This window comes from Ruegeria sp. PrR005 (genome assembly GCF_010500245.1).
In the GTDB taxonomy this organism is placed as follows: Bacteria; Pseudomonadota; Alphaproteobacteria; order Rhodobacterales; family Rhodobacteraceae; genus Ruegeria_B; species Ruegeria_B marisflavi.
This window is the reverse complement of record NZ_JAAGOX010000055.1, coordinates 166839-223119: the sequence shown is the minus strand read 5'-3', so window position 1 is coordinate 223119 and position 56281 is coordinate 166839. Positions and strand designations below refer to the sequence as shown.

Annotated in this window: 56 protein-coding genes and 1 pseudogene (1 of these 57 running past the window's edge); 39 read left to right on the top strand and 18 right to left on the bottom strand. The window is 62.1% G+C overall.

Annotation, left to right across the window (positions count from 1 at the left end):
* From G0P99_RS22395 to G0P99_RS22375, 5 genes are all read left to right on the top strand, one after another.
* Positions 1-94: the final stretch of a sodium:alanine symporter family protein gene (locus G0P99_RS22395; protein ID WP_164132705.1), read on the top strand. 1451 nt of this gene lie to the left of the window's left edge; only the last 94 of its 1545 coding nucleotides appear in the window; its start codon lies off the left edge, out of view; its stop codon occupies positions 92-94.
* Between the two features lie 255 nt (positions 95-349).
* Entirely contained in the window at positions 350-1135 is a 786-nt protein-coding gene (locus G0P99_RS22390; protein WP_164132704.1) for an MBL fold metallo-hydrolase, read from the top strand.
* 185 nt (positions 1136-1320) lie between these two features.
* The gene (locus tag G0P99_RS22385; RefSeq protein WP_164132703.1) at positions 1321-2145 is read left to right on the top strand and encodes a sulfite exporter TauE/SafE family protein; all 825 of its coding nucleotides are present in this window, start codon (positions 1321-1323) and stop codon (positions 2143-2145) included.
* The gene (locus G0P99_RS22380) at positions 2139-2924 is read left to right on the top strand and encodes a hypothetical protein (RefSeq protein WP_164132702.1); all 786 of its coding nucleotides are present in this window, start codon (positions 2139-2141) and stop codon (positions 2922-2924) included. Before G0P99_RS22385 ends, G0P99_RS22380 begins: the two co-directional genes overlap by 7 nt.
* Before the next feature lie 147 nt (positions 2925-3071).
* Positions 3072-4466 (top strand): calcium-binding protein, encoded by a 1395-nt coding sequence (locus G0P99_RS22375; RefSeq protein ID WP_164132701.1) that lies wholly within the window; start codon positions 3072-3074, stop codon positions 4464-4466.
* Positions 4467-4537: 71 nt separating this feature from the next.
* Here the strand turns inward: G0P99_RS22375 and G0P99_RS22370 are convergent, their stop codons facing one another.
* From G0P99_RS22370 to ccmI, 3 genes are read right to left on the bottom strand one after another with little or no spacing between them, the layout of a single operon-like run.
* On the bottom strand, positions 4538-4771 hold the full coding sequence (locus G0P99_RS22370) for a DUF1289 domain-containing protein (protein WP_164132700.1): 234 nt from the start codon (positions 4769-4771) through the stop codon (positions 4538-4540).
* 12 nt (positions 4772-4783) lie between these two features.
* The gene (gene ruvX, locus G0P99_RS22365; protein ID WP_164132699.1) at positions 4784-5248 is read right to left on the bottom strand and encodes a Holliday junction resolvase RuvX; all 465 of its coding nucleotides are present in this window, start codon (positions 5246-5248) and stop codon (positions 4784-4786) included.
* On the bottom strand, positions 5245-6468 hold the full coding sequence (ccmI, locus tag G0P99_RS22360) for a c-type cytochrome biogenesis protein CcmI (protein ID WP_164132698.1): 1224 nt from the start codon (positions 6466-6468) through the stop codon (positions 5245-5247). Before ccmI ends, ruvX begins: the two co-directional genes overlap by 4 nt.
* A 177-nt stretch (positions 6469-6645) precedes the next feature.
* Here ccmI and G0P99_RS22355 point away from each other — a divergent pair, with 177 nt between their 5' ends.
* The 9 genes from G0P99_RS22355 (at position 6646) to G0P99_RS22315 (ending at position 14422) form a co-directional block, all read left to right on the top strand.
* Entirely contained in the window at positions 6646-7890 is a 1245-nt protein-coding gene (locus G0P99_RS22355) for a sarcosine oxidase subunit beta family protein (protein WP_164132697.1), read from the top strand.
* A gap of 64 nt (positions 7891-7954) precedes the next feature.
* A complete protein-coding gene (locus G0P99_RS22350) occupies positions 7955-8287 on the top strand; it encodes a hypothetical protein (RefSeq protein WP_164132500.1) in 333 nt (110 codons plus the stop codon).
* Positions 8288-8559: 272 nt separating this feature from the next.
* A complete protein-coding gene (locus G0P99_RS22345; protein ID WP_164132696.1) occupies positions 8560-8889 on the top strand; it encodes a sarcosine oxidase subunit delta in 330 nt (109 codons plus the stop codon).
* A gap of 45 nt (positions 8890-8934) precedes the next feature.
* The gene (locus G0P99_RS22340) at positions 8935-11967 is read left to right on the top strand and encodes a sarcosine oxidase subunit alpha family protein (protein ID WP_164132695.1); all 3033 of its coding nucleotides are present in this window, start codon (positions 8935-8937) and stop codon (positions 11965-11967) included.
* Positions 11960-12526 (top strand): sarcosine oxidase subunit gamma, encoded by a 567-nt coding sequence (locus G0P99_RS22335; RefSeq protein ID WP_164132694.1) that lies wholly within the window; start codon positions 11960-11962, stop codon positions 12524-12526. The genes G0P99_RS22340 and G0P99_RS22335 overlap by 8 nt, the downstream gene beginning before the upstream one ends.
* A 63-nt stretch (positions 12527-12589) precedes the next feature.
* Positions 12590-13066, top strand: coding sequence for a hypothetical protein (locus G0P99_RS22330; protein ID WP_164132693.1), 477 nt, complete (start codon positions 12590-12592; stop codon positions 13064-13066).
* Positions 13067-13121: 55 nt separating this feature from the next.
* On the top strand, positions 13122-13532 hold the full coding sequence (locus G0P99_RS22325; protein ID WP_164132692.1) for a hypothetical protein: 411 nt from the start codon (positions 13122-13124) through the stop codon (positions 13530-13532).
* Between the two features lie 24 nt (positions 13533-13556).
* Positions 13557-13991 (top strand): hypothetical protein, encoded by a 435-nt coding sequence (locus tag G0P99_RS22320; protein ID WP_164132691.1) that lies wholly within the window; start codon positions 13557-13559, stop codon positions 13989-13991.
* An 8-nt stretch (positions 13992-13999) separates the two neighbouring features.
* Positions 14000-14422 (top strand): hypothetical protein, encoded by a 423-nt coding sequence (locus tag G0P99_RS22315; protein ID WP_164132690.1) that lies wholly within the window; start codon positions 14000-14002, stop codon positions 14420-14422.
* 9 nt (positions 14423-14431) lie between these two features.
* On the opposite strand, the gene G0P99_RS22310 is transcribed toward G0P99_RS22315, so the two are convergent.
* Positions 14432-15184: an FkbM family methyltransferase gene (locus G0P99_RS22310; RefSeq protein ID WP_164132689.1), complete on the bottom strand. Its 753-nt coding sequence runs from the start codon at positions 15182-15184 to the stop codon at positions 14432-14434.
* 102 nt (positions 15185-15286) lie between these two features.
* On the opposite strand from G0P99_RS22310, the gene G0P99_RS22305 reads away from it, so the two are divergent.
* The 3 genes from G0P99_RS22305 to rarD all read left to right on the top strand — a co-directional run bounded on the left by G0P99_RS22305 (position 15287) and on the right by rarD (position 17831).
* On the top strand, positions 15287-15886 hold the full coding sequence (locus G0P99_RS22305) for a superoxide dismutase (RefSeq protein WP_164132688.1): 600 nt from the start codon (positions 15287-15289) through the stop codon (positions 15884-15886).
* 181 nt (positions 15887-16067) lie between these two features.
* A complete protein-coding gene (locus tag G0P99_RS22300) occupies positions 16068-16838 on the top strand; it encodes an enoyl-CoA hydratase-related protein (RefSeq protein WP_164132687.1) in 771 nt (256 codons plus the stop codon).
* A 72-nt stretch (positions 16839-16910) separates the two neighbouring features.
* Complete coding sequence (gene rarD, locus G0P99_RS22295; RefSeq protein WP_164132686.1) at positions 16911-17831, top strand: EamA family transporter RarD; 921 nt, start codon at positions 16911-16913, stop codon at positions 17829-17831.
* Here the strand turns inward: rarD and G0P99_RS22290 are convergent.
* Positions 17768-18319: a TIGR00730 family Rossman fold protein gene (locus G0P99_RS22290; protein ID WP_164132685.1), complete on the bottom strand. Its 552-nt coding sequence runs from the start codon at positions 18317-18319 to the stop codon at positions 17768-17770. The genes rarD and G0P99_RS22290 overlap by 64 nt on opposite strands.
* Before the next feature lie 136 nt (positions 18320-18455).
* Here G0P99_RS22290 and G0P99_RS22285 point away from each other — a divergent pair, with 136 nt between their 5' ends.
* The 3 genes from G0P99_RS22285 (at position 18456) to G0P99_RS22275 (ending at position 23997) form a co-directional block, all read left to right on the top strand.
* Positions 18456-20231, top strand: coding sequence for a LysM peptidoglycan-binding domain-containing protein (locus G0P99_RS22285; protein ID WP_239059910.1), 1776 nt, complete (start codon positions 18456-18458; stop codon positions 20229-20231).
* 59 nt (positions 20232-20290) lie between these two features.
* Complete coding sequence (locus G0P99_RS22280) at positions 20291-22117, top strand: ABC transporter ATP-binding protein/permease (RefSeq protein WP_164132684.1); 1827 nt, start codon at positions 20291-20293, stop codon at positions 22115-22117.
* A 326-nt stretch (positions 22118-22443) separates the two neighbouring features.
* Positions 22444-23997: a phospholipase D family protein gene (locus tag G0P99_RS22275; protein ID WP_164132683.1), complete on the top strand. Its 1554-nt coding sequence runs from the start codon at positions 22444-22446 to the stop codon at positions 23995-23997.
* 40 nt (positions 23998-24037) lie between these two features.
* Here G0P99_RS22275 and G0P99_RS22270 read toward each other — a convergent pair whose 3' ends face one another.
* The gene (locus tag G0P99_RS22270; protein WP_164132682.1) at positions 24038-27856 is read right to left on the bottom strand and encodes an efflux RND transporter permease subunit; all 3819 of its coding nucleotides are present in this window, start codon (positions 27854-27856) and stop codon (positions 24038-24040) included.
* Entirely contained in the window at positions 27853-29094 is a 1242-nt protein-coding gene (locus G0P99_RS22265; protein WP_164132681.1) for an efflux RND transporter periplasmic adaptor subunit, read from the bottom strand. The genes G0P99_RS22270 and G0P99_RS22265 overlap by 4 nt, the downstream gene beginning before the upstream one ends.
* A gap of 248 nt (positions 29095-29342) precedes the next feature.
* On the opposite strand from G0P99_RS22265, the gene G0P99_RS22260 reads away from it, so the two are divergent.
* The 6 genes and pseudogenes from G0P99_RS22260 (at position 29343) to G0P99_RS24865 (ending at position 34693) form a co-directional block, all read left to right on the top strand.
* A complete protein-coding gene (locus G0P99_RS22260; RefSeq protein WP_164132680.1) occupies positions 29343-30008 on the top strand; it encodes a hypothetical protein in 666 nt (221 codons plus the stop codon).
* A gap of 62 nt (positions 30009-30070) precedes the next feature.
* Positions 30071-31387, top strand: coding sequence for a PQQ-like beta-propeller repeat protein (locus G0P99_RS22255; RefSeq protein WP_239059909.1), 1317 nt, complete (start codon positions 30071-30073; stop codon positions 31385-31387).
* A 49-nt stretch (positions 31388-31436) separates the two neighbouring features.
* Complete coding sequence (der, locus tag G0P99_RS22250) at positions 31437-32912, top strand: ribosome biogenesis GTPase Der (protein WP_164132679.1); 1476 nt, start codon at positions 31437-31439, stop codon at positions 32910-32912.
* 168 nt (positions 32913-33080) lie between these two features.
* The gene (locus tag G0P99_RS22245; RefSeq protein WP_164132678.1) at positions 33081-34067 is read left to right on the top strand and encodes a fatty acid desaturase; all 987 of its coding nucleotides are present in this window, start codon (positions 33081-33083) and stop codon (positions 34065-34067) included.
* An 83-nt stretch (positions 34068-34150) separates the two neighbouring features.
* Positions 34151-34306, top strand: a pseudogene (locus G0P99_RS25125) (helix-hairpin-helix domain-containing protein); the annotation flags it as partial.
* 132 nt (positions 34307-34438) lie between these two features.
* On the top strand, positions 34439-34693 hold the full coding sequence (locus G0P99_RS24865) for a hypothetical protein (protein WP_239059908.1): 255 nt from the start codon (positions 34439-34441) through the stop codon (positions 34691-34693).
* Positions 34694-34727: 34 nt separating this feature from the next.
* Here G0P99_RS24865 and serS read toward each other — a convergent pair whose 3' ends face one another.
* The 3 genes from serS to G0P99_RS22225 form a co-directional block, all read right to left on the bottom strand.
* Positions 34728-36020 carry a serine--tRNA ligase gene (serS, locus tag G0P99_RS22235; RefSeq protein WP_164132676.1) on the bottom strand — a complete coding sequence of 431 codons (1293 nt, stop codon included), beginning with the start codon at positions 36018-36020 and terminating at the stop codon, positions 34728-34730.
* A 128-nt stretch (positions 36021-36148) separates the two neighbouring features.
* On the bottom strand, positions 36149-36565 hold the full coding sequence (locus G0P99_RS22230; RefSeq protein WP_164132675.1) for an SET domain-containing protein: 417 nt from the start codon (positions 36563-36565) through the stop codon (positions 36149-36151).
* A gap of 162 nt (positions 36566-36727) precedes the next feature.
* Complete coding sequence (locus G0P99_RS22225) at positions 36728-38362, bottom strand: mechanosensitive ion channel family protein (protein WP_164132674.1); 1635 nt, start codon at positions 38360-38362, stop codon at positions 36728-36730.
* A 177-nt stretch (positions 38363-38539) separates the two neighbouring features.
* Here G0P99_RS22225 and yajC point away from each other — a divergent pair, with 177 nt between their 5' ends.
* From yajC to G0P99_RS22175, 10 genes are all read left to right on the top strand, one after another.
* Entirely contained in the window at positions 38540-38824 is a 285-nt protein-coding gene (gene yajC, locus G0P99_RS22220) for a preprotein translocase subunit YajC (protein ID WP_164132673.1), read from the top strand.
* A gap of 33 nt (positions 38825-38857) precedes the next feature.
* Positions 38858-40519: a protein translocase subunit SecD gene (secD, locus tag G0P99_RS22215; protein WP_164132672.1), complete on the top strand. Its 1662-nt coding sequence runs from the start codon at positions 38858-38860 to the stop codon at positions 40517-40519.
* 1 nt (position 40520) lies between these two features.
* On the top strand, positions 40521-41489 hold the full coding sequence (gene secF, locus G0P99_RS22210; RefSeq protein WP_164132671.1) for a protein translocase subunit SecF: 969 nt from the start codon (positions 40521-40523) through the stop codon (positions 41487-41489).
* A gap of 68 nt (positions 41490-41557) precedes the next feature.
* A complete protein-coding gene (locus G0P99_RS22205; RefSeq protein ID WP_164132670.1) occupies positions 41558-42313 on the top strand; it encodes a TSUP family transporter in 756 nt (251 codons plus the stop codon).
* 1 nt (position 42314) lies between these two features.
* Positions 42315-42668, top strand: a complete 354-nt coding sequence (locus tag G0P99_RS22200) for an Mth938-like domain-containing protein (protein WP_164132669.1) — start codon at positions 42315-42317, stop codon at positions 42666-42668.
* A 142-nt stretch (positions 42669-42810) separates the two neighbouring features.
* Positions 42811-43425 carry a heme ABC exporter ATP-binding protein CcmA gene (gene ccmA, locus G0P99_RS22195; protein ID WP_164132668.1) on the top strand — a complete coding sequence of 205 codons (615 nt, stop codon included), beginning with the start codon at positions 42811-42813 and terminating at the stop codon, positions 43423-43425.
* Complete coding sequence (gene ccmB / locus G0P99_RS22190) at positions 43422-44078, top strand: heme exporter protein CcmB (protein ID WP_164132667.1); 657 nt, start codon at positions 43422-43424, stop codon at positions 44076-44078. The genes ccmA and ccmB overlap by 4 nt, the downstream gene beginning before the upstream one ends.
* Positions 44079-44123: 45 nt before the next feature.
* A complete protein-coding gene (locus G0P99_RS22185) occupies positions 44124-44897 on the top strand; it encodes a heme ABC transporter permease (RefSeq protein WP_164132666.1) in 774 nt (257 codons plus the stop codon).
* Entirely contained in the window at positions 44894-45052 is a 159-nt protein-coding gene (ccmD, locus tag G0P99_RS22180) for a heme exporter protein CcmD (protein WP_203583213.1), read from the top strand. The genes G0P99_RS22185 and ccmD overlap by 4 nt, the downstream gene beginning before the upstream one ends.
* A complete protein-coding gene (locus tag G0P99_RS22175) occupies positions 45045-45581 on the top strand; it encodes a DsbE family thiol:disulfide interchange protein (RefSeq protein WP_164132665.1) in 537 nt (178 codons plus the stop codon). The genes ccmD and G0P99_RS22175 overlap by 8 nt, the downstream gene beginning before the upstream one ends.
* Before the next feature lie 6 nt (positions 45582-45587).
* On the opposite strand, the gene G0P99_RS22170 is transcribed toward G0P99_RS22175, so the two are convergent.
* Both G0P99_RS22170 and acnA read right to left on the bottom strand, forming a co-directional pair.
* Positions 45588-45872 (bottom strand): antibiotic biosynthesis monooxygenase family protein, encoded by a 285-nt coding sequence (locus G0P99_RS22170; protein WP_164132664.1) that lies wholly within the window; start codon positions 45870-45872, stop codon positions 45588-45590.
* A gap of 182 nt (positions 45873-46054) precedes the next feature.
* Positions 46055-48745 carry an aconitate hydratase AcnA gene (gene acnA, locus G0P99_RS22165; protein ID WP_164132663.1) on the bottom strand — a complete coding sequence of 897 codons (2691 nt, stop codon included), beginning with the start codon at positions 48743-48745 and terminating at the stop codon, positions 46055-46057.
* 252 nt (positions 48746-48997) lie between these two features.
* On the opposite strand from acnA, the gene G0P99_RS22160 reads away from it, so the two are divergent.
* Positions 48998-49705, top strand: a complete 708-nt coding sequence (locus G0P99_RS22160; protein WP_164132662.1) for a thioredoxin family protein — start codon at positions 48998-49000, stop codon at positions 49703-49705.
* Here the strand turns inward: G0P99_RS22160 and G0P99_RS22155 are convergent, their stop codons facing one another.
* From G0P99_RS22155 to purB, 6 genes are all read right to left on the bottom strand, one after another.
* Positions 49706-50632, bottom strand: coding sequence for a lysophospholipid acyltransferase family protein (locus tag G0P99_RS22155; RefSeq protein ID WP_164132661.1), 927 nt, complete (start codon positions 50630-50632; stop codon positions 49706-49708). It lies immediately after the preceding gene.
* 9 nt (positions 50633-50641) lie between these two features.
* Positions 50642-51496: a DMT family transporter gene (locus G0P99_RS22150; RefSeq protein WP_164132660.1), complete on the bottom strand. Its 855-nt coding sequence runs from the start codon at positions 51494-51496 to the stop codon at positions 50642-50644.
* Between the two features lie 96 nt (positions 51497-51592).
* On the bottom strand, positions 51593-52678 hold the full coding sequence (locus tag G0P99_RS22145; protein WP_164132721.1) for a flagellar motor switch protein FliG: 1086 nt from the start codon (positions 52676-52678) through the stop codon (positions 51593-51595).
* A 115-nt stretch (positions 52679-52793) separates the two neighbouring features.
* Positions 52794-53348, bottom strand: a complete 555-nt coding sequence (locus tag G0P99_RS22140; RefSeq protein ID WP_164132659.1) for a tetratricopeptide repeat protein — start codon at positions 53346-53348, stop codon at positions 52794-52796.
* A gap of 93 nt (positions 53349-53441) precedes the next feature.
* Positions 53442-53606: an adenylosuccinate lyase gene (locus tag G0P99_RS22135; protein WP_164132658.1), complete on the bottom strand. Its 165-nt coding sequence runs from the start codon at positions 53604-53606 to the stop codon at positions 53442-53444.
* 114 nt (positions 53607-53720) lie between these two features.
* Positions 53721-55025 (bottom strand): adenylosuccinate lyase, encoded by a 1305-nt coding sequence (gene purB, locus G0P99_RS22130; RefSeq protein ID WP_164132657.1) that lies wholly within the window; start codon positions 55023-55025, stop codon positions 53721-53723.
* A gap of 141 nt (positions 55026-55166) precedes the next feature.
* Between purB and G0P99_RS22125 the strand changes: the two genes are divergently transcribed.
* On the top strand, positions 55167-55589 hold the full coding sequence (locus G0P99_RS22125) for a DUF6314 family protein (protein ID WP_164132656.1): 423 nt from the start codon (positions 55167-55169) through the stop codon (positions 55587-55589).
* A 76-nt stretch (positions 55590-55665) separates the two neighbouring features.
* On the top strand, positions 55666-56253 hold the full coding sequence (locus G0P99_RS22120; protein ID WP_164132655.1) for a biotin transporter BioY: 588 nt from the start codon (positions 55666-55668) through the stop codon (positions 56251-56253).
* Positions 56254-56281: the final 28 nt, after the last annotated feature.

Sequence of the window (56281 nt, the reverse complement as noted above, 5' to 3'; positions counted from 1 at the left end):
CATCGCACTCTATCTGCTGATGCCGATCGTCAAGCGCGAGCTCGACTCCTACCTGTCGCGGCTCAAGTCGGGCGAGATCAAGAAGTTCGGCTAATTGGCTGAGGCTTCGATGGAAAGGGCGGGGAAGACCCCGCCCTTTTTTTGTTGGAGGTCAGGCGTGTGACCTGAACGCGTCTGTTGCCGGGAGCCGTTTTTCTGACGTACAGGCGATGTGGTTGCAAGGCTATTGTCGGATCGCTCTGCTCAAAAAGTCTGCTTTGCGGACTTTGCAGCCGTTCGAGTATCTTCGTTTTCGAGCAACTTTCGGCTATGATGCTCGCCAATTCTCGAATTTCGCACGGTGAGCCACATGAAAATCCGGCTGCTGAACGAGAACCTTGTATCCGACCTTTGCTGGCTGGCGGAATATGGATTCTCGGCTTGGATCGAATACGGTGATACTAAAATCCTCTTTGATACGGGCTGGTCCGATGTATGGCGTCGAAACGCCGAGACCGCAGATATTGATCTGGACAAGGTGGACGTAATAGCTCTATCCCATTTCCACAGCGACCATTCTCGTGGCTTGCTGTTCCACTCCTTCACAAAGAAGAAAAAGCTTGTCCTGCACCCGCGTGTCATGACTGCACTCCTCGATCCATTCATCGAGCCGGTTGATCGCCATCTCCCTCACAAATACGCAGAGATTGAACAGAAGATCCGCGCTGATTTCCAAGTTGTTGAAGCACAAGAGCCGTTGGAATTTGTACCTGGAGCTTTCTTCCTTGGCAAAATTCCCAGGGTCACATCGTTTGAGCGCGGTTATTACTACGAAGACCCGATGGACGACGATACTGCTTTGGCCTTTCGGACTGAAAGCGGCGCGGTAGTTGTCACAGGATGTTCACACAGTGGTATCTGCAACATTTGTACCTGTGCCAAGGAAGTCACCGGGCAGGACTTGCACGCTGTCATCGGTGGATTTCATCTGGTCAATCCAGAAAAGCCAGCCGTGAAAGAAACAATTGACTGGTTCAAAACAGAGAAAATCCCACATCTTCTTCCGGTTCACTGCGTCTCGTTCGACATTCAAGCCCGCCTTCAAACTGAATTTGGCTACGAACGTCCCGGTGCCGGATCATTGATCGAATTCTAGCGAGTGATCTGGCAACTCTGGGCTCGAAGTTGCCATTCTTGCTTTTGCTGCGCACCCGCAGCTGACGGATGACGTGAAGGTCAAACCCATGTGACCCTAGACAAGCGGAATTGTCCCACAAGATCGCTTTCCCTTGCCACGCAAGCGTTGTACCCCTGTCGGAACCAAGGAGCGGAGACCGACCCATGCCCGACATGATGCTGCTGTTGCAGATGCTGGCCCTGCTGATCGTCATCGGTGCCCTTGCCGGGGTGCTGGCGGGGTTGCTGGGTGTGGGGGGTGGTATTGTGCTGGTCCCGGCCTTTTTCTATGCGTTCCAGACGCTTGGCTATGGCGGGCCGCAGTTGATGCAGATGTGTCTGGCCACGTCGCTCGCGACCATCATCGTGACCTCTCTGCGCTCGGTCCTGAGCCATAACAAGAAGGGCGCGGTGGATTGGGATATCCTGCGTGGCTGGGGGCCGGGGATCGCGGTGGGTGCGGTTCTGGGGGTGATGGTCGCCGCCTCGCTGCGCTCGGTCGCGTTGCAGGCGCTGTTTGGCATGCTGGGCATCGTGATCGGCGCCTATCTGGGGCTGGGCCGCGCCCATTGGCGGCTGGGAGAGGCGATGCCGGGCGGTCCGCGCCGGTTGGTCCTGTCACCGATGGTGGGCTTCCTGTCGGTGCTGATGGGCATCGGCGGTGGCAGCTTTGGCGTGCCGCTGATGAGCCTTTACAACACGCCCATTCACCGCGCTGTTGCCACCGCCGCAGGCTTTGGCGTGATCATCGCGGTGCCCTCGGTGCTGGGCTTCCTGCTCTTGCAGATCGACCCGGCGCAGCGGCCGCCGCTGACGGTGGGGGCGGTCAACCTGGTGGCCTTTGGCGTGGTCATCTGCATGACCCTGATCACCACGCCCTGGGGGGTGAAACTGGCCCATGCGATGGACCCCAAGCCGCTGAAACGCATCTTTGCCGTGTTCCTGACGCTGGTGGCGCTCAACATGCTGCGCAAGGCGCTTGGGTGGTAGAGGATTTCCTGCGCCGGGGCTGGCTGCGGTTTCCGTTCGACCGGATACTGGCCCGATGGTGCGCCCATGCGCTGCCCGCCGCGCGGCGGGCGGTCACGGATCCGGCCCACACCCAGTGGCTCGATTGCGAGGGGACGTGGTTCATCGGGGTCGATGCGCTGGACAATGACGAGACGGGCCGGGTGGGGGACGGTCCGGAACTGGCCGGGCAGGCGGTCGAGTTCATCACCCGTCACCTGGGCATGCTGCCCTTGCATCGGGGGCAGGTGTCGGTGACCTATCCCGGTTATCCGCGTCCGCGCCGGGGCGAGGGCGCGGCGGCCTTTCGCTATCGCCGTGATCGGGGGGCGGCGCATGTGGATGGGCTGAAGCCCGCAGGTCCCGACCGTCGCCGCCATGTGGACGAACCGCATGGCTGGATCCTCGGCCTGCCGCTGACCGAGGCGCCGCCCGAGGCCGCGCCGCTGATCCTTTGGGAGGGCAGCCATCATATCCTGGGACCCGCCCTGGCCCGCGCGATGGTGGGGCATCCACCAGAGGACTGGCACCGGGTCGATGTGACCGATACCTATCAGGCGGCGCGGCGTGAAGTGTTCGAAACCTGTCCCACGGTCCGGCTGCATGCCCGCCCGGGCGAGGCCTATCTCTTGCACCGACATTGCCTGCATGGGGTTGCCCCGTGGGAGGAGGACGCGGTCGCCGGGCCGGACGGTCGCATGATCGTTTACTTCCGGCCCCAGCTGCCCGGCGGCACAGCAGATTGGGTTTCCCTCCTGTAATCCGGCTATTTTGCTCGCCAATCAAACGGACCGAGGGCCACCCGGGTCTGAATTGTTCGGTAATCGGAAGCAATTCCCTGATGAGTATTCTGTTTCGCGAAAATGTGCTAGGTTACGCATGTTAATGAGTTTGGGGGGAATACTATTGTGCTGACAGTTCTCATATTGCTTGGAACGGCATTGACGGTTGGAACGATTGCATGGGCAATTGACGAAAACGATGATGATGGTGGCGGTTCGGGGGGGAACGAGGGGCCTTCGGGCGATCGCGAAATCTCAGGAACCGAAGGCGACGATCTGCTTCAGGGAAATGATCTGGCCAATTGGATCAACGGGGGCACCGGGGATGACACCATTTCCGGCGCTGGCGGTGAGGATTCGATCTTTGCCGGCCCGGGCGATGATAGTGCTGATGGCGGTACCGGCGACGATGTGCTGCGTGGCAAGGATGGCGATGATACGTTGACGGGTGGTGCCGGCGATGACCTGCTGCACGGCAGCACCGGCCTGGACGTTTTGTCGGGCGGCGTAGGTGTCGACACGCTGCAAGGCGGCTATGGCAGTGACCAGTTGTTCGGTAATGCCGGCGATGACAACCTGGATGGTGGCGCGGACCCGGACCGGATCTTTGGCGGCGATGGCAATGACAGTGCTGATGGCGGCACTGGTGACGATGTGTTGCGAGGTCAGGATGGGGACGACACGCTGTTTGGCGGTGATGGCGCCGACCTCTTGCATGGCAGTACCGGACTGGATCACCTGGAGGGCGGCGCGGGCAACGACACGCTGCTGGGCGGTTATGGCGGCGACCAACTGTCGGGCGGTGTCGGCGATGACAGTCTGGACGGCGGGGTCGGGCCGGATATGATTGACGCCGGCGAAGGCAATGACACAGCCTTTGGCGGTGCGGGTGACGATCGGCTGAGCGGGCGGGATGGTGATGACAGTCTGTCGGGCGGCGATGGCGCCGATCTTCTGCGCGGCGGCCTGGGCCAGGACGAGTTGCTGGGCGGTGGCGAGAATGACATGCTGCTCGGCGGTTATGGGGCCGATACCCTGTTGGGCGAGGCGGGCAATGACAGTCTCGATGGCGGTTTTGGTGACGACCTGCTGGATGGCGGCACGGGCAACGATACGATCATGGGGGTCGTCGGCCGAATGGGCAATGCTGCGTCGGGGCTTCAGGATGAGGTGGATCGCGACACCATCATTGGCGGCGCAGGCGATGACGAGCTTTGGCTGGGTAGCGGTGATCAGGCCAGCGGTGGCGGCGGCGCCGACACCTTTGTTGTGGGCCCTTGGATGCAGGAAAGCACGGTTGCGCGGATAGACGATTTCAATCTTGCCGAGGACCAGCTACGCATCGAGGTACCGACCGGCAGCACGGGTGAGGTGGCCATAGAAGAGGACCCCGATAACAGCGGTGTTGCCCTCGTCCTGTATGACGGTGTCATCGTGGCGCAGATCGACGATGCCTATCCGGGGCTGGCAGTTGCCGACATCCAGGTTGTCGAGAATGCCGACCTGGTCGCGGCAGCCTGACACGCAGAGGCGCGACTGTCGGCTCGCGCCCCTGCTGGCGCGGGCGGCGTTTCTGAAATGGACCGGGCGCTTTACTGCTGCGCCTGACGTGCGGCGCGGCCGCCGCGCCGCTTGCGCAGTTGCGGCGCGCGGTTCGGCAGTTCTTGCATGATGGCCTGGCGCTCGTCGCTTTCCATGCGCGACCAGCGCGAGATCTCGTCGATGGTACGAAAGCAGCCGGTGCATATCCGTTCGGTCGGGTGCACCACGCAGATGCGAATGCAGGGCGAGTCGATTTCGTTGCGTTTCCAGACCTTGTCGGTCATCGGCCGAAGCTCCTAGAGGTTGCGCAAACGATCCAGCGCGCCTTGCAAGATATAGCCCGCCGCGACGTGATCAATGACCTCCGAGCGACGTTTTCGGGTCGTATCCGCCTCGAGCAGCGCTTTTTCGGCGGCAATCGTGCTGAGCCGTTCATCCCAGAAGGTGATCGGCAGGTCGGTCAGGCGGCTGAGGTTGCGGGCAAAGGCGCGGGTGGATTGGCAGCGCGGTCCCTCGGAGCCGTCCATGTTGCGCGGCAGGCCCAGTACCAGACCGGCGATCTGGCGTTTCTGGACGATGGTCATCAGGTCGGCCGCGTCGAGCGAAAACTTGCGCCTGCGGATAGTTTCCAGGGGCGAGGCGACGCCGCGCATCGTGTCGGAGACCGCAACGCCGATGGTGCGGTCGCCCAAGTCCAGCCCCGCAAGCGCACCAAAGGCTGGCAGGGCGGCCGCGAAGTCCTGGATCTCGTCGCAGATCATTGGCCGAGACCCGCCTGCTGGGCGGCGGACTCGATCAGCGTCAGGGCCTCGGGGGTTTCGGCATAGACCTGGCGCGCTTCGGCCAAGATGGTTTGGGCGCGTTCGGTTTCGCCAAGCACGGCCAGGGCGCCGATCAGGCGAGACCATTCCTGTGGTGTGCCGCCTTCGGTCGCAAGCCGTTCGGACAGGCGCTCGACCATGCTGCGGATCATCTCGTTGCGGGAGTCGGCATCCATCTCGGAGGCCGCCTGCATGTCCTCCTGGCTCGGGCCAGGCAGGGCGGCGACGGGGGGCGGAGAGTATTCCACCCCGGCGCGCATTGCGACATCGCCGATCCGGGTGCGGATCGCCTCGGCCCAGGCCGCATCTACAGGAGCGGCCTCGAGCGTGCGGACCCAGATATCAAAGGCAAGATCCGGGCGCCCGACTTGAAGCAGCATGACGCCCCAGTAATACCGGGCAGGCCCGTATTCCGGGTCGCGCAGCAGTGCCTGGCGCAGAACCGCCTCGGCCTCGGGCGAGACATAGCCGCCCGCGGCCATGATCATCAGTTCGGCCTGTTCCGAGAAATCGGTCGCGGTGACGTCGCCTTGCAGCAACTCGATCACCCGCGCCTTGGCCTCATAGGCGGCGCGCAGGTTGCCTGTGTTGGCCTCGTGTTGGGCCAGCAGCATATGGCCCTGGATGTCGTCCGGGCGCTGTGCCACCGTCTCGCGCAGTTTTTGCAACAGGTCCGCGTATCCGGCTTCGAGCTGAGGTTGCGCCTGGGCGGGCATGCGAGTCTCGGCCTCGGCCTGTGCCGGGCGTTCGGCCCGGTTCTGTTCGGCAATTTCGAGCCGCAGCTTCAGCGGCAAGTCGCCATAGCCGGGTGCGCCGAGGCTGGAGTAGAACCACATCGACCCGGCGATGATCACCAGGGTCGAGGCGAGGGCCGCGAGCAGCGCGCCCTTGTGGTTTTGGGCGGGGTCCTTTGCCTCGGCCTGCATCTGGGTATCGGCGGCAAGAATGCGGCGGGAGATCTCGGTGCGGATGCGCTCGGCATCGGCGGCATCGATCACGCCGCGCGCTAGGTCGCGGTCCACGCCCGCCAACTGGTCGCGATAGACGCGCAGATCATAGGCCGCCGCCGGTTCGGTGGTGATGCGTGCCCTGAGTGCGGCCAGCGCCAGCAGTCCTGCCACCACCAGCGCCATCAGAGAAACGAGTATCCAGAAAATCATGAGGGCTCCGCTTTGTTGTCTGTCATCTAGCGACGCGGGGCCGCGGAAAAAAGAGGCAAAAGGACGCGAGTTGGTCTCATGTCGCAATCTTGCGATATTGCGGCGGTATGCGGCGGGGGTATTCTGGGGCCGCACGGCATACCTGCCGCAAGACACGAAACCGGATCGGATTCGCATATGAAGCACTATTCTGCCTTTGCCGTGGCGCGCGAAGCGCTGCGTTATCACACCGGATGGGAACGCGCCTGGCGTTCGCCCCAACCGAAGAAACGTTATGATGTGGTGATTGTCGGTGCGGGCGGGCACGGGCTGGCGACGGCCTATTACCTGGGCAAGAACTACGGCATCCAGAACGTTGCGGTGATCGAGAAGGGCTGGCTGGGCGGCGGTAATACCGGGCGCAACACCACCATCATCCGCTCGAACTATCTCCAGGATCCCTCAGCGGCGATCTATGAAAAGGCGCGCGGTCTCTACGAGACCATGAGCCAGGATCTGAACTATAACGTGATGTTCAGCCCGCGCGGCGTAATGATGCTGGCCCAGACCCAGCACGAGGTGCGCGGCTACAAGCGCACCGCGCATGCCAACGCGCTGCAAGGGGTCAAGACCGAGTGGATCAGCCCGGAGCGCGTCAAGCAGCTGGTGCCGATCATCAACCTGCACGGGCCGCGTTACCCGGTGCTGGGCGCGCTCTGGCAGGAGCGCGGCGGCACCGCACGCCATGATGCGGTGGCCTGGGGCTATGCCCGGGCCTGTTCTGCCATGGGCATGGATATCATCCAGCAATGCGAAGTGACCGGCGTGCGCAGCGAGGGTGGTCAGGTTGTTGGCGTCGACACCACCAAGGGGCCGATCGATTGCGGCAAACTGGGTATCGTGGTGGCGGGCCATTCCGGCCAGCTGGCCGAGATGGCGGGCTTCCGCCTGCCGGTCGAGGCGCTGGCGCTTCAGGCGCTGGTTTCCGAGCCGATCAAACCCTGCATGGACGTGGTGGTGATGGCCAACACGGTGCATGGCTACATGTCGCAATCCGACAAGGGAGAGATGGTGATCGGCGGCGGCACCGACGGGTTCAACAACTTTACTCAGCGCGGCAGCTTCCACCATATCGAGGAAACCGTGCGGGCGTTGAACGAGACCTTCCCGATGCTGAGCCGGCTCAAGATGCTGCGGCAATGGGGCGGGATCGTCGACATGACCGGCGATCGCTCGCCCATCCTGTCGAAGACGCCGCTGGGCGGCTGTTTCATCAACTGCGGCTGGGGCACCGGCGGGTTCAAGGCCATTCCCGGTTCCGGCTGGGGCATGGCGCAGCTGATGGCCACGGGCCATTCGCCGCTGACCGAGGCCTTCTCGCTCGACCGGTTCAAGGAAGGCCGCTTCATCGACGAAAGCGTGGCCGCAGGGGTGGCGCATTGACACGGAACCAATCGGACAAGGCATGCGTTGAGGCTTCGAACAGCAACTGTTTAGGAGCATCAGCATGTCTTCGTTTGACCATACGACCCCTCACCCTGAGCACCGCGCCGCAACGACATCGTCGTCAAGTTCGGTCACCACGAGCGGCACGAATGCCGGGCTGGCCTTTGTTGTCGGCGCGCTCGTCATCGTTGTTGCAGTCATGGCCTGGTTCATGTTCGGAGCAGGTGCGGCCGATGACAGCCGTGACGTCAACATCAATGTCGAAGGTGTTCCGGGCGCCGTCGAAGGCGCGGTCGAAGGTGTGGGCAATGCCGCCGAAGCGGCTGGCTCTGCGGTCAATGACGCAGCGCAAAGCGTTGGCAATGCTGCCGAAGAGGCCGTTGACGGCAACTGATCCCGTTCTTTCGCGAATGGTTCCAGCCTCTTTTGGCTGCGAAATTCGCCGCCGTTTCCCCTTTCCTGACTTACCTCAGGGGGACGGCGGCTTTTTCATGTCCGGACGTAGGAAGCAGACCGACAGTCGCGATGCCCGAGAGGATGCGGCAGCGCTGACTTTTGCTGTTCCGAGCCCGAGGCGGATGTCTTCGAAGACGCCGTGCCGCGTCGTTATCCCAACCGTATTTCGGCTGGCCCGCGCGGTCGGCCTGCCGCCGAAAGGATGAAAACATGCTGATCCTTCATTGTCCCTATTGTGGCGTCGATGCCGACGAGACCGAGCTTGCCGCCGGTGGCGAAGCGCATCTGAAGCGTTTCGGACCGGGATCGAGCGATGACGAGCTGCATGGCTATCTCTTTACCCGCGAAAACCCCAAGGGTGTGCATTTGGAACGCTGGCGCCATGCCTCGGGTTGCGGCAAATGGTTCCATGCCGCACGCTGTACCGCCACGCTCGAAGTGTTCGGCACCTACAAGGCGCAGGTCAGCGGACCGCCGCAGGAGATCCGCGATGCGATCAGCGCCAAACGCCCCGGCTGGAGCTGGAGGGAATTCTCCTGATGTCCGCCACTTTTCCGATCTTCTCTTGCGAAAGGTTCACGTAAGATGAGCACCCGTCTCGCAAAACAGGGCCGCCTGATCGACCGATCGAAACAGGTGACCTTTACCTTCAACGGCACCACCATGCGTGGGTTCGAGGGCGACACGCTCGCCTCGGCGCTTCTGGCCAACGACCAGATGATGATGGGCCGTTCGTTCAAGTATCACCGCCCGCGCGGGGTGGTGGCCAGCGGCGCCGAAGAGCCCAACGCACTGGTCGGTCTGGGCGAGGGAGCGCGGTTCGAGCCGAACCAGCGCGCCACCACGACCGAGCTTTTCGACGGGCTCAAGGCCGCCAGCCAGAACCACTGGCCGAACCTCGATTTCGATATCGGGGCGGTGAACACCTATCTGTCGCGCTTTCTGCCGGCGGGCTTTTACTACAAGATGTTCATCCACCCGGCGCCGTTCTGGAAACATGTCTACGAGCCGATCATCCGTCGCTCGGCCGGTCTGGGCAAGGCGCCCGACAGGGAGCTGGTGGATGCCGATACCTACGAGCATTTCCATGTCCACACCGATGTGCTGGTGATCGGCGGCGGCGTGGCCGGGTTGCAGGCGGCCAAGGTGGCAGCAAGCTCGGGCGCGCGGGTGCTGCTGATCGAGCAGACCGCACATTGGGGTGGGCGCGCGCCAGTCGATGGCGGCACCATCGACGGGCTGTCGCCCGACGAATGGGTAAGCCGCACCCTGGCCGAGCTGGAGGCGATGGACAACGTCACCTTGCGCGCCCGTACCATGGGCGCCGGTGTCTATGACCACGGCTATGCGCTGGGATACGAGCGGGTGGCCGACCATACCCCCGGCGTGCCGGGGCCGCGCCACCGGTTGTGGCGGATCCGCGCCAAGCAGATCGTCAGCGCCACCGGCGCCATCGAACGGCCGCTGTCCTTTGCCGGCAACGATGTGCCCGGCGTGATGCTGGCGGGCGCGATGCGCGACTATGTGGTGAACTGGGGCGTGACCCCGGGCCAGCGCGTGGTGGTTGCAACCAACAATGACGACGCCTATCGCACGGCTATCATCCTGAAACAGGCCGGTGTCGATGTGCTGCGCATTCTCGACGCCCGCAAGGAGGGCGGCGGTGCACTGGCCGACGAAGCGCGCGGGTTGGGCATCCGGGTCGATCCCGGCAAGGCGATTGCCAAGGTCAAGGGCGGCAAGCGGGTCAAAAAGATCTCGATCTGCAACCAGGACGGCGTCGGCGGCGCCCGCGAAGAGGTCGAGGCCGATGCGGTCGCGATGTCGGGCGGCTGGTCGCCGGTGGTGCATATGTGGTCCCATTGCGGTGGCAAGCTGATCTGGGACCGCGCCAATGCGCATTTCCGCCCCGATCCCGACCGACCGCCGCTGGGTGCCGATGGCAAGGGTTTTGTGGTTGCCGCCGGGTCCGCAAATGGCCCCTTGGCGCTGGATCAGGTGATGGCCGATGCCGATGCCGCGGGCAAGGCCGCGGCCAAGGCGGCGGGCTTTGCTGCCAAGCGCACCAAGGCGCCCGAGGGCGCGGCCATGGCCGAGAACGCGATGGAGGCAGTCTGGCTGATGCCCGCCAATGCCGAGGTGCAGCTGCGGATGAAATCCTGGCTCGACTTCCAGAACGACGTCAAGGTATCGGACGTGCAACTGGCCGCGCGCGAAGGGTACGAGAGTGTCGAGCATACCAAGCGCTATACCACGCTGGGCATGGCGACGGATCAGGGTAAACTGAGCAATATCAACGGCCTGGCGATCCTTGCTGATGCGTTGAACGCGGATATCCCGCAGGTCGGCACCACCACTTTCCGTCCGCCCTATACACCGATCTCGATGGGCGCCATCGGTGGCGAGGCGCGCGGCGAGGTGTTCCAGCCGGTGCGCAAGACGCCGATCTATGACTGGAGCAATGCCAATGGCGCCGACTGGGAACCGGTCGGCCAGTGGCGCCGTCCCTTTGCCTATGTCCGTCCGGGCGAAAGCGTGCATGACGCGGTCAATCGCGAGGTCAAGAACACCCGCGAGAACCTCGGGCTGCTCGATGCCTCGACGCTGGGCAAGCTGATCGTCAAGGGGCCGGACGCGGGCAAGTTCCTCGACATGCTCTATACCAACATGATGAGCACGCTGAAACCGGGCAAATGCCGTTATGGTTTGATGTGTTCGGAAAACGGCTTTCTCATCGACGACGGCGTGGTGGCGCGGATCGACGAGGACACGTTCCTGTGTCACACCACCACCGGCGGCGCCGAGCGTATCCATGGCCACATGGAAGAATGGCTGCAAACCGAATGGTGGGACTGGAAAGTCTATGTCGCCAACGTGACCGAGCAATATGCCCAGATCGCCGTGGTCGGCCCCAAGGCCCGCAAGGTGCTGGAAAAGCTGAACGCCAAAGCGGGCGGCGGCATGGATCTGTCGGCCGAGGCGCTGCCCTTCATGGAATGGCGCGACGGTCGGATCGGTGAGTTCGACGCGCGCGCCTATCGGATTTCGTTCTCGGGCGAACTGAGCTATGAGATCGCGGTTCCGGCAAGCCAGGGTCTGGCCTTCTGGGAGGCGCTGGTGGATGCGGGCAAGGAGTTTGGCGTCATGCCCTATGGCACCGAGACACTGCACATCCTGCGCGCTGAAAAGGGCTTCATCATGATCGGGGACGAGACCGACGGCACCGTGATCCCGCAGGATTTGGGGCTCGGCTGGGCGATCTCGAAGAAGAAGGACGACTATCTTGGCAAGCGCGCACAGGAACGCAGCCACATGGCCGACCGCGACCGCTGGAAACTGGTGGGTCTGGAAACGGTCGATGGCTCGGTCCTGCCCGATGGCGCCTATGCGGTGGGCGAGGGTGTCAATGCCAATGGTCAGCGCAACATGATCGGGCGGGTCACCTCTACCTATTATTCGGCCAATCTGGGCCGTGGCATCGCCATGGGGTTGATCCAGCACGGGCCGGACCGGATGGGCGAGATCGTCGAATTCCCCGGAACCGATGGCAAGACCTACAAGGCCAAGATCGTGGACCCGGTTTTCTATGACAAGGAAGGGGCGAAACAGAATGTCTAAACCTGTCAGCGCATTGATGGGTGCCGCCTATGACGGCATCGTGCGGGTCGAGGAATGCGGCCTGCAAGGCATGATCACCCTGCGCGGCGATCTGGCCAGCAAACCGGTTGCTGCCGCCGCCACTGGCGCCACCGGGCAGGACATGCCCGGCCAGCGTCGCGCCAATGTGGCGGGCCAAAGCGGCCTCTGCTGGATGTCGCCCGACGAACTGTTGGTGCTGGTGCCTCATGCTGAAGTCGGCGACAAGCTGGCGGCCATGACCAAGGCCTTGGGCAATGCCCACAGCCTGGCAGTGGATGTGTCGGATGCCCGCGCGATGTTCCGTGTCTCGGGCGCAAATGCGCGCGAAGTGATGGCCAAGCTCGCCCCGGTCGATTTCGCCCCCGGCGCCTTCGGCCCCGGCGATTTCCGCCGCTCGCGCCTGGCCCAGGTGGCCGGGGCCTTCTGGATGGAGGAGGATGGCAGCTTCCGCATCATCTGCTTCCGCTCGGTCGCCGATTACGTGTTCAAGCTGCTGAAAGTGGCCGCACAACCGGGAAGCGCTGTCGGCGTGTTTTGAAGGCATATTCAGGGTTGAATAAAGTAGTTGTGAGCGTATTCTCCGGGTAAGACGGAGAATGGAATGCATCACGACCCGCCCGAGGTTTTCAAACCGGCTCGTTTTTTCGGGCCGGTTTTTCTTTTGGCCGGGTTGATTCTGCCTCTTGCTTCCATCGCTGTGGCGGCGGAGACTGAGCGCTATTCCTGCACGGTTAACAAACCGGAGGTATTGCAACCTTTGAGCCGGAGCCACCTGCCAGCACCGTGGATTTTCTCTTTTCTGGTTTTTCCCGAGCAGGCTTCGGCGATGGTGGAAGACCCGTTGACGCATCTGGAGTTCGGCCGCGCAATTCCCGCTCAGCTTCGGCGGTACAGTGACAGGAAGATGGTCCTCGAATGGGAGTTGTTTCACCTTCGAGGACGCGGTCAGGCCAGCGGGCGTGGGCGGTTCACGGCCAACATCCCGCGCGGACCCGGGAGGTTTGTTCTCAACTTCACAAGCGACGAGGTCCTGGATGTGGAGCTAGAGGCGGTGCAAGGGGATTGCGTCAGGAAATGAGAGCAGTCAGTTGGGAGTGAGTATAGAAGTGGATCGCAAGAATTTGAGAACAAACATGAAAATAGTGGCAGCCGTGATTGCCGCGATAACAGGTTTGACTGGAATGCAGGCCAGCGCGGCGCAGGTCTATGACTGCAAGCTGGACTCGAATCAGGACTATGGCTGGATCCCGCCCAGAGTCGTGTTTGTGGTTGATGAGCCCAATGTGCAGGTCATGGATGGGATCATCGCGATGGTTCAGAAAGGCCCTATGGCGGGCAAGCTGGAACGCCGGGACGCGATCTCCATTCAAATCGAGTGGAGCGTCAAGAACATTCCCGTCAGCAATCTCAGGATGAAGGAACACGCCGTTTATACCGCGGTTCTGAATGAAAAGACCGGAAAAGTGCGGCTGCGTGCCGTTCTGGCGACCCAGTATTCAAGCTACCCCAAAGGGTGGGGGAAATGTGCGATTGGAAAACAATGACAAAGGAAAGGCCGCTTTAAAGATATGCTGAAAGCAACTGTTTTTGCGGTGAGCCTCGCACTATCGGCCACCGCCGTATTGGCCAAAAACGAAAAGGTTCTGTCCGAGGAATATATCTGCGAGGTCAAGAGTTTCTCCAAGATCGGATGGATTCCTCCGAAAATCTATCTTGCGTTGGATCGGAAAAGCGGCGCGGGTATCGTCTATGACGGCTATATCAAGGAGAACTACGGCGACGTCATCCGAGCCAATCTGGGCAAGCGAAGCGACGATCTTTGGGAATTCCGGTGGGAGCTGAAGGACGCGCATTATTCCAACAGTCCCGGATCGACCGATGTGGAATACAAGGCGACGCTGAACACCCGAAAGGCGAGCGTGAACATCTCGGCCATTCACAGCGGCATGGATGGCGATGCGCTGCGCGGGCAGGGCAAGTGCGAAAGGGTTAAGAAGAAATGAAAGATACCATGAAACAGGGTTTGCGCCTTTGTCTGCTGGCACAGGCCTGTGCGCTGATGTTTGCCGGAGCGGCAGCGGCTGGGCAGGTCTATGATTGTCAGGTCACTCCGAAATCGCGGGATGGCTGGATTGCGCCCCGATTGATCATCGACCTGGACGAAGCGCTTGGGACTGCGGTGGTTGCGGATGGGTTGATCATGGAGGTCATCAAGAAGCCGGTGCAGGCCCAACTCAGCAAGCGCGGCAAAGGATCGGTGCGTCTGAACTGGGAGGTCAAGGGCATCCCTGTCGGCAATGTGAATACCCAGGAGAACGCCCAGTACAAGGCGATCCTGAATACCGAGAAAAAGACCGTCACCGTGCGGGCTGTGCTCTCGTATTTCGACAATCAGCCCGATGGCTGGGGTAAATGCACGGTCACGTCGAAGTGAACCCCGCGCTCAGCCGTTGAACAGGAAACTGCAAAAACGGCTTTGCGCCTCGGGCGCGGCGAGGTCGGCGGGGGCGCCGGCCTCGTCCGTCGCGCGGGCATAGAAGTCGAGGTTCCGCGCCAGCCCGGCCATGGCCCCGGCCCGTGCGTTCTCCTCCAGAAACGGCGCATGGGTCGAGAGGTAAAAGGCAGGGCGATGGGTGCGCAGCCAGTCGGACAACGTAGGGACCACACCGAACTCGGCCCCTTCGACATCCATCTTGACCAGCGAGACGCCGGACAGGTCGACAGTTTGCGCGAACTGGTCCCAGCCGATGGTCAGCGCGTCCGAGCCATGATTGCCTGAGGCCAGTAGCGAGGTCATCGAATCTCCGGCCTCGCCCCCGAAGGACGCCATGCGGGCCAGCCCGAACCCGTCCGACAAGGCCACGCCAAAGGCCGAGACGTTGCGGATGGCGTTCAGTTCCAGGTTCCACAAGAGATGCCGGAGCGCCACCGGATCGGGTTCGAAACACCAGACGTGGCGCGCCCTTCGCGCGGCATAAAGTACGGTCGGCCCGATCCAGGCGCCGATATCGACATAATCCCGGTCCGGCGACAGGTGACGGTCGAGCACAGCAAAGGTCTCGGGCTCCCAGCCGCCTGCCGTGACCTTGCGCCAGAACTTGGAATGATAGGGGTCGAGCCGGAACGGTTCGCCGTTCAGACGACCGGGCACATAGCCGCGAGCGCGGTAGATCATCTTGCGTATTCTGGTCAGCATCTGCCTCTTCCCGCCGCTTTTCTTGTATCGGCCCTTGACCTGCGGGCATGCCCAAAGCATGTAACCTTGGGAACGCAACATCAATTTCAACAGGGGGCCAAGATGGCTTTTGAACTTCCTGATCTTCCTTATGCACATGACGCGCTGGCATCCAAGGGCATGAGCGCCGAGACGCTGGAATATCACCACGACCTGCACCACAAGGCCTATGTCGACAACGGCAACAAGCTGATTGCCGGGACCGAGTGGGACGGCAAGTCGATGGAAGAGATCATCACCGGCACCTACAATGCCACCGCCGTGGCGCAGAATGGCATCTTCAACAACATTTCCCAGCTGTGGAATCACAACCAGTTCTGGGAAATGATGGGGCCGGGCGAGAGCAAGATGCCGGGCGAGCTGGAAAAGGCGATTGCCGAGAGCTTTGGCTCGGTCGACGAGTTCAAGTCACAATTCTCTGCCGCCGGTGCCGGTCAGTTCGGGTCGGGCTGGTGCTGGCTGGTCAAGAACGCCGACGGGTCGCTGGCGGTGACCAAGACCGAGAACGGTGTGAACCCGCTCTGCTTTGGCCAGACCGCTCTGCTGGGGTGTGATGTGTGGGAACACAGCTATTACATCGATTTCCGCAACAAGCGCCCCGCCTATCTGTCGAACTTCCTCGACAATCTGGTGAACTGGGAAAACGTCGCATCGCGCATGTAAATCAGCGCAAGGCGTAGTGCTTCAGGCCCGGTCCCCGTTCGGGGGCCGGGTTTTTCTTTGGGGCAGGTGGGGGCGCTGCCCCCGTCGGGTCTTGCGCTCCCCCCCGGAGTATTTTGGGCGAAATGAAGGGGCTGGTCAGGCTGGGTCATGCACGGCATTCTGCGACCGGGAGGATCAGGGCATGAACGAGATGTCGCAAGACGGGCTGGTGAGCGAGGCGTTGAACGAAGGGGTGTTGACCCTGACGCTGGGCCGGGCGCCGGCGCATCCGCTGTCGCGGGCGATGATCGCGGCGCTGCATGATGCGCTGCGGCGGGCCGGGCAGGACGATGCGGTCCGGGTGGTTGTCATCCACGGGCCGGGCCGGATCTTTTGCGCCGGGCATGACCTGAAGGAGATCGCGCGTCATCGGGCGGATGCGGATGAAGGCCGGGCCTATGTGGAAGACCTGTTCCAGGCCTGTTCGGCGATGATGCTGGACTTGACCCGGATGGCAAAGCCGACCATTGCGATGGTAGAGGGCATCGCCACCGCCGCCGGGTTGCAGCTGGTTGCTGCCTGCGATCTGGCCTATGCGACGCCCGAGGCCAGTTTCTGCCTGCCCGGGGTGCAGAATGGCGGCTTTTGCACGACGCCTGCGGTGGCCGTGTCGCGTGCGATCGGGCGCAAGGCGGTGATGGAAATGGCCCTGACCGGTGCGGCCTATGATGCGGATTGGGCGCTGGCCGCCGGGTTGATCAACCGGATTGTGCCTGCTGATGCATTGCCTGGCGTGGTGGGCGAACTGGCCCGGACGCTGGCGGCGCGCAATCCCGGCCCGGTGGGATTGGGTAAACAGACGCTCTATCGTCACCTCGACCTGTCACTGGAAGAGGCCTATGCTCTGGCGACGCCGGTGATGGTTGACCATTTCATGGACCCGGGCCGCAGACATCTGGATTGGAAGGTCTGATCCGGATTTCCCGGCTTGCCAATCCGGCCCGCGCGCGGCAAGAGCGGCGGGTAACAACATCCGGGGCAGGGCATGGGCGAGGTCGGGCGTGGCATTCTGGCGATGGTCGGGGCCTGTGTGGTCTGGGGACTGTCGCCGCTCTACTACAAGCTTCTGACGCATGTGCCGCCGCCCGAGGTGCTGTCGCATCGCACGTTGTGGTCCGTGCTGCTGTTCGGGGTGTACCTGACGCTCCAGGGGCGGCTGGGTGAGTTGTTGCGGGCCTATTCCGGCCTGCGCCAGATCGGGCTGATCCTGTTGGCCGCGCTGATGATCTCGCTCAACTGGCTAGTGTTCATCTTTTCGGTTCAGGCGGGGCAGGTGACCGAGGCCTCTTTGGGCTATTACATCTTTCCGCTGATGGCGGTGCTGGCGGGGCGGTTTCTGTTTGCCGAACAGCTGGCGCGGGCGCAGTGGCTGGCCATCGGTCTGGCGGCGCTGGCGGTATTGGTTCTGACCTGGGGTTTGGGCGTCGCGCCCTGGGTGGCCCTGATCCTGTCGACCAGCTTCGCTCTTTACGGCGCGGTGAAGAAGGAACTGGCCTTGGGGCCGGTGATTTCCGTGACGACCGAAATCGTGATCCTGATGCCGATCTTTCTGTCGGTGCTGGCCTGGTCTCATCTGCGGGGCGAGGGGGCATTTGGCGGTGATCTGACGACCTCGCTGCTTCTGATCGGATCCGGGCCGCTGACGGCGATCCCGCTGATCCTGTTCAGCTATGCCGCGCGGCGGGTGCCGCTGTCGACGGTGGGCGTGTTGCAGTACATCAACCCGACCCTGCAATTCCTGTGCGCGGTTCTGGTGTTTGGTGAGGTTTTCACCCCCTGGCACGGGGCGGCCTTTGTCCTCATCTGGCTGGCGGTGGCGGTGTTTTCCCTGTCGCTTTTGCGTCAGGACAGGCTGGTGCGCAGGGCGGTCATGGCCGCTTCGGGCGTGTCCACCCAGGTGAGGTAACCGGCCAGCGAGACATCGGCAAAACCTTGGTCCACCGTGCGCTCGATCAGAGTGCGCAGCGGATCCCAATAGCCGTCCACATTCAACACCAGGATCGGCTTGTCATGCAGGCCGAGTTGCCGCCAGGTGAGCGCTTCGAATAGCTCGTCCAGGGATCCGGGGCCGCCAGGCAGAACCACGACGGCGTCGGCGTTCATGATCATCACCTTCTTGCGCTCATGCATGGTCTCGGTAACCACAAAAGTGGTCAGGTCGGTCTTTCCGACCTCGCGGCGCAACAGGTGCACCGGGATCACGCCAAAAGTCAGGCCACCGGCCTGTTGTGCGGCACGCGCGACCTCGCCCATCAGGCCGACATCTCCGGCGCCATAGACCAGGCGCCAGCCTTCGCCCGCCAGCAAGCGGCCAAAGTCGCGGGCGGCTGCGGCATAGGCAGGCATTGCCCCGGATCGCGATCCGCAATAGACACAAACGGATTTGACGGTCATGGCGGCCTTTCCGGATTTCCTGTATTGGGGTGCAACCCTGATAGCGGGAATGAAAGCCCGGCTCAACCGGCGTCGTGGACTGGGGTGATGGCCAGAGCCGCCGCAGAGCGGGCTCTGGGTATGGGGAAGGACGAAGATGGCCAAAGAAGCCGGAACTGGGGGGCTCAGCACGGGTGGCTGGGCGGTTGTCGCGGGTGGTGCGCTGTCCGCGGGACTGTTGGCACTGTATGCTTTGGGGGTGATCGGGTCGCGCGAGGCGGAGGAGTCGGCGCTTGCGGTTCCCGCCCCGGCCCAGGATGTCGAGGCCGCGAAACCTGTAGAGACCAAACCGGAACCTGCGGAGGTGGTGGAGCCCGAGCCGAAACCGGAGTCTCAGACCGAGGCCGCGACCGAGACTCCTGTCGAACAGGACCAGGCAAAGACCGAACCGGAAGCCGTGCCTGCGGCCGAGCAGGCCGCAGCCCCCGCTGCCGAGCCTGAGGAGAAACCCGTGGCGCTGGCCGCGCCGGTTCTGGACCAGATTTTTGTCGAACGGGACGGCACCCTGCTGTTGTCCGGAACCGCCGAGGCTGGCAGCCGAATCTCGGTGCTGCTTGATGGGGCAGAGATGCATGGCTTCGACGTGGTGGGCGATGGCAAGTTTGCCGAATTCCTGACGCTGTCGTTCAGCGATGCGGCACGGGTTCTGGCCCTGAGGGCAGACCGTGATGGTCAGACGACAATGTCGGATGATTACATCATTGCGGCGCTGCCCGCACCCGAACCGGTGCAGGTTGCGGAGGCGGCCAAAGAGGCGGCCGAGCCAGACACCAATCCGGCCGCCGTGGAAACGGCTGAGGCGCAGACTACTGCCGCGCCGAAACCTTCGGACGCACAGCCGCCGGTGGTGACCGGAGACGTAGCGGTGCAGCCATCCGTGGATGGGCCCAGCGAGGCAAGCAGCGCAGAGACGCAGGAACAAGTGGCGGATGCCGCGCAGCAGGCGCAGCCCGAACCCACGGCCCAAGCTTCGCAGACCGAGACGGCAGCGGTTGCGCCGCCACCTGCGCCCACCGCATCCGAACCCGGCGAAGCAGTGGCGGAAAGCACAAAAGCGCCGCAGACGCAGCAGGCCGAGGCCACCGCACCGGTCCAGCAGGACGTTGCAACCGCAGAAGAGGCAACGCCCGCGACCGTCGCCCCGGCAGCCACGACCGCGCAAACGGAACAGACCGCGACAGCCGAGCCTGTCACAGCTGCCGAAGCCTCTACCGGCAGCGCGCCGGTCGAGACGGCTGCGGCGCAAGAGCAGACCACGACTGCGGTTACGGCGACAGCGGAGCAGCCCGGGGCAGGGGAGGCCGTTGCGGCGCAAACCGCGCCGGTTGCGGTATTGCGGTCGGATGCCTCGGGTGTCGAATTGGTGCAGGCGCCGGAAGTAAAATCACCGTTGGAGCCGGTCCGAGTAGCGCTGGACACGATCGGTTACTCCGAGACCGGCAGCGTGCGGTTGACCGGGCGGGCCAATGGCGGATCTGTGGTGCGGGTCTATTTCAACAACCGCGCTGTTTCCGATGTCTCGACGGATGACAAGGGCAAATGGCGCGGCGAGATCGACGGGGTCGAACCGGGCGTCTACACGCTGCGACTGGACGAGCTGGGCCACGGCGGCACGGTTCTCAGCCGGTTGGAAACGCCGTTCAAGCGAGAGGCCCCGGAAATATTGCGCCCGGCCGATCCGCAATCCGGCGAGGCTCCGGCGCGGCCACTGGTTCATGCCGTCACTGTACAAAAGGGCGATACCCTTTGGGCGATTTCGCGGGAGCGATATGGCGAGGGCTTGTTGTATGTGAAGGTGTTTGATGCCAATCGCAGCAGCATCCGGAACCCTGACCTGATCTATCCGGGGCAGATATTCACTCTTCCGGATTAAGCCGCTGGACGGCCCCCTTGGGCCGGTTTCCAACTCCGTACCCAAGTCATAGGCACGCAATGAGACGACTGGCCCACACAGCACCGGCAGAGCAGAGCGCGAACGCAGACCGACGTTCGGGCTGGCGCACGATCCGGCGGGTGGCGCCTTATCTGTGGCCCGAGGGCGAGGGATGGGTCAAACGCCGGGTGGTTCTGGCGATGGCGATGCTGGTGCTGGCCAAGCTGATCGCGGTCTATACCCCTATCCTGTACAAAGGGGCGGTCGACGCGCTGGCGGGCGAGGGCGTGCCGCCCTTGGCTCTGGGGGCGGTGGGCCTGACCGTTGCCTATGGCATGGCGCGGATGCTGACCGTTGGTTTCCAGCAGCTGCGCGATGCGCTCTTTGCCCCGGTTGGGCAACGGGCGCTGCGCGCGCTGGCGCTGGAGACCTTTCGTCATATCCACCGGCTGTCGATGCGCTATCACATCACCCGCAAGACCGGAGGGCTGAGCCGCATCATCGAGCGCGGGGTCAAGGGGGTCGACTTCCTCTTGCGCTTCATGCTGTTCTCGATCGGCCCACTGATGCTGGAACTGGTGCTGGTGGCGGGTATCCTGATGTACCTGTTCGATGTCTGGTATCTGGCCGTTGTTGTCGGGACCATCGCGCTTTACATCTGGTTCACCTTCGCGGTGACCGAATGGCGGGTGAAGCTGCGCCGCGAGATGAACGATCAGGATACCGAGGCCAACCAGCGCGCTATCGACAGCCTGCTGAATTTCGAGACGGTCAAGTATTTCGGCGCCGAAGAACGCGAGGCGCACCGCTATGACCAGTCGATGCGGGCCTATGCGCAGGCGGCGCTCAAGACCGCGTATTCGCTGGCCTTTCTCAATTTCGGCCAATCCTTTCTGATCACCTGCGGACTGATCGGGGTGATGGTGCTGGCGGCGCTGGGGGTGCAGGCGGGGCAATTGACCGTGGGCGATTTCGTCATGGTCAACGCCTATATGATCCAGATCACCGTGCCGTTGAATTTCCTGGGCACCGTCTATCGCGAGATCCGGCAGGCGCTGGTTGATATGGGCGAAATGTTCGATTTGCTGGAACAACCTGCCGAGGTGAGCGACAAGCCGGGTGCGGCTCCACTCAAGATTACAGGAGGCGAGATCACGCTGGAGGATGTGCGCTTTGGCTATGAGGTGGAACGCGAGATCCTCAAGGGCGTATCACTGACCGTTCCAGCGGGCCAGACGGTGGCCATCGTGGGGGCCACAGGCTCGGGCAAGTCGACCATCGGGCGGCTCTTGTTCCGGTTCTACGACGTGACCGGCGGCGCGTTGAAGATCGACGGACAGGACATCCGCGATGTAACCCAGACCAGCCTGCATGACGCCATCGGCGTGGTGCCGCAGGATACGGTGCTGTTCAACGATACCATCCGTTACAACATCGCCTATGGGCGCGAGGACGCGACTCAGGACGATGTCGAGGCGGTGGCGCGCGCGGCCCAGATCCACGATTTCATCGCCTCGCTGCCCGAGGGCTATGAGACAAAGGTGGGCGAGCGCGGCCTGAAACTGTCGGGCGGTGAGAAGCAGCGGGTGGGTATCGCCCGCACGCTGCTCAAAAACCCTCCGATCCTGCTGCTGGACGAGGCGACCAGCGCGCTGGACACCGAGACCGAGCAGGAGATCAAGGAGGCGCTGGCCCTTGCGGGCGAGGGGCGCACGGTGATCACCATCGCGCATCGCCTCAGCACCATTGCCGAGGCCGACAAGATCGTTGTGCTGGAAAAGGGCGAGATCGTCGAGCAAGGCACTCATGACGGGCTCCTGTCGGGCGGCGGGCGGTATGCCCAGCTATGGGCGCGGCAGCAGGCAGGCGAGGATGAGGCGGCCTGAGTATTGTGCCTCGAACAGACTTGGAACTTTGGCCACAGCCTCTGCCGCCAACGGAAGCTGCGTCGGTGTCATCGAGCCCCGTTTCTCGGTCGCGACGAGCTGTGACCCAGCGGTCTGGAATTGTGCGAAACGGAGCCTATCGTCTTTTCCATAAAACTGTCTGCGGTGACTTGCATCAGGTCAGGTTCCGGTCTGTCGGGCGAATGTGAGCAAGAAAGTTGCCACTCGGATGCATGTTTTATGGGGATCTTGCCAGCGATGATTTGCGTTTTTCCGGCATCGGGGCATAGGCTTGATCAGATGCGTCGATTTCGGAAGGAGTGGAAATGAAGCTGTTGCGCCGCCTGTTGCTGCTTGCCATCCTGCTGATGGGGGCCGGTTTTGTTTTCAGAAGCATATACGCTGTACCCTCTACGTCGGGCCTCGGCCATTCCAGTGCGCTTCCGGCCGATGAAAAGACAACTCTGGGTGCGGCGGTTCTTCCAGAAGCGCGGGCCAATCCTGGAAAGTCGGGGGTCACTCCGCTTGCCGATGGACATCTGGCCTTTGCTTCCAGACTGCAACTGATCCAGGCCGCGGAAGAGAGTGTCGATGTTCGCTATTACATCTGGCAGAAGGACCTCACCGGCTTGCTGTTGCTGGAGGCGCTTCGGGCAGCGGCGGATCGCGGTGTCAGGGTTCGAATGTTGCTTGACGACAACGGAATCCCGGATCTGGACGCCGAATTGGCAGAGATGAATGCACATCCGGGCATCGAGATCCGGCTGTTCAATCCCTTCATGCTGCGCACACCGCGCATTTTGTCCTATGTGATGGATTTTCGTCGCCTGAATCGCAGGATGCACAACAAGAGCCTGAGCATCGACGGGGTGGTCACTGTTGTCGGCGGGCGCAACATCGGCGACATCTATTTCTCACGCAACCTAGGGACAAATTACTTCGACCTGGACGTGGTAGCCTTGGGGCAGGCGGCACAGGATGTCGCGGAGGACTTCGATCTCTACTGGCAGAGCGGATCATCCATTCCTGCCAACCTGGTGTTGCCTGAACGGGACATGGATGGCGGTGTTCTTGCTGCATCGGTTGACCGGATGCGCGCAGCGCCGGGAGGCCAGGACTATGCCGAGGCGGTGGAGAACCTGGAACTGATGGATCAAATCCTTGACGGGACAAAAGGCTTTGACTGGGTCGGGATGACATTGGTCAGTGACGATCCGATCAAGGGGCTGGGTCAGGCGCAGTCCGAAGACCTGATGATCATGCGCTTGCTGGATATGGTGGAACCGCCGAAACGGGAGATCTCGCTTGTTTCCGCTTATTTCGTGCCGGGAGAACGGTTGACCGAAATGCTTGCAAGATGGGCGCAGGCCGGTGTTCTGGTTCGGACGGTGACCAACGCGCAGGAGGCGACCGATGTGCTGCCGGTTCATGCCGGATACCGCAGTTATCGTGACAGGTTGATAGATGCGGGGGTGAAGGTTTTCGAATTGAAATCGACACTGGAGAAACCAGACATATTGCGACAGTTCGGCCTCGTCGGGTCGGGCACGACCAGCTTGCATGCAAAGACATTCGTGATGGACCGCGAAAGGGCATTCATCGGTTCGTTCAACTTCGACCCGCGATCCGCCAAACTCAACACCGAGATGGGATTTCTCATCGAGAGTCCGAAACTGGCATCGGGCATGTCAGAGAATTTCGATGCCAATATCCCGCTCTGGACCTATTCGGTCAGCCGCGATCCGAGCGGGGCGCTGACCTGGCAAGAGACAATCACGGGCGGTGACCAGGTGGTTCACAATGTGGAACCAAAGACGACGGTGTTTTCCAGGTTTCTGGTCAGTGTGATCGGCTTTCTGCCGATCCAATGGTTGCTCTAGGTCGGGTCCCAGCCCGGACAATCCGGGCCAGGTAGGTTCTTTACTCAGCCGCTTTCAGGGGCAGTGTGTCGGGTTCCGACGCGCTGTCCGGTTCCTCGGTCGGCTGGTCGTCTTTCATGTCGTCCCAGATGATCTGGGTGGCCTTGAGCTTCTTGGCGGATCTGCGCAGGCGCATGTCGCGGGCGACGCGGCTGGAGCGGCCCGAGGTGATCCGCGCAAACCCGCGGCCGATCATCACCGCATAGGTCGAGGCCCAGACCCGCAGCGCCAGCAGGGAAGGCGTGACCACCAGCGTCAGGACCGTCGCGATACCGAGGCCAAAAACCACGGCGGTGGCGAGCTGCTTCCACCAGAGCGCGGTCGGGCTGTCGATGGAATAGCCCCCGTTGATGAAGTCGAGGCTGAGCCCGAACATCATTGGGGTCAGGCCCGCCATGGTGGTGATGGTGGTCAGCAGCACCGGGCGGATGCGGGCCTCGGCTGTACGCACGATTGCCTCGATCCGGGGCATGTAGCGGCTGAACTCCTGATAGGTGTCGATCAGCACAATGTTGTTGTTCACCACGATCCCGGCCAGCGCCACGATGCCAGTGCCGGTCATGATGATCGAGAACGGCTGGTTCATAACCATCATCCCGATCAGCACACCGGTCGTGCTGAGGACCACGGCGAGCAGCACCAGAACCGAGTTGTAGAAACTATTGAACTGCGCCAGCAGGATGATGAACATCAGCCCCAGCGCGGCCAGAAACGCCTTGGACAGGAAGGCCTGGCTCTCGGACTGGTCCTCCTGGTCTCCGGTCCATTCCCAGTCCAGCCCGGCGGGCAGGGGGGAGGTCTCCAGCCACTCCGTCACGACGGAAATGCGTTCGTTGGCATTGATCGGGGCAAAGCGGGCCTGTCCGTTGTCAATTGCCTCCTGCATCCCGGCGATGCTGTCGGCCCCAGTCAGCATCACAAGCTCGAACTGCGCCCCGTCAACCGGACGGGTCAGAACCTCGGCTTTGGCCTGAATGCCGTTGGACAGGGCCCGTACAACGGCAAGTCGGGATTCTCCGCCTTTGGGCGCGTCCATGACCACTTTGCTCAACCCCGGTTCGACATCCGACTTGACGTCGAAGTAACGTTGCTGATCAACACGGCTGATCTTTGCCAGTTTTTCAACCGGCTTACGGGTGATGAAGTTAGACAGCGGCACCAGCCCATCGGGTGTCCGGACCTTGAGCGTGTCCAGGGTCGAAAGCACCCGGTCCTCTTCGGGGAGGCGCACGCGGATCTCGATCTCGTCATCCGCATCGGCGGGCCGGTATTCTCCCAGCAGCACGCCCCGGGTAACCAGCTGTACCATGGCGCCAACCGTCGCCACATCCGCGCCAAAGCGGCCCGCCTTGGCGACATCCACGTCGATCTGCCAGTCGATACCCGGCAGGGGGCGGGTGTCTTCGGTCTTGATCAGGCCGGGCGTGGCGTCGAACTGGTCGCGCACCAGCGTCGTGGCTGCGATCAGGTCATCCCAATTGTCGCCCTTGATGCGGAGATGCACCGGCTTGGCCGAAGCCGGGCCGCGGCCCAGCGGCTCGATCTCGGTCACGAAACCGGGCAGGCGTGCCAGTTGGGCATTCAGCTGTTCCAGCACAAAATCGCCATCGTATTCGTCCGCGACCACTTCCTCCTGGAAACCGAGCCAGTTGGTGAGGCGGCTGCCAAGCCAGCCGGTCAGCGGATGCGCCTCGGTCGGGCGGTCCTCCCAGGGGATGATCTCGAACTGGATCTGCCCGACGGTATCGGCAGGCGCCTGTGCGCCGCCGGTGTTCTGGTTCAACCCGCCTTTGCCCGCAAAGGAAAAGACATTCACCACTGCCGGGTGGGCGCGGATGACCTCTTCGGCCTGGCGGACCATCTCGTCCTTTTCGGCCAGAGACAGGTTGCCGCGCGCGCGCACATATGTGGTCGCCTGTTCGGGTTCGCTCTCGACAAAGAACTCCACCCCCAGAGATCTTTGCGGGAACATCACAAAGGTGACCTGATAGACCGCAAAGGCGACAACGACGATCGACACGATCGGCATGATCGGATTGCCAGCAATGAACTTGATGACATGGCCGAACGGGGTATGCCCGCCCGAAGCGGCAACGCGACGTTGCGGCAACTCGATCCGTGCCGCGGACAATGTGACCGATGCGGCAAAGGCGCTGAGCAGGAAGAGCAACACGCCGATCATTGTTCCGCCCGGGGCGCCTGGCGGCAACAAATATGCAGGGTTCAGAAGCTGCATCGCGCCCATGAACATCCCGTAAAGCGCCGGAGGCACCATCAGTGCCCGGACCACCCAGGGGGTGCGGGCGCGCAGCCAGTCGGACATGCGGCCGAACATACGGCTGATGCGACCGGAGACGCCGCCCATGACCGGCAGATAGATCAGCGCCACGACCAGCGATGCCGAGAGCACAAAGATCAGGGTGACGGGGAGCATGCCCATGAACTCGCCCGGCACACCCGGCCAGAACAGCATCGGCAGAAAGGCACAGAGCGTTGTCGCCGTGGACGAGACCACCGGCCAGAACATCCGCTGCGCCGCCTCGACATAGGCATGCATCGGACCGATGCCGTCCTTGATCCGCTTGTCGGCATATTCCACCACCACGATGGCGCCATCGACCAGCATGCCCACGGCGAGGATCAGGCCGAACATGACGATGTTCGAGATCGACACGCCCATCGCCGCCAGCAGGGCGAAACACAGCAGGAACGATGTGGGGATGGCGAAACCGACCAGAAGTGCCGCGCGGCTGCCAAGGCTGGCAAGTACCACGATCATCACCAATGCGATCGCGGTCAGCACCGAGCCTTCGAGCTGGCTGACCATCGAGCCGACAACACGGCTCTGGTCGTTCGACGTACCGACCTGAACCGCCGCCTTCATCTGCTCGGGCCAGGTTTCCTTTGCCTTGGCGACCGTCGCCTTTACCAGGTCCACGGTGTCGATCAGGTTGTACCCCTTGCGCTTTACCACTTGCAGCGCAACGGTGTTTTCACCGTCGAACCGGGCGGTGCCTTCGCGGTCTTCGAACGTGTAGTTGATCTGCGCCAGTTCACCCAGCGTCACCACGCGGTCGCCGTTGACCTTGATCGGCAGTTCGTAGACGTCACGCGCCGATTTGAAGGAAGAAGGGATCTTGACCGAGAAAGCGCCCTGTTCCGACTCGACCTCGCCCGCCGCGATCAACTGGTTGTTGTTCTGGACCACATTGATCAGTTCCAGAGCGGTGACATTGTAAGCCTCGAGCCGCAGCGGGTCGATGATGACCTCGAGCATTTCGTCGCGGTTCCCGGCGATGCCCGCTTCAAGCACCGCGTCGAGCGCTTCCAACTCGTCCTGAAGATCCTTGGCGATGCGCGCCATGGTGCGTTCCGGAACCGCACCTGTGAGGTTCACGATGACGATGGGGAATTCGGAGAAGTTGATCTCGGTTAGGGTATATTGTTCGGCCCCGGTCGGGAACGACGCCTGGGCGGTATTCATCGCGTCGCGAACATCGGCGGTGATGGCCGACTTGTCCCAGCCGAACTCGAATTCGAGTGCAACGCCTGCGTAGTTCTCGGCGGCGGTAGCGGACATCTTCTTGAGCCCGTCCAGATCGGCCAGCTCGGTTTCCATCGGTTTGACCAGCAGACTTTCGCTGTCTTCCGCCGAGATACCGGGGAACTGGACCGACACGAAGAGGGCCGGGATCTCGATATCCGGTTCACCTTCTTTCGGCAGGTTCACATAGGCAAAGCCGCCGATCAGGATCGAGATCGCAATGAAGGCAAGGACCATACGTGCCCGGGACGCGGCCCAGTCGACGATTCCGATCATTCAGACGCCTCCCGCCAGGTCGGTTCCACGATTACGCCTTCGATCACATAGTCCTGCCCCACGACGATGACGTCAGCGGTTTCCGGCAGACCTGTCAGCCAGACCCCCATAGGCGTATCGCGCACAACTTCAACCGGCACAAAAGCAACGACATTGCCGGGTCCCACCGTGCGGACGCCCAGTTTGCCGTCATTGTTGAGGGTCAGCGCCGATTGCGGCAGGCGATGCGCCTTTGCGCCATCAGAGGAAATCGCGATTGTCGCCGTCTGGCCGTCGCGGATGAGCAGTTCGGGGTTATCGACGGTCACTTCGACCTCGAACGTCCGGGTATTAGGATCGGCCGAGCGGCTCAGGAATGTGACTCTGCCATGCACCTGGAGCCCGGTGGCCAGTTCCGCGCCTGCAAGCGCGCCGACCTGCACCCGGTTGACGGCGGTTTCAGGGACATAGCCCACGACCTTGATCGGGTTGAGCTGGATGATGGTCGCACAGAGCGAGCCCGGCTGCATGAGACTGCCAAGCTCGGCAGTGTCGCTTTCCAGCAAGCCCTGGAACGGGGCCTCGATTGTCAGCCGGTCGATCTCGCGCTGTGCCGCCGCCACAGCGGCGGTTGCAGCTTCGATACTGGCGCGGCTGGTTTCCAGACCGGCTTCGGCGGATTTGATCCCGGCCTCGGCGGAACTGACGGCAGCCTGGGTCGAGATGCGGCGCGTTTCGGAGGCGTAGCCTGTCTCGGCCAGCTTCTGTGCGGCGTTGTTGTTGATGCGCGCCTCTTCCAGCCGGGCCTTGGCCTCTTCCAGGCGCGCTTCCGCTTCGGGCATCGAGCTTTCGGCCTGCGCCTTGCGGGCCTTCGCCTCGGCAAGTTGGGCGGGCCGGGTACCCGGGTCGAGTTCGCACAGCATGTCACCAGCAGTGACGAAGGCGCCCTTGCGCTTGGGTTCGGACAGGACTGTCGATGTGGTCTCGGACCTGACATCGACCTGGCGAATGGCGCGCGTCTGTCCGCGAAGGATCACCGCGCTGTCGATCTCGTTGGCCTCGGAACGCAGGACAACGACCCGCATCGCGCTGGGTGGGGTCTGACCGGCGGTGTTCGATGCCGTCTCGGTGGCGGTCTCGCTTTGTGCGGTTGTCGCCGTTTCGGCCTTTGCAAAGGCCATCAGTTTGTCGCGTTCGAAGACGAGCAGGTATAATCCTACAGTCACCAGAATCGCGGTGAGGAAGGGGACCAGACGCATCGAACACCTTTCTTCAATATATACATGCCGTGCAATAGATACGGAACACAGCCACTTGTGGATTGAGAAATGGGGTTTGGGCTGTCCGGTGTCCAGACTGAACTGGGCAGTTCAGTTTAAATTTTTGAGCAGTGCGGCGCAAGTGCATGACCAACAGTCACGTTCGCGGTCTTGGCTTGCCCGAAGGGGCGCGTTATGAGGGTTTGATATGCAATGCACTATGAACCGAAAGACAGACAGGGACCGGAATGAGCGACACTGACAGTTTCATCGATGAGGTCACCGAAGAGGTTCGCCGTGACCGCATGTTCCTGCTGCTCAAAAGATGGGGCTGGGTTGGAGCGCTGGCGGTGGTCACCGTTGTTGGCGGCGCGGCGTGGAACGAGTATTCCAAGGCGCAGGCGACAGCAAAGGCGCAGAGGCTGGGCGACGACATCATCGCGGCACTGGCCTCGGATGATGCAGCCGGACGCGCTGCGGCGCTGAGCCAGGTCGAAACGGACACCGCGGGTGGTTCGGCTGTACTTGGCATGCTGACCTCCGCGGCCGAAAGCGCGGATGACAAGGCAGCGGCGGCGCTGCGGCTGGAGGCAATCGCCACGAACGGCGATCTGCCCGAAATCTATCGTGAGATCGCAGGGTTCAAATCGCTGATTCTGCAAGCGGACACACTATCCGCTGCCGATCTGCGCCAGCGTTTCGAGGCGCTGGCCCGGCCCGGTGCGCCGCTGCGCCTGCTTGCTGCCGAGCAACTGGCTTTGATCGACATCGCCCAGGGCGACGTGGACGCGGCCCTGGCTCGCTTGCAGGCCATCCGCGAGGACGCGGAAGTCAGCGCAGACTTGCAACAGCGCGCAACTCAGTTGATGGTGGCGCTGGGGGCCGATCCAGCTCTGCTGGCGCGGCAGGGCTGATACCGAGCATGCGGACGGCGGCGAAGGTGCGGAACAAGAACGATAGACAGGCGAGTTCGACCATGGTGACCAGATCATTCTCCCGGATCGGGGCAGCGCTGATGGGTGGCGCATTCCTGCTGCTTGCGGGATGCGACGAACCAGAGGTGATCCTGCCCGGCGTTCGCGAAGATATCCGCCCTGCGGCGGAGGCGGATGAGGTCAACCAAACACGCGCAATCAAGCTGGCGGCGCAGCAATCCAATGCCGAATGGGCGCAGAGTTTCGGAACGCCTGCGTTCCGCACGGCGCATCCCGCCTTGCGGTCGTCGCCGCAGTTGATCTGGTCGGTGCCAATCGGGTCCGGCGACAGCAAGCGGCAACGCATCACCGCTGATCCCGTGGTTGCGGGCGGCCTGGTCTATACCCTGGACAGCGCCGAGCGCGTGTCGGCCGTGACGCCGGGTGGTGGACTGGTCTGGCAGACCGACCTGATCCTGCCGGGCGAGGCCGAGGGGCAGGCCACGGGGGGCGGTATGGGCTATGCCGATGGCGTTCTCTACGTTTCCTCGGGCTACGGCAATCTGACGGCGCTGGACGCCAAGACGGGGACGGTGCGCTGGCGGCAGAAGCTGAATGCGACCGGTTCGGGGTCGCCGACCATCCGCGATGGGCTGATCTATCTCGTGGCCGGGGACGATACGGCTTGGGCCGTTAACACCAAGGATGGCCGGATCGCCTGGCAGATCCAGGCCACGCCGAGCGTCGGCAACGTTCTGGGCGCGCCAGCACCCGCGCTGAGCAGCGATCTGGCGGTCTTCGCCTTTGGCTCGGGCGACCTTGTCGGGGCTTTCCGCAAAGGTGGCGTGCGGCGCTGGGGCGCCTCGGTCACCGGAGAGCGCAAGGGCCGCGCGGCGTCGCGCATCGGTGACGTGACCGGCAGCCCCGTCATCGTTGGCAGCACATTGTACGCGGGCAACCATTCCGGCCGCACCGTGGCCTTTCGGGTCGACAATGGCGAGCGCCTCTGGACAGCGACCGAGGGTGCGTTGGGGCCGGTTTGGCCCGCTGGTGACAGCATCTTCCTGGTCAGCGACCGCAACCAGATCATTCGGATGAATGCCACCGATGGCAGCGTGATCTGGGCCCAGGACCTGCCGGGGTTTGTCAAGGACAAGCCCAAGAAGCGTGGCGCGACCTATGCGCATTACGGGCCGGTGCTGGCGGGTGGTCGGGTTATTGTCGCCTCGAACGACGGGTTTCTGCGGCTTTACAACCCCGAGGACGGCGCGTTGTTGCAGCGCATCGAGGTTCCCGGCGGGGCCACCACCGGGCCGGTCGTGGCGGGCAGCACGCTCTATGTTGTGGGCACAAAGGGCCAACTGCACGCTTTCCGTTGACGCGCGGACGCGCTATAGGGCGCGTCTGAGTCTAGAAAAGTAGAGTGCCATGTCTCTGACCCTCGCCATCGTGGGGCGGCCCAATGTGGGCAAATCCACCCTGTTCAACCGTCTGGTCGGAAAACGGCTGGCGCTGGTCGATGACCAGCCGGGCGTGACCCGCGACCTGCGCGAAGGGCAGGCACGGCTGGGCGACCTGCGCTTTACCGTGATTGACACGGCGGGGTTGGAAAACGCCACCGACGACAGTTTGCAGGGCCGGATGCGGCGGCTGACCGAACGCGCGGTCGACATGGCCGATGTCTGCCTGTTCCTGATCGACGCGCGGGCCGGTGTCACCCCCAATGACGAGATTTTCGCTGATATCCTGCGCCGCCGCTCGGCCCATGTGATCCTGGCCGCCAACAAGGCCGAAGGCGCGGCGGCCGATGCCGGGGTACTGGAGGCCTATGGGCTGGGCTTGGGTGAACCGATCCGCCTGTCGGCCGAACATGGCGAGGGGATGAACGACCTTTATTCGCGGCTGATGCCATTGGCCGATGCGATGGAGGAAGAGGCCGAAGATCAGGCGCCCGAAACGGATGTCGACGTCGCGGATGATGGCGAGGACGAGGAAGACACCGAAGCGCGCGCGAATGAGCCGCCAGCCATAACTGCCGAAAAGCCCCTGCAAGTCGCTGTGGTCGGGCGCCCGAACGCGGGCAAGTCCACGCTGATCAACAAGATCCTCGGCGAGGAACGGCTATTGACCGGCCCCGAGGCTGGGATCACCCGGGATGCCATTTCGCTCCGCATCGACTGGGATGGCACGCCGATGCGGATCTTTGACACCGCAGGTATGCGCAAGAAGGCCAAGGTACAGGAAAAGCTGGAGAAGCTGTCGGTCAGCGACGGCTTGCGCGCGGTCAAGTTCGCCGAGGTTGTCGTGGTCCTGCTGGACGCCGCCATTCCCTTCGAGCAGCAGGACCTGCGCATCGCCGACCTGGCTGAGCGCGAGGGGCGGGCCGTGGTCATCGCGGTCAACAAATGGGATGTCGAGGAAAACAAGCAGGACAAGCTGCGCGAGCTGAAGGAGAGCTTTGAGCGCCTTTTGCCCCAGTTGCGCGGGGCGCCGCTGGTCACGGTATCGGCCAAGACCGGGCGCGGGCTGGACCGGCTGCACGATGCCATCCTGCGGGCGCATGCGGTCTGGAACCGGCGCATCCCAACCGCGGCCCTGAACCGCTGGCTGATCGGGATGCTGGAACAGCACCCGCCGCCCGCGCCGCAGGGCAAGCGGATCAAGCTGCGTTACATGACACAGGCCAAGACCCGGCCGCCCGGGTTCGTGGTGATGTGCAGCCATCCCGACAAGATGCCGGAAAGCTATTCGCGCTACCTGGTCAACGGGCTGCGTGCGGATTTCGACATGCCGGGCACGCCGATCCGGCTGACCCTGCGGGGACAGGGCGACAAGAACCCTTACAAGGGGCGCCGAAAGAAGAATGCCGGTGCTTTGACCAAGCATCTCAAAGCGCGGTCTTAAGACCCAAGAACTGCTACATATTTTCGCAAGGGGCGTGACAGCGCCCCTTGCTTCGCGATAGCATTTGCCCATCCGAGGCAACTGGTCTGCACATGTCTTGTTTGTGGGCCGCGCCTTATTAAGTTGTGTTGAAGTAAGTTGATCGGCCAGGTCTGGGGAGCGGACTGCATGGATCTGAGGGCCTATACACGCCAATTCGCCGTCCAGGACAATCGCTTGGCGGGGATGAGCTATTTCGGGACATTCGTGGTGTATTTTACCGCGCTCTATCTGGCGATCGCCTATGTGGATCGCTGGTATGTACTGCTTCCGGCGGGAGTGGTCTTTGCCTTTGCCGCTGTGCGTCTCTACGTCTTGCAACACGATTGCGGTCATCACTCCCTGTTCGAGACAAGGCGTCAGAACGAGATCGCCGGTCATGTCCTGTCGCCGTTTACCTTCGCGCCTTTCGAGGTGATGAAGCAGAACCATAATCTGCATCACTCGGGCGTCGGCAATCTTGAGCATCGGGAAACCGGCGAGATCCACACCATGACCCTGCGGGAATGGAAGGCGGCCGACTGGAAAACCCGCCTGATCTATCGGCTGTATCGCAACCCGTTCATCCTGATCCCGCTAGGCGCGGCGTTCACCTATTTCATCCGCTACAGATGGCCCAAGAATGCGGCTCGGTTCGGAGCGTTTGGGGTCATCGCGCACAATGGCGCCATCGTGGTTTTCCTGGGCTTGCTGTGGTGGATGGCCGGAACCACTGGCGTTCTTGTCTGGCTGGTCTTCTCGTTCCTGGGCGGAATGATGGGCGTGTTTCTTGTCTATCTTCAGCACAATTTCGAGGACACTTACTGGGATCGCCGCCCCGATCTCGACCCGCAGCTGGCGGCGTTGCAGGGGTCCTCGGCGCTGGATTTCGGATGGTGGTTCGACAATGCCGTGGCCTGTATCACCTTGCATGACATTCACCATTTCAATGCGCGAATTCCCTCTTACCGGTTGCGAGCGTGCCATTACGGGTTACCGCCCGAGTATGCGCCGCGCCGGATCAAGTTCGGCGAAGCGGTTGCGGCTCTGAACCTCAAGCTTTGGGACGAAGACGCACGGCGGTTGGTGCCGTTTCCCCCGGCGCGTCGTCTGGTCAACACCCAGGCCGCCGGTTAGGTAAAGCAAGGTCGCGGTTCAGGCGGTCCTGAAAGGCAAAGATCTAAAAGTTTCTGGAATTGGTAGGTAAGACGAGATCTGAAATGACATCGGTGAACGAAATTGAGGGCGTTGGCCCGGCTTTGGGCAAGTTGTTGACAGAGGCGGGGTTCAAAAACGCTGAGGCCATCGCAAAGTCCAGCCTGGAGCAATTGCGCGCGATACCGGGGATTGGCGCGGCCCGGGCGGCCGCGATCCTGTCCGCTGCCAAAGCGCTGGTGAACAGCGCTTCGGCGGGCAAGGCGGCTTTGGCAAGAACACCCTCTCAAAGGCGAAATCCGGTTGCACGGTCCAGCCGCCCGTCCCGGGGCAAGTCGCCTCGCAGTGCTCCCGTGGTGCTGGTTCAGCGGGCCGTGCCAGCGCGCAGCGAGACAGAGATCGCGCAAGCGGATGCCGCAGCGGTGGCGGAAATGACCGAGGACGAGGCCAAGGACAAGAAAAAGGCCAAGGCTGCGGCCAAAGAAGCCAAGGCCAAGCAAAAGAAAAAAGACTTCGAGGAAAAGATCAAGAAGGCCAAGGAAAAGGTCAAAAAGAAGTCTGACAAGAAGAAGAAAAAGAAGAAGGCAAAGAAAAAGGCGAAGAAGTAAATTCTCCGCCTTTTGGGTCCGGTGCTGATGGACGTCAGACCAGGGTGCCGCCCAACGCGAGGGTCAGCTTTCCCCCCAGGTAGGGGGAAAGTGCCTCGGGCAAGGTGACGGTGCCGTCTTCGTTCTGACCGTTCTCCAGCACCGCGATCAGGCAGCGCCCCACGGCAAGGCCCGAGCCGTTCAGCGTATGAACGAACTGCGGCTTGCCGCCATCGGTGGGTTTGAAACGGGCGTTCATGCGCCGCGCCTGGAAATCGCCACAGGTCGAGACCGAGCTGATCTCGCGATAGGTGTCCTGACCGGGCAGCCAGGCCTCGATGTCGTAGGTGCGGCGGGCGCCAAACCCCATGTCGCCGGTGCAGAGCACCACGGTGCGGTAGGGGATGCCCAGCTTTTCCAGGATACCTTCGGCGCAGCGCAGCATGCGTTTCTGCTCCTCATCCGACTTGTCCGGATGAGTGATCGAAACCATCTCGACCTTTTCGAACTGGTGCTGGCGCAACATACCGCGGGTGTCGCGACCTGCCGACCCTGCCTCGGACCGGAAGCACAGCGAATGCGCTGTGTAGCGGCGGGGCAGATAGTTTTCCTCGATCGTGCTGCCATTGACGATATTGGTCAGCGACACCTCGGACGTTGGGATCAGCCACCAGCCCTCGCGGGTCTGATAGCTGTCTTCGCCGAACTTTGGCAACTGGCCAGTGCCCTGCATCATCTCGGACAGCACCAAAACCGGGCCATTGACCTCGGTCAGACCGTTTTCGGCGGTGTGGGTGTCGAGCATGAACTGCGCCAGCGCGCGGTGAATGCGGGCGACACCACCCGAGAGCAGAACGAACCGAGCGCCCGACAGTTTGGCGGCGGTTTCGAAATCCATCCCGTTCTGGACGGCGGGGATTTCGAAATGCTCCTTGGGAGCAAAAGCAAAGCTGCGGGGAATGCCCCAGCGGTTGATCTCGACATTGTCGGCCTCATCCGCCCCGTCTGGTACATCATCGGCGGGCAGGTTGGCGATGCGCGACAGCATGTCAGCCAGTTGAGTGTCGAGGTCTTTTGCTTCGGCCTGCATCTGGGCTATTTCGGCCTTTTTCTCGGTCACCAGGGCGCGCAGGCGCTCAAACTCGGCCTCGTCACCACGTGCCTTGGCGGCGCCCACTTCCTTGGAAGCCTTGTTCTGTTCGGCTTGCGCGGTTTCGGCCGCCAGGATGCGCGCACGGCGCTCTTCGTCCAGAGCCAGGATCTGCGACGACACCGGCGCATCTCCGCGGCGCGCCAGGGCGGCGTCAAAGGCTGCGGGATTTTCGCGAATGGCGCGGATGTCGTGCATGGGTCTGGTCCTCGAAAGGTGAATCACTGCACGGCGTTATGCACCAAATGCGGGCCGGGGTGTAGCGCCCTCGGAACCCAAGTGCTGATAGTGGGGGGCGCGGGTTCTGCGCAGCCCCCTTACTGGTCTCAGTTGAGCATTGCTTGCGGCGGCACCAGTTTGTGGCGCGGCGGGTACATGCGGATTTCGCCGGTCATGAAATCGGCATAGTCGCGGGTCAGTTCGGTTCCGGCCGGAATATCCGTCAGCGCGATGCCCCAGATCCCATCCGAATAGTCCAGGTTGGGATACATGGAATGGTTCATGAAGCGGCCTTCGTCGCCTTCGAGCATCCGGTATCCAGGGCGGTGTATGTCGGGGTAGCTGTAGCGCTCCAGAAACTCGCGGACATGCGGTTCGACATTGTCGATCTTGGCTTCTGGGAAGGTGACATCGAGCATCCTGTCGTGCCGCCAGACCTTGTCGCCGCGTTGTATGTCGTCATGGCAAAACACCCCCAGCCCTTCGATTTCGGAGGGGGCGAGATAGCAGCGCACCATCATCATGCGCCTGTTCCTTCTAGCAGATTGGCCGGGCCGCCTCCCGGTCTGGAACACCAAAGTATTTTCGTTGCGCACAGCGGTTTGCGCCAGAAAATCAAGGCACTGATTCGCGTCGCAACGCAACGGAAATCCGTGCATTTCGTCGTGCTGCACCGTGACCGTCCGCTAGGCCTTGGAGTGTTCTTTTTCACCGCTGTCCTGATGGGCCAGCTTGCCATCCCAGGGCGCCGTCGCGACCTTGGCATCAGGCGGGTCGGCGACATAGGACGGGGTCATGATCTGGACGCCGTTTTCCGTAAACACATCAAGTATGTTGCGATGAAGATCGGATTTTATCCGAGGAATGATCGCACCTTGGGTCGTGTAGGCGTTGATCTGATAATTGACGGCATAGTCCGCGAGCGCCGCCCAGAGCACGAAGGGGGCAGGACGGTTCTTTAGGCCATTGGTACGTCTTGCCGCCTCGATCAGCATGGCCTCGACCTTTTCGGTGGGCTCCTCGTAACCGATGCCCACAGTCGTATGAACCAGAAGGCCGTTGGCGTCGGCATGTTTGGAATAGTTGACGACTTCGGAATTCAGCAGCTGTGCGTTCGGAATCGAGATCAGCTCGTTCTTGATCGAGCGCAGATGCGTTTCCATCATCTTGATTTCGACCACATCGCCCAGGTGCTCGCCGATCTTGATGCGGTCTCCGATCGACGTGGACCGGCGATAAATCACGAAGAGTCCCGAAATCAGATTGTTCATGACCGAGTTCGAGCCGAGCGACAGCATCGCCCCGACAAGAATGGTCAGCCCCTGAAAGGCAGCCGATTCCGATCCGGGGATATAGGGAAAGGCAAACACCAGAGCGATCAGGATCAGAATGGCCCGGACGATGTTGAATGTGGGAATGACCCAATGCCGTTCGAAGTTGCCGATTTCGAAACTGCCCGCTTCGACCGCCTCGAAGAAGATCCGCAGGCCACGGATGATGTATTGCGTGACAGCCGCGATGATCAGCAGCGTGACGAGATTGGGAAGGTAGTTGAAGAAACCAAGGACGATGTTCAGAACCGGCCGGGTGACATAGGTCAGCAGAAGCTGAGCCACGTAACGCGTCTCGGCAAAAGCCAGAAGAATGAACGACAGGTAGTAGTAGACGCCCAGGAAGAAGATCGACAACAGGACGAAGTTGATCCCGAACCGGATCAGCGCGGCGATGGCATCGGCGCGAACATGGGCCCGGGTGGCGGACTCAACCTCGGCTAGGTTTCTGTGGACCAGTCTTGTGATCCGGGTGTTGAGGAACCTGCGGAGAAGGAAGCCCAGGAAGGTGAAGAGCGCAAAGGCCAATGTCCAGCCCAGGGCATAGATCGCGCCCTCGATCCGGGCCTTGTCGGATCGTTCCGACCTGTAGGACAAGATCGCCTCTTTAATGACCTTGGCATGCACGTCGGCCAGCAACGCTAGGTCGATCTTTTCCAGTGCGGCGTCGGCTTGTGTGACCGTCAGGATCTCAACGCCATCCGCCAAGATGACGAAACCAAAGCGTTCTTCTCGTTTCTGGATGTTGACGGTATTGCTGTTAGAGGCCGTGGCAACCTGAACAAGCCGTTCATGTACCTCCAGCGCGCGCCGTTCGGCGGGCATGCCGCTGACGCCGCGCAAAAGGAAAAGCTCGGACCCGTCCAGGATGACAGGGGCCTGAAACACACCCGACGACATTGGCGCCGATGTCGCTGTCTCCTGTGCCGATGCCACCGATAAACAGAGTGTCTGAACAACAAGTACCGCTATCACCAACAGGCGGATCATGGCTGGATTTCCCCTCAGCTGTCGAACCGACTATACCTGTGGATTGAAACCTGACCAGAAGGGAAAATGCGCAAAGAAACCTGCTTTTGTGCTCGACTTGCAAAGGAACGGTTCTGCGCATAGGTTCCCGGCGAAATCTGCGGGGCTCTCCCGCCAGCCAGCACAAAGGATTCTCCCATGGAAGGTGGCGCAATCGCCCAGTTTCTCCCGCTTATCCTGATCTTTGCGATCATGTATTTCCTGCTGATCCGTCCGCAGCAAAAGAAGGTCAAGGAACATCAGGCGATGGTGGCTGCGCTGCGTCGCGGCGATCAAGTGATCACCCAAGGCGGTCTTGTCGGCAAGGTCGTCAAGGTCAAGGACGATGGCGAGCTTGAAGTCGAGATTGCCGAGGGCGTGAAAGTGCGTGTCGTCAAGGCGACCATTGCCCAGGTTCTGAACAAGACCGAACCGGCAAAGTGAACTATCGCCTCAACCTCCTGAAAAGGCAGGGTAATGCTGCAAATTGATTCCTGGAAGAGGGTGCTGGTTCTGCTGGTCTGTGTGGCCGGTCTGCTGCTGGCCCTGCCGAACGCGTTCTACACCCGCGTCGAACAAAGCAATGACGCCCGTGCGGCGATCGAGGTTCAGGGCGAAACCGCCGAGCTGACCGAGGCGGCAGGGCAGTGGCCGTCCTGGATGCCGTCTTCGCTGGTCAACCTTGGTCTGGACCTGCGCGGCGGCGCTCATCTGCTGGCCGAAGTGCAGGTGGCGGATGTCTATGAGGCCCGCATGGATGCCATGTGGCCCGAAATCCGCAACGCGCTGCGCGGCGAACGGGACACGGTTGGTACAATTCGCAAGCAGCCGTCCCCAGGAGACGAGATTCGGATCAAGATCAGCAAGCCCGAAGGCATGGCGCGCGCTCTGGAAGTGGTTCGCGGTTTGGGCCGCCCGATCCAGACACTGACAGGGGCCGGATCAAACGATATCGAGGTGCGCGGTACAGGCGACGAGATCGTCGTGACCCTGAGCGAAGCCGAGAAGCTGGCCACAGACGACCGGACAGTCCGACAGGCGCTGGAAATCGTGCGCCGCCGTATCGACGAGGTGGGCACACGGGAACCGACCATTCAACGTCAAGGGGCGGACCGGATTCTGATCCAGGTGCCGGGTATCGGCAGCGCCGGTGAACTGAAGGAAATCATCGGCACTACGGCGCAGCTGACCTTCAATCCCGTGGTGTCGCGCGGCACGGATGCCGAGGCGCGCGCTGAAGTCGGGCAAAAGGTCATCCCGGCCCTGGACCAGCAAGGTGTCTTCTACACCGTCGAAGCGGCTCCGGTGGTCACCGGCGAAGAATTGGTAGACGCACAGCCCGCCTTTGACCAGAATGGCCGGCCGGCGGTGAACTTCCGCTTCAACACGTCGGGTGCGCGCAAGTTCGGCGACTATACTCGGGACAATATCGGGGCGCCCTTTGCCATCGTGTTGGATAACGAAGTTATCAGCGCTCCCGTCATCCAATCCCACATCCCCGGTGGTTCGGGTATCATCACCGGCAACTTCACGGTCGAGGAAAGCACCAACCTTGCTGTCCTTTTGCGCGCCGGGGCTCTGCCGGCGGGTCTTGAGTTTCTGGAAGAGCGTACAATCGGGCCGGAACTGGGACAGGACAGCATCGACGCGGGCAAGGTCGCCACGGTTGTCGCCTTTGTCGCGGTTCTGGGCTTTATGTGGGCCAGTTACGGTCTCTTCGGGATCTTTGCGAATGTGGCGCTGATCATAAACGTCGGGTTGATCTTTGGCCTTCTCAGCGTGATTGGCGGGACACTGACGCTGCCAGGGATTGCCGGTATCGTTCTGACCGTCGGTATGGCAGTCGATGCCAACGTTCTGATCTTTGAACGTATCCGGGAAGAGCTGAAAACCGCCAAAGGCCCGGCACGCGCCATCGAACTGGGTTATGAAAAGGCACTAAGCGCCATTCTGGATGCCAACATCACCACGTTCATCACCGCCGTGATCCTTTTCGCAATGGGCTCCGGCCCTGTGCGCGGCTTTGCCATTACCCTTGGTCTGGGGATCCTGACCTCGGTTTTTACCGCGATTTTCGTCACCCGCCTGTTGGTGGTGATGTGGTTCGAACGTCGCCGCCCCAAGACGATCGAGGTCTGACATGCGCTTGAAACTCGTCCCGGACGAAACCTCGTTCGACTTTTTCGGCCGCTGGAAGCTGTGGCTGGGCATCTCGGCCCTGATGGTGGTGATCGGGTTTGCGTCCTTTGCCCTGCAAGGACTGAACTTCGGCATCGACTTTCGCGGTGGCACAACGATCCGCACGCAAAGCACCCAAGCCATCGACGTGGGCGTTTATCGCGACGCTATCGCACCGCTTGGTTTGGGTGACGTTACCATCACTGAGATTTTCGACCCGACCTTTGGCCCGGATGAAAACGTGGCGATGATCCGCATTCAGGCCCAGGACGAGGCCGAGGCGGTCAGCGCCGAGACTATTGCCGCTGTCGAGGCGGCACTGGCCGCCACGACCCCGGATATCGAATTCGTGTCGGTGGAATCGGTTGGCCCGAAGGTATCGGGCGAACTGATCCAGACGGCGGTTCTGGCTGTCTCCCTGGCGATTCTGTCGGTTCTCGTCTACATCTGGCTGCGGTTCGAATGGCAATTCGCCGTGGGGGCGGTTGCTGCGCTCATTCATGACGTGGTCCTGACAATCGGTGTCTTTTCCGAGCTTCAGATCCGTTTCGATCTGGCCATCATTGCGGCGCTTCTGACCATTGTCGGCTATTCGCTGAACGATACGGTGGTCGTGTTTGATCGGGTTCGGGAAAACCTGCGCAAATACAAGAAGATGGAGCTGAAGGACCTGTTGAATCTGTCGATCAACGAAACCCTCAGCAGGACGTTGATGACCTCGCTGACGACACTTCTCGCGCTGATCTCGCTGTACGTGCTGGGCGGTGATGTGATCCGCGGTTTCGTGTTTGCAATGATCTGGGGGATTATTGTCGGTACCTATTCGTCGATTTTCGTGGCGTCGACCATCCTGCTTTGGCTGGGAGTCAAGCGCGACTGGTCGAAACCGACGAACACCACCGGCAACCAGTTCGCCGATATCGACGCCTGATGCTGGCGTCATACCTGCGCCGCCGCTGGCACTAAGGTCCGGTGGCGGAACAGGTAAGGGTGGCTGTCATGGTATTCGGATCGGGCTTGCCGCTTTCTGAAATGTGGATACTGGTCGGCGCGGCATATCTTGCCGGGCTGGTCCGGGGGTTTGCCGGTTTTGGGACCGCGCTGATCTTCTTGCCCTTCGCCGGTATGGTTCTGTCACCCGTACAGGCGATCACGGTCTTGGTGCTGATGGACATCGTGGGCCCCTTGCCGATGCTGCCACGCGCTGCCCGCCACGTGGACAAAGGCGATCTTGCCCGTCTGCTGGGGGGGGCGGTTGTCGCATTGCCGCTGGGGCTCTATGCCCTGTTCCTGCTGGATTCGCAGGACTTCCGCTATCTGGTGTCCGGTGCCTCCCTGATCATGCTCACCGGTCTTGTCCTGGGCTGGCGCTATGCCGGGGCGCTGCCCCCACGCGCGGTTGCCGTGACAGGCGCAGCATCCGGCTTTCTCGGGGGCGTGGTGGGCGTTCCTGGACCACCTGTGATCTTTGTCTACATGGCCAGCCCAAAGCCTGCCACGTCGATCCGGGCCAATATCACGTTCTATTTGTTTGGCTATGACTGGATGGTTCTTGCGATGATGGGGCTGGCCGGGCGGCTCGATCCGGGCTTTCTGGTGACCGGTCTGATGTTGATCGTGCCGAATATGCTTGGCACTGTGTCCGGCGCGGCGCTATTCGTACCCGGGTACGAGCGGGCCTACCGGCTGGCGGCCTACGGGTTGATCCTGGGCGCGGCTCTGTCGGGGCTGCCCTTCTGGAGTGCAGGAGAATGAAATGCGCTTGACCGAAATGAACTACAGCGACGCGCAGCCGGTCGACGGTTATGGCCCGGGTTTCTTTCGGATTGGCGGCGTTGTGCGGCAGGGTGCTGTGCTGACTGGCGCGGAAGGAACCTCCGCCTGGGGCGGATACGAGGATGCGGCGCCTTTGCTGGCGCTCGCGGGCCGGGTGGACGTACTGTTCATCGGCACGGGCGCCGAGGTTGCGCATATCCCGTCTGCGCTGCGTGCGGCGCTGGAAGGGCAAGAAATTGGTGTCGAGGTGATGAGTTCGCCCTCCGCCTGCCGCACCTATAACGTGCTCCTGTCCGAAGGCCGCCGGATCGCGTTGGCAGTTTTGCCTGTCTGAGCGCGCTTCACTTCATTTCGCTAGAAATACTCCGGGGAGCGCGAGGGGCTGGCCCCTTGGCTGTGCCTGCTGGCGGGGCTCTGGCGGTGGATACGTCATTTCCAGCCTTTTGCCCCCGGCACCAATGAGATAAGCGGAAGACATGACACTTACCGTCACCGATCTTGCTATTGCCCGCGGCGGCATCCCCGTGCTCGAGGGGCTCACCTTCACGCTCGAGCCGGGCCAGGCTTTGATTCTGCGCGGTCCAAACGGTGCGGGAAAGACAACCCTGTTGCGCACTCTGGCGGGCCTGCAACAGCCGCTGGCGGGTCGCATCGACGGGGCAGAGGACCGGATCGCCTATGCCGGGCATTCCGACGGGCTGAAACCAACGCTTAGCGTGACCGAGAACCTGACATTCTGGGCCTCTGTATTTGGCGGGCGCGACATCGGTCCGGCCCTGGAGGCCTTTCGCCTGGGCGATCTGGCCGACCGCCATGCGGGAAACCTGTCAGCCGGGCAAAAACGCCGCCTGGGCCTGTCGCGGCTTCTCGTCACCGGACGGCCGATCTGGATGCTGGATGAACCCACCGTATCGCTTGATCGCGAGGCGGTTGCAATGTTTGCCGGCGCGGTGCGGACCCACCTGGCCCAGGGCGGGTCGGCCTTGATCGCCACCCATATCGACCTTGGGCTTGACGGTACCATCCTGGACGTGGGGCCTTACAAGGCCAAGCCGGTTCTGGACAGCGATTTCGATGGAGGTTTCCTGTGATCGCTCTGTTGAAACGCGACCTTGTGCTGGCGCTGCGCGCCGGTGGCGGGTTCGGGCTGGGCCTTGCCTTCTTTCTGATCGTGACGGTTCTTGTGCCCTTCTCTGTCGGGCCGCAATCGGCGCTGCTTGGTACCATCGCGCCGGGGGTGTTGTGGCTGGGGGCCTTGCTGGCTTGCCTCCTGTCACTCGACCGTCTGCTGGCGCTCGACTGGGAGGACGGCACACTCGACCTGTTGGCGACGGCGCCTCTACCGCTGGAATCGGTGGTCACGATCAAGGCGCTGGCGCATTGGCTGGCGACCGGCTTGCCCCTTGTGCTGGCCGCGCCGGTGCTGGGCGTGCTGCTGAACCTGCCCGGGCCGGGTTTCTTGTGGATGGTGATCTCGCTCGCCCTTGGTACCCCGGCGCTCAGCGTCATCGGCACATTTGGCGCGGCGCTGACCGTTGGGCTGAAACGCGGCGGACTGCTGTTGTCGCTCCTCGTGCTGCCGCTCTATGTCCCAACCTTGATCTACGGGGCCGAGGTCGCGCGCCGTGGCGCCGAGGGCATGACGGTGGCAACTCCGCTGATGATGCTGGCAGGGATCAGCGCCGCGGTGATCGCGCTTTTGCCCTTTGCCAGCGCCGCGGTGCTCCGCGTCAATCTGCGTTGACGCAAGTCAATTGAGAATGCCTCTGCTTCGGACTAGATAGGGCCCATGTCGATATCAACGAGACTCAATGCGCTCTGGGAATATGCCAACCCGCGCAAGTTCCTGGCCACCACCGAGCGGGTGCTGCCGGTTCTATGGCTGCTCACGGCTGTCACGCTGATTGGCGGGCTTGTCTGGGGCTTCTTCTTCACGCCCGACGATTACCGGCAGGGATCGACGGTCAAGATCATCTATATCCACGTGCCCTCGGCCTTTCTGGCGACCAGTGCCTGGTTCATGATGCTGATTACCTCTCTGGTCTGGCTGATCCGGCGGCACCATGTCAGCGCGCTGGCCTCGCGCGCGGCGGCGCCAATCGGAGCGGTGATGACCCTGATCGCTTTGGTTACCGGGGCGATCTGGGGCCAGCCGATGTGGGGCACCTGGTGGGAATGGGACCCGCGCCTGACCTCGTTTCTGGTGCTGTTCCTGTTCTACCTTGGATACATGGCCCTGTGGGAGGCCATCGAGGATCCCGATACCGCAGCCGATCTGACCTCGGTCCTTTGCCTTGTCGGCTCGGTGTTTGCCGTGCTCAGCCGCTATGCCGTCTATTTCTGGAACCAGGGGCTGCATCAGGGGGCCTCGGTCCTGCGTGCCGGCGCTGTTGCCGGGACCGATACCACTGAAAAGGTCAGCAATGTCTATGCCTATCCGCTGCTGCTTTCGATGGCGGGCTTCTTCCTGCTGTTCGTGGCGCTGGTCTTCTACCGGACGGGGACCGAGATCCGCGCCCGCCGGATCAAGGCGCTGTTGGCGCGGGAAAGGGTAAACGGATGATTCCGGATCTTGGAAAATACGCGGGCACGGTGCTGTCCGCCTATGGCACATCCATCGTGCTGCTGGTGGCGCTGGTTGCGCTGAGCATTCGCCGGGGACGCAAGGTCCGGGCGGAAATGGAACGGGTCGAACAGAGGATGTCGCGCAATGGCTAAGGTTTCACCGCTGATGCTGGCGCCCCCGCTAATTTTTGGCGCGTTTGTGCTGCTGGCCGCGGTTGGGATGTTTCGCGACGATCCCCAGTCCCTGCCTTCGGCGCGTGAAGGGCAACCGGCTCCGGCACTTGCGATGACCGAGTTTCCGGGCGCGCCGGGGTTCAACGACGCGACACTACGCGATGGCGAGGTCAAGCTGGTCAATTTCTGGGCCAGTTGGTGCGCGCCATGCCGGGCCGAGCATCCCAGTTTGGAAAAGCTCGCCGCCGAAGGTATCCCGATCTATGGCGTGAACTACAAGGACAAGGTAGAGAACGCGCAAGGGTTCCTTGACGAGCTTGGCAATCCGTTCCGTGCCCTGGGCCGGGACGAACAGGGCCGGACGGGTCTCGACTGGGGCGTCTACGGCGTGCCCGAGACCTATGTCATCAAGGGTGACGGCACCATCGTGTTGCGCTTTGCCGGTCCGATCACAGCGCGGGTAATAGACAGCGCCATCCGCCCGGCACTTGAAAAATCGGCGGAGTAGGGCGTTTCAGGCAAGCTGGTAGGTGGCGAAATCCTGTTCGACCTCAAGGAACTCGTTGATTCTCAGAAAATCGCCCCGGTCGGCGCGCCAGATCAGATAGGCCTCAAGTGCATCGGGGTTCTCCCAGATATGGACGACGACCTGCTCATTTCGTTCTGCGGACAGCAATAAATATGCGTTGACACAGCCAGGAAAGGTGCGGGTTTCGGCCACCAGCGACCCGATCAGTTCGGCGAGCGCGGCGAATTTCCCAGCCAATGGCGTTGATTTGACGATGACAACTTCCTGCATCCAGGTCTCCCGTATAGGCGCAGGATCAGAGCAATCGATTAAGAAAAACTGAACAGCTCCGTGTTTGAAAGTCTGAGCTGAGATACCGCTGTCACAGCGCGCCGAGGTCGAGGCGCGGGGCACGCTGAAAAGAAAAGGGCGCCCCTTAGGGCGCCCTTGTTGTTTGACTGTGCAGCTCTGGATCAGCTGGCCTTGGCAAGGTTGCGCAGCACGTAGTGCAACACGCCGCCATTTTCGATGTACTCGATCTCGGGCGCGGTATCGATCCGGCACTTGACCTCGATCGTCCTGCTGCTGCCATCGGCATAGGTGATGTCGCAAGGCACGGTCTGAAGCGGCTGGATCGTGTCCAGACCACGGATCGAGACGGTTTCATCGCCTTTCAAGCCTAGCGACTGACGGGTGTCACCGCCGGTGAACTCGAACGGGATGACGCCCATGCCAACCAGGTTCGAGCGGTGGATACGCTCGAAGCTTTCGGCGATCACGGCCTTGACGCCCAGCAGTGCGGTGCCCTTGGCCGCCCAATCGCGCGACGAACCAGCGCCGTATTCCTTGCCGGCAAAAATCACCAGCGGAATTCCGGCCTCTTGGTAGGCCATAGAGGCGTCGTAGATCGAGGTCTGCGCGCCATCGGGGCCCTTGGTAAAGCCGCCCTCGACACCGTCCAGCATCTCGTTCTTGATGCGGATGTTGGCGAATGTGCCGCGCATCATCACCTCGTGGTTGCCGCGGCGCGAGCCATAGGAGTTGAACTCGCGCGGCTGAACCTGGCGCTCGGTCAGGTACTTGCCTGCCGGGGTGTCAACCTTGAACGAACCGGCGGGCGAGATGTGGTCAGTGGTGATCATGTCGCCGAGAATGGCCAGAACGCGGGCCCCCTCGATATTGGTGATCTCACCCTTTTCAGGGGACATGCCCTGGAAGTAGGGCGGGTTCTGGATATAGGTCGAGGTCGCGGGCCAGTCGTAGGTCTCGCTGTCGGTGGTCTCGACCGCCTGCCATTTGGCATCGCCCTTGAACACGTCGGCGTATTTCTTGAGGAACGCCTCGCGCGTCACGGTGGCGTGCACCAGGTCGGCGATTTCCTTGTTGGTGGGCCAGATGTCTTTCAGGTAAACCGGCTGCCCATCCTTCGAGGTGCCGAGCGGCTCGCTGGTCAGGTCGATGTTCATGTCACCGGCCAGCGCATAGGCGACGACCAGCGGCGGCGAGGCCAGATAGTTGGCGCGCACATCGGGGCTGATGCGTCCTTCGAAGTTGCGGTTGCCCGAGAGAACGGCGGTGGCAACAAGGTCGCCCTCGTTGATCGCCTTGGAGATCTCGGGTTGCAGCGGGCCGGAGTTGCCAATGCAGGTGGTGCAGCCATAACCCACGAGGTTGAAGCCGATGGCATCCAGATCCTCTTGCAGGCCAGCGGCCTCCAGATACTCGGTCACAACCTGGCTGCCGGGGGCCAGCGAGGTCTTGACCCACGGCTTGCGGTTCAGGCCCAGTTCACGCGCCTTGCGGGCAACCAGACCGGCGCCGATCAGCACATAGGGGTTCGAGGTGTTGGTGCAGGAGGTGATCGAGGCGATCACGACCTTGCCCGAGGACATGGTGTAATCCTCGCCTTCGACGGCGACTTCCTTGTCGGCCGGGCGCTTGAAGGTCTCGGTCATTTCGCGGGCAAACGCGGACTTGGCACCGGTCAGCGGCAGGTAGTCCTGCGGGCGCTTCGGACCCGAGATCGCGGGCACGATGGTGCCCATATCCAGTTCCAGCGTCGAGCTGTAGACCGGCGCATAGTTGGCGCCGCGCCAGAAACCGTTCTCCTTGGCATAGGCTTCGACCAGTGCGATGCGGTCCTCGTCGCGGCCGGTCTGGCGCAGGTAACGCAGGGTCTCGTCGTCGATCGGGAAGAAACCGCAAGTCGCGCCGTATTCGGGCGCCATGTTCGCGATGGTCGAACGGTCTGGCAGGGGCAGTTTGTCGAGGCCGGGGCCATAGAATTCGACGAACTTGCCGACCACGCCGTGCTTGCGCAGCATTTCGACCACTTTCAGCACCAGGTCGGTGGCGGTGGTGCCTTCGACCATCTCGCCGGTCAGCTTGAAGCCGACAACCTCGGGGATCAGCATTGAGATCGGCTGGCCCAGCATCGCGGCCTCGGCCTCGATACCGCCCACACCCCAGCCCAGAACGGCCAGGCCGTTGACCATGGTGGTATGGCTGTCGGTGCCGACCAGCGTGTCGGGATAGGCGACGGTGTCACCGTTCTGGTCGGTGTCGGTCCAGACGGTCTGTGCCAGGTATTCGACGTTGACCTGGTGGCAGATGCCGGTGCCCGGCGGCACAACGCGGAAGTTGTTGAACGCGTTCTGGCCCCATTTCAGGAAGGTGTAACGTTCGAGGTTCCGCTCGTACTCGCGGTCCACATTCATCTGGAAGGCGCGCGGGTTGCCGAACTCGTCGATCATGACCGAGTGGTCGATGACGAGGTCGACGGGGTTCAGCGGGTTGATCTTCTGCGCGTCGCCACCCAGGCCCTTGATCCCGTCACGCATCGCGGCCAGGTCGACCACGGCAGGCACGCCGGTAAAGTCCTGCATCAGCACGCGGGCCGGACGATAGGCAATTTCGCGCGGGTTCTTGCCACCCTTGGCGCCCCATTCGGCGAATGCCTTGATGTCCTCGACCGAGACCGAGAAACCGCCATCCTCGAACCGCAGCATGTTTTCCAGCACCACCTTCAGCGAGGCGGGAAGGTTCGAGAAATCGCCAAGACCGGCTTCGGTCGCGGCGGGAATGGAGTAATAGGAAATGGATTTGCCATTGACGCTGAGCGTGCGGCGCGTCTTGGCGGTATCCTGTCCGACTGTGATGGGCATCTTGGCCTCCCTCTGAAGGAACGTGGAAATGGGATTCGCTGCGGGTTATCTGCATCACGCCCGCCTTGTGTTCAAGCACCAAGACGGGGGGTGCGTCAATTATGGTATACCATTGCACACATGGGGTCGCAATACGCTGCATGCAACGGTATACAATTTCGTGTTGAACGCTCAAGCATCCTTGATTGGCTTCGTGATGAGGCCCGGCGTAGGGTTACAGAGAGGTCACTTGAACAGGAAAGACAACAGGCCATGAAAACTGCCGCCCTGCGCCTTGCGCTGACCATGCTGACGGCACTGGCCGTGTCAGGTATTGCCAGGGCCGAGCAACCGGTCGTGGTGGAACTGTTCACCTCGCAAGGATGCTCATCGTGCCCGCCCGCAGACGCGATCATGCATCGGCTGGCAGCGCGCGACGACGTGATCGGGCTGGCATTACATGTGGACTATTGGGATTACATCGGTTGGAAGGATGCCTTTGCCAGTCCGGCCCATACCTTGCGGCAGCAGGCCTATGCCCGGTCCGGCGGGCGCTCGATGATCTATACCCCACAGATGGTCGTGCAAGGGGTTGAGGACGTGGTAGGCGCGCGCGAGCCTGACGTGTTGTCGCTGATCGAAGCGCACAAGAAACAGCCTGCACTGGTCGATCTTTCGGTGGCGCGCGTCGGGCAAACACTATCGGTTTCGCTGGCTCCGTCCGGGGACAGTGTTGCAGGGGACCATGTGGTGCAATTGATCCGCTATACGCCGCTGCGCCACGCGTCGATCAAACGCGGTGAGCTTGCGGGGCGCGACCTGGACTATGCCAATGTGGTCGAAAGCCTGAGCGTCGTGGGCCGCTGGGATGGCCGGTCGCAGATGGACCTGATCGTCCCGGCCGAAGGTGACCTGCCGGCGGTGGTGCTGGTGCAGCAGGCTGGCGCCGGTCCAATCCTGGCCGCGGCGCGGGTCAAGTGATCAGGCGGCATCCGTTGTCGGCTGGGGTTCGGCGTCGAGCCAGAGTTTCCAGCGGCGGTGGATCCAGAACCATTGCCCCATGTGTTGGCGCACCATCTTCTCCAGGTCATCGTTGATGAACTGGGTCATTGTGGTGGCGTCGGTATGAGGCACGGGGTTGTGCAGAACGATCTCGAAATCCAGCCCGTTGGGCTTGCGTACCGCGTAGCAGGGGATCATCACCGCATCGTATTTCAGGGCCAGTTCTGCATTCAGAACCGAAGTGACCGCAGTTTGACCAAAGAAAGTCAGTTGCTCGCCGCCATGAGCGTGCAGATCCGAGACGATGGCGATGATCCCACCCTGTTTCAGAGACCGGACCATTTCCATCATACCGCGCCGTCCCTGTTCGAACATCGGCTCGCCGGTCTTGTGAAAAGCGTCTACGTAGATCTCGTTGAAATAGGGGTTGGCCATGCGGCGATAGAGGCAACCAATCGGTTTGCCGCCTCGGGCCTGCAATGCGACGCGCGCTGCGAGGTAATGGCCGAAATGGGCAGTGATCATCATTACCGGCTTGCCCGCTGCAACCGCAGCATCGAAGGCGGCAATGCCGGGGCCGGTGATTTCGGCGCCTTTCTGGCGCCGAGTGAAGCCTTCTGGCGAGAAATGCTCCATGATTGCGCGTCCCGCATTGTCCGGCACGGCGCGGCACAGGCGACGAACCTCGGTCTCGGGCAGGTCGGGGCAGGTTAGCGCAAGGTTGTCGCGGATACGCTTGCTGAATCCCACCAGCGGCCCGAGTCCGCTCATCAACCGGCCCATGGCGGCGATCCGCGTGTCATAGGGCAGCAACCGCATGCCGCCGATCAGTCCGCGCAGCACCAGGTATTGGGCATAATAGGACGCGCGCGCGCCACGGCTGAGTTCGGATTTTTCCAGGGGCATCGGGGTCTCTTACCGGCTGTGCATTTCGCGATGCCACACATATAGGCCCGCCCCCGCGATCACAAGCGCGCCCAGGACAGTCCAGATATCAGGATATTCGCCAAAAAATACAGCGCTCCAGACAGCGGCGAAACCCAGGCCGCAATAGGCATAGGGGGCCAGCATGGCCGCCTCACCCTGCGAAAAGGCGCGGATGAGGCTGAGCTGACCCATGGTGCCGAACCCAACGACCAGCACGATCAGGCCCCATCCGACCGTGTCTGGTGTCTGCCAATATGGTGGAACGATGAGACTGAGGATGATGGTGCCGACCAGTCCGGTATAGAGCAGCGAGGTCCAGACATCCTCGTCCGGGCCGACGCGGCGGGTAAGCAGCGCATAGGTCGAGTAGCAGGCGGCAGCGGCCAGCGGGAACAGGGCGGCAGGTTGGAACAGGCCCGTGCCCGGTCGCAGGACGATCAGCGCCCCGACCATCGCGATGGCGATGCCAAGGATGCGCCGCGGGCCGAGCGCCTCGCCCAGGAACAGCGCCGCGCCGAGGGTGATCAGCATCGGGTTGACCGCCATTAGCGCGCTGGCATCGGTCAGGGGGATGCGGCTGATACCGATGAAGAAGAACCAGGTCGCGCCCATCAGCATCAGAGACCGCAACAGTTGCAGGCGCGGGTATTTCGTACGCGCGACGCGGCGCAGCCGCGGCAGGACCAGCACCAGAACCAGCACCATCTGGCCGGTGTAACGCGCCCAGAGAGAGGGTATCACGCCGATGCGCGGCGCCAGTGCCTTGACCGACGCGTCCATCAGCGTGAAGAAAAGGATGGCGAGCACCATATAGACGATGGCCTGGCGGGAAGACTGGCTCATCGGGCGGCGCTCCGGGCCGGGAAAGCTAAATCGCTGAACATGTGAAGCTGATAGCGGCGGCGCCGCCCACTGTCCATGGCCGCTGTGCGCGGGTGCTCAGCTCTCTTCTTCGTCGGGGTCGATCAATTTCAGCGCGCCTTCCTCTTCCAGCGTTCGAATCCCGGCGATCAGTGCGGTCATCGCGGCCTCGCCATCGACACGCTTGATCTTGCCCTGTTCGCGGATTTCGTCGCGCAGGTTGTCTGCCATCCGGGCCGACATGTTGCTCAGAAGGAACTCGGCCACGGCGGCCTCTTCACCTTCGGTCGCGGCGGCCAGGGCGATCACCAGCTGATCAGGGTCTGCGACGCGGATGATGGCGGGCACGTCGCGCGTGGCGACGCGGCGGGGGATGTCAGCAAAAGTGAACAGCACCTTGCGCACCGAGACGGCAAAGGCGGCATCCTCTTCGTCCAGCGCGCTCATGACCTGATCACGGGTGGTTTGTGGCGACTGGTTGAGGATATTGCCCACCCGTTTTTCGGGCCGGTCGGCAAAGGCCAGGATTGGCCGTGCGTCGATCTGCGCAGCCAGCGACCAGCCGATCCTGTCAACCGCTTCGGGGGTCACCCTGCCTGTCTGCGAGATGGCATAGGTGATGCGCCGGGCCACCGGTCCAGGCAGTTTCCCCAACAGAGCCGCTGCCTTGGCGGTATCGAGCTTGGACAGCATAACGGCGGCGACCTCGGTGCTTTCCGCCTCGGCGATTTCGGCGAGTTCCTCTGGGGGCAGGGCGCGCAGACGTTGCCAGGGGTCGCCCATCTGGCGCACGCCTGCCTCGCGCCGCAGGCGCGCCGCGGTGGTCGGGTTGATCTTGCCGTCCATGGCAGACAAGGCGCCTGCCAGCCCATGGGGAAAGCTGAGGCCAATCCCTTCGAGCGCCTCGGCGAATTCCTCGGCCACCGCATCGAGCGTCACCCGATCGACCAGGCCCATGCTGCCCATCTGCTTGATCAGGCGCGCCTGCAAGTCTTCTGGCAATGCCTCCAGCGGAATGTCGGCCCCTTCGTTCAGCAGCAGACGTACCACAACGGCCGCCTTTTCCAGATTGGAAAGTGCGCGCGGAACGCGGCGAGGGGCGTCGTCGGGCCGCGCAACACCGCCGCGCGTCAACCGCGCGGGCGGAGTGTCGATGTCAAACATCTCGGCGTCCAGGGGCGCCAGCGCATTTCGGTCCTGCATCTGTCTGCGTCATCCATGATCAGAGTCGCAGTCAGGTTAGCGCCGGGGGCGTAAAGAAACGCTAAACCTGTGATGATCAGTAACGGTATGTCAGGCCGGTGCGGATCGCCTCGCGCAGCGAGACCTCGGCCCAGGTTCCCTCACCTCCGCGCGCCTTGATCTCGCGCCATTGGGCGATGGCAAGGTCGGTTTTGCCCTCTTCGACAAAGCCCTGGCCCATATAGCTGCGGGCGAGGATGTTGTCGGGATTGGCTTGGATAGCGGCCTGATAATAGAAAGCAGCGCGGTCCAGGTCGCCCATCTTGCGATGGGTGAAGCCCCAATAGGTCAGGACGCGGTCATCCGACTGGTCGGGCATCGCCGCCAGGACGCCCTGAGCATCGGTGTAGCGCCCGGCATAAGCCAGTTCCCGAACCGCGCCATAGAGCGTGTCGGTGTCCAGTGACGAATTCTTCGGTGCGACGCATTTGCCGGTCTTTTCATCCCAGACCTTCACGCCCTTGCAGGATTTGGTCGTCTGCGTCTCCTTGGGTGGGTTGGTCCATGTCGAACCGCCGCCGCTGTCGCTTCCGGCAGCAAAGGCGCTCAGAGGCAGGGCAGCGGCAAGGGCGATGACGGGAAGGAGGCGCATGGGGGATACTCCGAAACGAGAAAAAAAGTCACACCAGTTGCGTGTCGGGTGCAGCGACGCGCACCCGCCTGGCATTGCGATGCATGGCACCGCTTAGCTGTTGACGACCTGCACGCAGCTTTGCGAGGCGGCATCCCACTGGGTGCCGGGGGCACAGGATTGCGTCTGCTCGTGGCCACGGCTGGAACAGCCCATGGCCAGCGCCGAAAGGGGCGCCATCGCCAGAACCACCGCGCAAGTCAAAGTCTTGAAGGTCATAAGGGTCTCCTCCCATAGCTTACTGAGGAGGAGTGTAGCGCAGCTTCCTGTTTGGTCAAAGAGGGGCTCACGCGGATGTGTCGGATCGGCCAGCACTGGCCGATCCGGTCCGGATCATTTACCGAAAACGCGGGCAAAGATCGTGTCGACATGTTTGGTGTGGTAGCCCATGTCGAATTTTTCGTTGATGCCGTCCTCGCCCAGTGCAGCGACCACATCGGCATCGGCCAAGAGCTGTTCACGGAAATCGACCCGCTCTTCCCAGACCTTCAGCGCGTTGCGCTGGACCATGACATAGGCGTCCTCGCGGCTGACCCCGGCCTGGGTGAGGGCGAGCAGCACGCGCTGGCTCATCACCAACCCGGGGAACTTGTTCATGTTGTCGAGCATGTTCTCGGGGAAGATCAACATCTTGTCGACCACGCCGGCGAGACGATGCAGGGCGAAATCCAGCGTCACGGTGGCGTCGGGGCCAATGCCGCGCTCGACCGAGGAATGCGAAATGTCGCGTTCATGCCAGAGCGCCACGTTTTCCATCGCGGGGATCACTGCCATGCGCACCAGACGCGCCAGCCCGGTCAGGTTCTCGGTCAGCACCGGGTTCTTCTTGTGCGGCATGGCCGAAGAGCCTTTCTGCCCCATCGAGAAGAACTCGGCGCCCTCCAGCACTTCGGTGCGCTGCATGTGGCGGATCTCGATGGCGATATTCTCGATCGAGCTTGCGATCACGCCCAGCGTGGCAAAGAACATCGCGTGGCGGTCGCGCGGGATCACCTGGGTGCTGATCGGCTCGGGTCGCAGGCCCAGTTTCTCGCAGACATGCTCTTCGACCGCCGGGTCAATATTGGCGAATGTACCTACCGCGCCCGAGATGGCGCCGGTGGCGACTTCCCAACGGGCCTTTTCCAGCCGGTTCTTGTTGCGGTCCATTTCGGCATAGAAACGGGCGAATGTCAGCCCCATGGTGGTGGGTTCGGCATGGATGCCATGGCTGCGGCCCACACGGACGGTATCCTTGTGTTCATATGCGCGTTTTTTCAGCGCGGCGAGCACCTTGTCCACACCCACAAGCAACAGGTCAGCGGCGCGGACCAGCTGCACGTTCAGGCAGGTATCCAGAACGTCCGAACTGGTCATGCCCTGATGTACGAACCGTGCCTCTTCGCTGCCGACATGTTCGGCCAGATGGGTCAGAAAGGCGATGACGTCATGTTTGGTGACCGCCTCAATCTCGTCGATGCGGGCGACGTCGAATTCCACATCCTTGGCTTTCCACACGGCCTCGGCGTTTTCGCGCGGGATCACGCCCAGATCGGCCATGGCGTCACAGGCATGGGCCTCGATCTCGTACCAGATCTTGAACTTGGTCTCGGGCGACCAGATTGCAACCATCTCGGGGCGGGAATAGCGGGGGATCATTGGCAGCGACACCTTTTTGTGATTGGCAGGACCAGATGTGGCGGGTCATAGACCCAGCCGCATCGTGGGACAAGGCAGGAGGTGCGATATGAGACGGTTTGCCCGATCAAAGACGGTCCCTTACGGCTCTGAGGGGAACACATGAGCGGACCCCGTCGGATCGAGGACTTTGAGGGCGAGTGGATTTTGACCCGCGTCATCAACGACCGGCTGGCGGGGCAGGTGCTGCATGCCGAGGGGGTCGCGACGCTGCGTCGCAGCGAAGCCGGATTTGTCTATGACGAGGAGGTGAGGCTGCATGTTCCCGGGCAGGCGCCCATGCGTGGCACGCGCCGGTATCTATGGCGCTCGGCACCGGGCCGGATCGCGATCTATTTCGAAGATGGCAGGTTTTTCCATAACTTAACGTTAGGTCAACCGACGCCGGAAGATCATCACGACTGCGCGCCTGATAGCTATGACACGGCCTACGACTTTGCCAATTGGCCTCGCTGGTCGGTGCGGTGGAGCGTATCGGGTCCGCGCAAGTCCTATGAAATGAGGACAGATTTCTCGCGGCGATAGCGTAAACGTGTTGCAGTACGCGGCGTGAAAATGCATTGCTGAGCGCCGACACCTGTCTGAATTGGGAGACAACCGAATGAGCATGACTGTTCTGGCCGACGCAATCGGCCCGCGCCAGGGATCGGCGCGTCTGGCGAAACAAGCTGTCCTGGTGGTTCTCGGCATCGCGGCCCTTGCCATTGCTGCCAAGATCAAGGTGCCAATGTGGCCCGTGCCGATCACCATGGGCACCTTTGCCGTGCTGACCCTGGGCACCGCCTATGGCGCGCGTCTGGGTCTGGTGACCATGCTGGGCTATCTGCTGGTGGGCGCGCTGGGCTTTGATGTCTTCGCGACGTCTTCGGCCGAGAAATTCGGTCTGACCTACATGATGGGCGGCACTGGCGGATATCTGGTGGGCTACCTGATGGCCACCGTGCTGCTGGGCGCGCTGGCAGCTCGCGGCTGGGACCGTTCCTTTGGCAAGATGGCGCTGGCGCTGGTTCTGGCGAACGTGCTGATCTACGTTCCGGGCCTGTTGTGGCTGGGCCAGCTTTATGGCTGGGACAAGCCGATCCTTCAGTGGGGCCTGACCCCGTTCCTGGTGGGCGATGCACTGAAACTGGTGCTGGCCGCCGTGCTGATCCCGGGCCTGTGGAAGCTGGTGGGCAACGCCCGCGGCTGATCCCGCCCCTTGACCTGAGCAAAGGCCC

Coding starts and splice junctions, on each gene's coding strand:
- G0P99_RS22390 (WP_164132704.1), top strand. CDS start 350: ATGAAAATCCGGCTGCTGAACGAGAACCTTGTATCCGACCTTTGCTGG.
- G0P99_RS22385 (WP_164132703.1), top strand. CDS start 1,321: ATGCCCGACATGATGCTGCTGTTGCAGATGCTGGCCCTGCTGATCGTC.
- G0P99_RS22370 (WP_164132700.1), bottom strand. CDS start 4,771: ATGACCGACAAGGTCTGGAAACGCAACGAAATCGACTCGCCCTGCATT.
- ruvX (WP_164132699.1), bottom strand. CDS start 5,248: ATGATCTGCGACGAGATCCAGGACTTCGCGGCCGCCCTGCCAGCCTTT.
- ccmI (WP_164132698.1), bottom strand. CDS start 6,468: ATGATTTTCTGGATACTCGTTTCTCTGATGGCGCTGGTGGTGGCAGGA.
- G0P99_RS22355 (WP_164132697.1), top strand. CDS start 6,646: ATGAAGCACTATTCTGCCTTTGCCGTGGCGCGCGAAGCGCTGCGTTAT.
- G0P99_RS22350 (WP_164132500.1), top strand. CDS start 7,955: ATGTCTTCGTTTGACCATACGACCCCTCACCCTGAGCACCGCGCCGCA.
- G0P99_RS22345 (WP_164132696.1), top strand. CDS start 8,560: ATGCTGATCCTTCATTGTCCCTATTGTGGCGTCGATGCCGACGAGACC.
- G0P99_RS22340 (WP_164132695.1), top strand. CDS start 8,935: ATGAGCACCCGTCTCGCAAAACAGGGCCGCCTGATCGACCGATCGAAA.
- G0P99_RS22335 (WP_164132694.1), top strand. CDS start 11,960: ATGTCTAAACCTGTCAGCGCATTGATGGGTGCCGCCTATGACGGCATC.
- G0P99_RS22330 (WP_164132693.1), top strand. CDS start 12,590: ATGCATCACGACCCGCCCGAGGTTTTCAAACCGGCTCGTTTTTTCGGG.
- G0P99_RS22325 (WP_164132692.1), top strand. CDS start 13,122: ATGAAAATAGTGGCAGCCGTGATTGCCGCGATAACAGGTTTGACTGGA.
- G0P99_RS22320 (WP_164132691.1), top strand. CDS start 13,557: ATGCTGAAAGCAACTGTTTTTGCGGTGAGCCTCGCACTATCGGCCACC.
- G0P99_RS22315 (WP_164132690.1), top strand. CDS start 14,000: ATGAAACAGGGTTTGCGCCTTTGTCTGCTGGCACAGGCCTGTGCGCTG.
- G0P99_RS22310 (WP_164132689.1), bottom strand. CDS start 15,184: ATGCTGACCAGAATACGCAAGATGATCTACCGCGCTCGCGGCTATGTG.
- G0P99_RS22305 (WP_164132688.1), top strand. CDS start 15,287: ATGGCTTTTGAACTTCCTGATCTTCCTTATGCACATGACGCGCTGGCA.
- G0P99_RS22300 (WP_164132687.1), top strand. CDS start 16,068: ATGAACGAGATGTCGCAAGACGGGCTGGTGAGCGAGGCGTTGAACGAA.
- rarD (WP_164132686.1), top strand. CDS start 16,911: ATGGGCGAGGTCGGGCGTGGCATTCTGGCGATGGTCGGGGCCTGTGTG.
- G0P99_RS22290 (WP_164132685.1), bottom strand. CDS start 18,319: ATGACCGTCAAATCCGTTTGTGTCTATTGCGGATCGCGATCCGGGGCA.
- G0P99_RS22285 (WP_239059910.1), top strand. CDS start 18,456: ATGGCCAAAGAAGCCGGAACTGGGGGGCTCAGCACGGGTGGCTGGGCG.
- G0P99_RS22280 (WP_164132684.1), top strand. CDS start 20,291: ATGAGACGACTGGCCCACACAGCACCGGCAGAGCAGAGCGCGAACGCA.
- G0P99_RS22275 (WP_164132683.1), top strand. CDS start 22,444: ATGAAGCTGTTGCGCCGCCTGTTGCTGCTTGCCATCCTGCTGATGGGG.
- G0P99_RS22270 (WP_164132682.1), bottom strand. CDS start 27,856: ATGATCGGAATCGTCGACTGGGCCGCGTCCCGGGCACGTATGGTCCTT.
- G0P99_RS22265 (WP_164132681.1), bottom strand. CDS start 29,094: ATGCGTCTGGTCCCCTTCCTCACCGCGATTCTGGTGACTGTAGGATTA.
- G0P99_RS22260 (WP_164132680.1), top strand. CDS start 29,343: ATGAGCGACACTGACAGTTTCATCGATGAGGTCACCGAAGAGGTTCGC.
- G0P99_RS22255 (WP_239059909.1), top strand. CDS start 30,071: ATGGTGACCAGATCATTCTCCCGGATCGGGGCAGCGCTGATGGGTGGC.
- der (WP_164132679.1), top strand. CDS start 31,437: ATGTCTCTGACCCTCGCCATCGTGGGGCGGCCCAATGTGGGCAAATCC.
- G0P99_RS22245 (WP_164132678.1), top strand. CDS start 33,081: ATGGATCTGAGGGCCTATACACGCCAATTCGCCGTCCAGGACAATCGC.
- serS (WP_164132676.1), bottom strand. CDS start 36,020: ATGCACGACATCCGCGCCATTCGCGAAAATCCCGCAGCCTTTGACGCC.
- G0P99_RS22230 (WP_164132675.1), bottom strand. CDS start 36,565: ATGATGATGGTGCGCTGCTATCTCGCCCCCTCCGAAATCGAAGGGCTG.
- G0P99_RS22225 (WP_164132674.1), bottom strand. CDS start 38,362: ATGATCCGCCTGTTGGTGATAGCGGTACTTGTTGTTCAGACACTCTGT.
- yajC (WP_164132673.1), top strand. CDS start 38,540: ATGGAAGGTGGCGCAATCGCCCAGTTTCTCCCGCTTATCCTGATCTTT.
- secD (WP_164132672.1), top strand. CDS start 38,858: ATGCTGCAAATTGATTCCTGGAAGAGGGTGCTGGTTCTGCTGGTCTGT.
- secF (WP_164132671.1), top strand. CDS start 40,521: ATGCGCTTGAAACTCGTCCCGGACGAAACCTCGTTCGACTTTTTCGGC.
- G0P99_RS22205 (WP_164132670.1), top strand. CDS start 41,558: ATGGTATTCGGATCGGGCTTGCCGCTTTCTGAAATGTGGATACTGGTC.
- G0P99_RS22200 (WP_164132669.1), top strand. CDS start 42,315: ATGCGCTTGACCGAAATGAACTACAGCGACGCGCAGCCGGTCGACGGT.
- ccmA (WP_164132668.1), top strand. CDS start 42,811: ATGACACTTACCGTCACCGATCTTGCTATTGCCCGCGGCGGCATCCCC.
- G0P99_RS22185 (WP_164132666.1), top strand. CDS start 44,124: ATGTCGATATCAACGAGACTCAATGCGCTCTGGGAATATGCCAACCCG.
- ccmD (WP_203583213.1), top strand. CDS start 44,894: ATGATTCCGGATCTTGGAAAATACGCGGGCACGGTGCTGTCCGCCTAT.
- G0P99_RS22175 (WP_164132665.1), top strand. CDS start 45,045: ATGGCTAAGGTTTCACCGCTGATGCTGGCGCCCCCGCTAATTTTTGGC.
- G0P99_RS22170 (WP_164132664.1), bottom strand. CDS start 45,872: ATGCAGGAAGTTGTCATCGTCAAATCAACGCCATTGGCTGGGAAATTC.
- acnA (WP_164132663.1), bottom strand. CDS start 48,745: ATGCCCATCACAGTCGGACAGGATACCGCCAAGACGCGCCGCACGCTC.
- G0P99_RS22160 (WP_164132662.1), top strand. CDS start 48,998: ATGAAAACTGCCGCCCTGCGCCTTGCGCTGACCATGCTGACGGCACTG.
- G0P99_RS22155 (WP_164132661.1), bottom strand. CDS start 50,632: ATGCCCCTGGAAAAATCCGAACTCAGCCGTGGCGCGCGCGCGTCCTAT.
- G0P99_RS22150 (WP_164132660.1), bottom strand. CDS start 51,496: ATGAGCCAGTCTTCCCGCCAGGCCATCGTCTATATGGTGCTCGCCATC.
- G0P99_RS22145 (WP_164132721.1), bottom strand. CDS start 52,678: ATGTTTGACATCGACACTCCGCCCGCGCGGTTGACGCGCGGCGGTGTT.
- G0P99_RS22140 (WP_164132659.1), bottom strand. CDS start 53,348: ATGCGCCTCCTTCCCGTCATCGCCCTTGCCGCTGCCCTGCCTCTGAGC.
- G0P99_RS22135 (WP_164132658.1), bottom strand. CDS start 53,606: ATGACCTTCAAGACTTTGACTTGCGCGGTGGTTCTGGCGATGGCGCCC.
- purB (WP_164132657.1), bottom strand. CDS start 55,025: ATGATCCCCCGCTATTCCCGCCCCGAGATGGTTGCAATCTGGTCGCCC.
- G0P99_RS22125 (WP_164132656.1), top strand. CDS start 55,167: ATGAGCGGACCCCGTCGGATCGAGGACTTTGAGGGCGAGTGGATTTTG.
- G0P99_RS22120 (WP_164132655.1), top strand. CDS start 55,666: ATGAGCATGACTGTTCTGGCCGACGCAATCGGCCCGCGCCAGGGATCG.